The 57,671-nt window shown below is 66.7% G+C and carries 45 protein-coding genes (1 of these 45 running past the window's edge); 25 read left to right on the top strand and 20 right to left on the bottom strand.

Translation table 11 applies throughout. The features are described from left to right. Nucleotides 1-97: 97 nt before the first annotated feature. A complete protein-coding gene (gene moaB / locus WCE05_RS03895; protein ID WP_253080264.1) occupies nt 98-652 on the bottom strand; it encodes a molybdenum cofactor biosynthesis protein B in 555 nt (184 codons plus the stop codon). A 172-nt stretch (nt 653-824) separates the two neighbouring features. Between moaB and WCE05_RS03900 the strand changes: the two genes are divergently transcribed. Next, nucleotides 825-1,043 carry a DUF3079 domain-containing protein gene (locus tag WCE05_RS03900; RefSeq protein ID WP_225786586.1) on the top strand — a complete coding sequence of 73 codons (219 nt, stop codon included), beginning with the start codon at nt 825-827 and terminating at the stop codon, nt 1,041-1,043. Nucleotides 1,044-1,057: 14 nt separating this feature from the next. Here WCE05_RS03900 and WCE05_RS03905 read toward each other — a convergent pair whose 3' ends face one another. The 14 genes from WCE05_RS03905 to tagH form a co-directional block, all read right to left on the bottom strand. Continuing rightward, a complete protein-coding gene (locus WCE05_RS03905; RefSeq protein WP_253080265.1) occupies nt 1,058-1,477 on the bottom strand; it encodes a hypothetical protein in 420 nt (139 codons plus the stop codon). Beyond that, nucleotides 1,477-2,379: an NAD synthetase gene (locus WCE05_RS03910; protein ID WP_225786588.1), complete on the bottom strand. Its 903-nt coding sequence runs from the start codon at nt 2,377-2,379 to the stop codon at nt 1,477-1,479. Before WCE05_RS03910 ends, WCE05_RS03905 begins: the two co-directional genes overlap by 1 nt. Before the next feature lie 61 nt (nt 2,380-2,440). Then, a complete protein-coding gene (gene tagQ / locus WCE05_RS03915; RefSeq protein WP_225786589.1) occupies nt 2,441-3,340 on the bottom strand; it encodes a type VI secretion system-associated lipoprotein TagQ in 900 nt (299 codons plus the stop codon). A gap of 75 nt (nt 3,341-3,415) precedes the next feature. Further along, nucleotides 3,416-5,206 carry an SUMF1/EgtB/PvdO family nonheme iron enzyme gene (locus WCE05_RS03920; RefSeq protein ID WP_253080266.1) on the bottom strand — a complete coding sequence of 597 codons (1,791 nt, stop codon included), beginning with the start codon at nt 5,204-5,206 and terminating at the stop codon, nt 3,416-3,418. After that, on the bottom strand, nt 5,199-6,401 hold the full coding sequence (locus tag WCE05_RS03925) for an FtsX-like permease family protein (RefSeq protein WP_368815476.1): 1,203 nt from the start codon (nt 6,399-6,401) through the stop codon (nt 5,199-5,201). Before WCE05_RS03925 ends, WCE05_RS03920 begins: the two co-directional genes overlap by 8 nt. After that, nucleotides 6,401-7,117 carry an ABC transporter ATP-binding protein gene (locus WCE05_RS03930; protein ID WP_225786861.1) on the bottom strand — a complete coding sequence of 239 codons (717 nt, stop codon included), beginning with the start codon at nt 7,115-7,117 and terminating at the stop codon, nt 6,401-6,403. Before WCE05_RS03930 ends, WCE05_RS03925 begins: the two co-directional genes overlap by 1 nt. Then, the gene (locus WCE05_RS03935) at nt 7,117-10,131 is read right to left on the bottom strand and encodes a serine/threonine-protein kinase (protein ID WP_253080267.1); all 3,015 of its coding nucleotides are present in this window, start codon (nt 10,129-10,131) and stop codon (nt 7,117-7,119) included. Before WCE05_RS03935 ends, WCE05_RS03930 begins: the two co-directional genes overlap by 1 nt. Before the next feature lie 11 nt (nt 10,132-10,142). After that, nucleotides 10,143-10,862, bottom strand: coding sequence for a PP2C family serine/threonine-protein phosphatase (locus WCE05_RS03940; RefSeq protein WP_225786593.1), 720 nt, complete (start codon nt 10,860-10,862; stop codon nt 10,143-10,145). Beyond that, a complete protein-coding gene (gene tagF, locus WCE05_RS03945; protein ID WP_225786594.1) occupies nt 10,859-11,521 on the bottom strand; it encodes a type VI secretion system-associated protein TagF in 663 nt (220 codons plus the stop codon). The genes WCE05_RS03940 and tagF overlap by 4 nt, the downstream gene beginning before the upstream one ends. Continuing rightward, a complete protein-coding gene (gene tssM / locus WCE05_RS03950) occupies nt 11,518-15,024 on the bottom strand; it encodes a type VI secretion system membrane subunit TssM (RefSeq protein WP_368815477.1) in 3,507 nt (1,168 codons plus the stop codon). The genes tagF and tssM overlap by 4 nt, the downstream gene beginning before the upstream one ends. Continuing rightward, complete coding sequence (locus tag WCE05_RS03955; protein WP_225786596.1) at nt 15,021-16,322, bottom strand: DotU family type VI secretion system protein; 1,302 nt, start codon at nt 16,320-16,322, stop codon at nt 15,021-15,023. The genes tssM and WCE05_RS03955 overlap by 4 nt, the downstream gene beginning before the upstream one ends. Before the next feature lie 6 nt (nt 16,323-16,328). Further along, nucleotides 16,329-17,663, bottom strand: coding sequence for a type VI secretion system baseplate subunit TssK (gene tssK / locus WCE05_RS03960; protein ID WP_225786597.1), 1,335 nt, complete (start codon nt 17,661-17,663; stop codon nt 16,329-16,331). A gap of 15 nt (nt 17,664-17,678) precedes the next feature. After that, the gene (gene tssJ, locus WCE05_RS03965) at nt 17,679-18,167 is read right to left on the bottom strand and encodes a type VI secretion system lipoprotein TssJ (RefSeq protein ID WP_225786598.1); all 489 of its coding nucleotides are present in this window, start codon (nt 18,165-18,167) and stop codon (nt 17,679-17,681) included. A 46-nt stretch (nt 18,168-18,213) separates the two neighbouring features. After that, nucleotides 18,214-19,596, bottom strand: a complete 1,383-nt coding sequence (tagH, locus tag WCE05_RS03970; RefSeq protein ID WP_368815478.1) for a type VI secretion system-associated FHA domain protein TagH — start codon at nt 19,594-19,596, stop codon at nt 18,214-18,216. Between the two features lie 396 nt (nt 19,597-19,992). Here tagH and tssA point away from each other — a divergent pair, with 396 nt between their 5' ends. The 16 genes from tssA (at nt 19,993) to WCE05_RS04050 (ending at nt 41,220) form a co-directional block, all read left to right on the top strand. After that, nucleotides 19,993-21,030, top strand: coding sequence for a type VI secretion system protein TssA (gene tssA / locus WCE05_RS03975; RefSeq protein WP_253080272.1), 1,038 nt, complete (start codon nt 19,993-19,995; stop codon nt 21,028-21,030). A 72-nt stretch (nt 21,031-21,102) separates the two neighbouring features. Beyond that, nucleotides 21,103-21,618, top strand: coding sequence for a type VI secretion system contractile sheath small subunit (tssB, locus tag WCE05_RS03980; RefSeq protein ID WP_225786601.1), 516 nt, complete (start codon nt 21,103-21,105; stop codon nt 21,616-21,618). An 11-nt stretch (nt 21,619-21,629) separates the two neighbouring features. Continuing rightward, nucleotides 21,630-23,123 (top strand): type VI secretion system contractile sheath large subunit, encoded by a 1,494-nt coding sequence (gene tssC, locus WCE05_RS03985; RefSeq protein ID WP_253080273.1) that lies wholly within the window; start codon nt 21,630-21,632, stop codon nt 23,121-23,123. Nucleotides 23,124-23,222: 99 nt separating this feature from the next. Then, on the top strand, nt 23,223-23,711 hold the full coding sequence (locus WCE05_RS03990; RefSeq protein ID WP_225786603.1) for a type VI secretion system tube protein Hcp: 489 nt from the start codon (nt 23,223-23,225) through the stop codon (nt 23,709-23,711). A 68-nt stretch (nt 23,712-23,779) separates the two neighbouring features. Beyond that, on the top strand, nt 23,780-24,220 hold the full coding sequence (locus WCE05_RS03995) for a type VI secretion system amidase effector protein Tae4 (protein ID WP_225786604.1): 441 nt from the start codon (nt 23,780-23,782) through the stop codon (nt 24,218-24,220). After that, a complete protein-coding gene (locus WCE05_RS04000; protein WP_225786605.1) occupies nt 24,217-24,672 on the top strand; it encodes a hypothetical protein in 456 nt (151 codons plus the stop codon). Before WCE05_RS03995 ends, WCE05_RS04000 begins: the two co-directional genes overlap by 4 nt. Next, the gene (tssE, locus tag WCE05_RS04005; RefSeq protein ID WP_225786606.1) at nt 24,666-25,181 is read left to right on the top strand and encodes a type VI secretion system baseplate subunit TssE; all 516 of its coding nucleotides are present in this window, start codon (nt 24,666-24,668) and stop codon (nt 25,179-25,181) included. Before WCE05_RS04000 ends, tssE begins: the two co-directional genes overlap by 7 nt. Then, nucleotides 25,178-27,040, top strand: a complete 1,863-nt coding sequence (gene tssF, locus WCE05_RS04010; protein ID WP_253080275.1) for a type VI secretion system baseplate subunit TssF — start codon at nt 25,178-25,180, stop codon at nt 27,038-27,040. Before tssE ends, tssF begins: the two co-directional genes overlap by 4 nt. Beyond that, nucleotides 27,004-28,056, top strand: coding sequence for a type VI secretion system baseplate subunit TssG (tssG, locus tag WCE05_RS04015; RefSeq protein WP_225786608.1), 1,053 nt, complete (start codon nt 27,004-27,006; stop codon nt 28,054-28,056). The genes tssF and tssG overlap by 37 nt, the downstream gene beginning before the upstream one ends. Continuing rightward, nucleotides 28,049-30,724, top strand: coding sequence for a type VI secretion system ATPase TssH (tssH, locus tag WCE05_RS04020; protein ID WP_225786609.1), 2,676 nt, complete (start codon nt 28,049-28,051; stop codon nt 30,722-30,724). Before tssG ends, tssH begins: the two co-directional genes overlap by 8 nt. A gap of 23 nt (nt 30,725-30,747) precedes the next feature. Further along, on the top strand, nt 30,748-32,688 hold the full coding sequence (locus WCE05_RS04025; protein ID WP_225786610.1) for a type VI secretion system tip protein VgrG: 1,941 nt from the start codon (nt 30,748-30,750) through the stop codon (nt 32,686-32,688). 15 nt (nt 32,689-32,703) lie between these two features. Further along, nucleotides 32,704-33,138 (top strand): DcrB-related protein, encoded by a 435-nt coding sequence (locus WCE05_RS04030; protein WP_225786611.1) that lies wholly within the window; start codon nt 32,704-32,706, stop codon nt 33,136-33,138. A gap of 11 nt (nt 33,139-33,149) precedes the next feature. Beyond that, a complete protein-coding gene (locus WCE05_RS04035; protein WP_368815479.1) occupies nt 33,150-37,544 on the top strand; it encodes an RHS repeat-associated core domain-containing protein in 4,395 nt (1,464 codons plus the stop codon). Further along, a complete protein-coding gene (locus tag WCE05_RS04040; RefSeq protein ID WP_368815480.1) occupies nt 37,541-38,017 on the top strand; it encodes a hypothetical protein in 477 nt (158 codons plus the stop codon). The genes WCE05_RS04035 and WCE05_RS04040 overlap by 4 nt, the downstream gene beginning before the upstream one ends. A 67-nt stretch (nt 38,018-38,084) precedes the next feature. After that, nucleotides 38,085-39,227 (top strand): ankyrin repeat domain-containing protein, encoded by a 1,143-nt coding sequence (locus WCE05_RS04045; protein ID WP_368815481.1) that lies wholly within the window; start codon nt 38,085-38,087, stop codon nt 39,225-39,227. 322 nt (nt 39,228-39,549) lie between these two features. Then, nucleotides 39,550-41,220 carry an FMN-binding glutamate synthase family protein gene (locus WCE05_RS04050; RefSeq protein WP_368815482.1) on the top strand — a complete coding sequence of 557 codons (1,671 nt, stop codon included), beginning with the start codon at nt 39,550-39,552 and terminating at the stop codon, nt 41,218-41,220. 30 nt (nt 41,221-41,250) lie between these two features. On the opposite strand, the gene WCE05_RS04055 is transcribed toward WCE05_RS04050, so the two are convergent. Then, the gene (locus WCE05_RS04055; protein ID WP_225786616.1) at nt 41,251-42,540 is read right to left on the bottom strand and encodes an OprD family porin; all 1,290 of its coding nucleotides are present in this window, start codon (nt 42,538-42,540) and stop codon (nt 41,251-41,253) included. A 552-nt stretch (nt 42,541-43,092) separates the two neighbouring features. Here WCE05_RS04055 and WCE05_RS04060 point away from each other — a divergent pair. After that, nucleotides 43,093-45,177, top strand: a complete 2,085-nt coding sequence (locus WCE05_RS04060; protein WP_225786617.1) for a TonB-dependent siderophore receptor — start codon at nt 43,093-43,095, stop codon at nt 45,175-45,177. A 77-nt stretch (nt 45,178-45,254) separates the two neighbouring features. Here the strand turns inward: WCE05_RS04060 and WCE05_RS04065 are convergent, their stop codons facing one another. The 3 genes from WCE05_RS04065 to WCE05_RS04075 form a co-directional block, all read right to left on the bottom strand. After that, complete coding sequence (locus tag WCE05_RS04065) at nt 45,255-45,452, bottom strand: hypothetical protein (RefSeq protein ID WP_368815516.1); 198 nt, start codon at nt 45,450-45,452, stop codon at nt 45,255-45,257. A 171-nt stretch (nt 45,453-45,623) separates the two neighbouring features. Next, on the bottom strand, nt 45,624-46,733 hold the full coding sequence (gene aguA / locus WCE05_RS04070; protein ID WP_368815483.1) for an agmatine deiminase: 1,110 nt from the start codon (nt 46,731-46,733) through the stop codon (nt 45,624-45,626). Between the two features lie 300 nt (nt 46,734-47,033). Beyond that, entirely contained in the window at nt 47,034-49,934 is a 2,901-nt protein-coding gene (locus WCE05_RS04075) for an aminotransferase (RefSeq protein WP_368815484.1), read from the bottom strand. Between the two features lie 190 nt (nt 49,935-50,124). Here WCE05_RS04075 and rfbB point away from each other — a divergent pair, with 190 nt between their 5' ends. From rfbB to WCE05_RS04110, 7 genes are read left to right on the top strand one after another with little or no spacing between them, the layout of a single operon-like run. Then, the gene (gene rfbB / locus WCE05_RS04080; protein WP_225786620.1) at nt 50,125-51,207 is read left to right on the top strand and encodes a dTDP-glucose 4,6-dehydratase; all 1,083 of its coding nucleotides are present in this window, start codon (nt 50,125-50,127) and stop codon (nt 51,205-51,207) included. Beyond that, nucleotides 51,204-52,079, top strand: a complete 876-nt coding sequence (gene rfbA / locus WCE05_RS04085) for a glucose-1-phosphate thymidylyltransferase RfbA (RefSeq protein WP_368815485.1) — start codon at nt 51,204-51,206, stop codon at nt 52,077-52,079. The genes rfbB and rfbA overlap by 4 nt, the downstream gene beginning before the upstream one ends. After that, on the top strand, nt 52,076-52,621 hold the full coding sequence (gene rfbC / locus WCE05_RS04090) for a dTDP-4-dehydrorhamnose 3,5-epimerase (RefSeq protein WP_253090681.1): 546 nt from the start codon (nt 52,076-52,078) through the stop codon (nt 52,619-52,621). Before rfbA ends, rfbC begins: the two co-directional genes overlap by 4 nt. Further along, on the top strand, nt 52,618-53,478 hold the full coding sequence (gene rfbD, locus WCE05_RS04095) for a dTDP-4-dehydrorhamnose reductase (RefSeq protein ID WP_253080283.1): 861 nt from the start codon (nt 52,618-52,620) through the stop codon (nt 53,476-53,478). The genes rfbC and rfbD overlap by 4 nt, the downstream gene beginning before the upstream one ends. Nucleotides 53,479-53,513: 35 nt before the next feature. Further along, entirely contained in the window at nt 53,514-55,328 is a 1,815-nt protein-coding gene (locus WCE05_RS04100) for an ATP-binding protein (RefSeq protein WP_225786624.1), read from the top strand. Next, nucleotides 55,325-56,734 (top strand): sigma-54 dependent transcriptional regulator, encoded by a 1,410-nt coding sequence (locus WCE05_RS04105; RefSeq protein ID WP_253080284.1) that lies wholly within the window; start codon nt 55,325-55,327, stop codon nt 56,732-56,734. The genes WCE05_RS04100 and WCE05_RS04105 overlap by 4 nt, the downstream gene beginning before the upstream one ends. After that, a complete protein-coding gene (locus tag WCE05_RS04110) occupies nt 56,731-57,186 on the top strand; it encodes a YiiD C-terminal domain-containing protein (protein ID WP_225786626.1) in 456 nt (151 codons plus the stop codon). Before WCE05_RS04105 ends, WCE05_RS04110 begins: the two co-directional genes overlap by 4 nt. On the opposite strand, the gene cysQ is transcribed toward WCE05_RS04110, so the two are convergent. Next, a protein-coding gene (cysQ, locus tag WCE05_RS04115) for a 3'(2'),5'-bisphosphate nucleotidase CysQ (protein WP_225786627.1) crosses the window boundary here: on the bottom strand, nt 57,175-57,671 show its 3' portion. The gene runs 331 nt beyond the window's last position; 497 of the gene's 828 nt are visible here — the last part of the coding sequence; its start codon lies beyond the right edge, outside the window — the gene reads right to left on this strand; it ends in the stop codon at nt 57,175-57,177. The two genes, WCE05_RS04110 and cysQ, sit on opposite strands and share 12 nt — an antisense overlap.

Below are 57,671 nucleotides of genomic sequence, written 5' to 3' on the forward strand. Positions count from 1 at the left end.
CACAGGGACCGCGGCGACCACATATGATGCGGTTTGCACGGACAATGTGGGAGCCGGCTTGCCGGCGATGGGCTGCAAAGCAGCCCCAGTACCCCGCTCACCCACGGCCCCCGCACACCTCCACGGCCTGCTCGGGCAGGCACTTGAGGTGCGGGACGAAATTGCATGGTCCGGTGCGCCAGTCCAGCTGCTTGCGCAAGATCGCGTCCCAACCGGTGCGGCAAGCGCCCGGAGAACCCGGCAGGCAACACACCAAGGTGCCGTTGCTCAGGCCCGCCAGGGCACGCGACTGGATCGTCGAGGTGCCGATCTCTTCCAGCGAGACCTGCCGGAACAACTCGCCGAAACCTTCCACGACCTTCTCCAGCAAGGGCTCGACAGCCTGGGGCGTGTTGTCGCGGGCCGTGAAGCCCGTGCCACCGGTGAGCAGCACCACCTGCACCTGCGGGTCGGCGATCCAGGCGCACAGGCGGGCGCGGATCTGCCAGGTATCGTCGGGCACCAACGCCCGCTCGTGAAGGATGTGCCCGGCCTCCTCAAGGCCATCGACCAGTGCCTGGCCCGAGCCGTCGTTAGCCAGGGTACGGGTGTCGCTGATGGTCAGCACGGCGATGCGCAGTGCCTGGAATTCGCGGGATGCAAGGTGAGCCATGCTGGCGCCCTCCTCTGGATGACAGCCCGCAGCCTGGGCCAGGCCGAAGCCTGCGCCCATCCCTCGAAGGAGGTACCACCGGGGTATGCGGCGAGAAACCTTGATGTCGATCAACGCTGGCGGGTGTACCAGGCATAGTCTGGAGGCAGACGACCGCTGTCGGAGGGAAACCATGGCCAAGAAATTTCCCCACAACCCCAGCCATCCCGAGCGCATCTGCTGGGGTTGCGACCTGTACTGCCCGGCGAAGGCATTGGCCTGCGGCAACGGCGCGGACCGGACCATGCATCCGGCGGAGTTGTTCGGCGAGGACTGGTACCAGCAGGAGCAATGGGCCGAGCAGGCCAGCGAAGAGACGGTGCCCGACACAAGGGGCACACAGGCGCCATAGACGAGCCAGCCGCCTCAGCGCCGACGCTCCTGGCGCAGCGCCACCAGCTTCGCGCGCATCTCCCGATGCCGCTTGCCGTTGAGCACCAGCAAGGCCAGCAGCGGCAACGCGGCACTGATCGCCAGCAACAAGGCGGGCACCGCGCCGCCGAACAGGCTCAGGGCCATCAGCAGGCTGATGACCAGCACGCCGACCACGACCCTGACCGCCCAACCCTGCCCACGGATCATCAGAAAGTGCCCCAGGCACAGCACCAGCACCAGGCCACCGCTGAGCAATACGCTGTACGACGCATTGTCCGGATGGTCGCGCCAGTGGCTGTCCACCCACAAGGTCACCGCCAACGCCACCGACAGCAGCGATGCGAAGAACCCCAGCAGGAACGTGGGGAAGTAGCGCGCCATGAAGGCACCGAAATCACTGCCAGCGGCCATCACTCGATTTCCTCATAAAGCCCAACGGCAATGCTCTGCACCGTGGCACTGCCCGCCAGGCCAAAGGTGGCGCCCAGGGAGTCGCGCAGCAACGTCTGGGTGGCATGGCTGATCTGGGTCGGCGTGTAGCGCTTGGCCAGGGTCCCGGCCGCCTGCTCGAGCTTGAGCTGCTTGGCGGTCAACGCCGGGTGCTTGATCGACAAGAGCTCGGTGGTCAGTGCCTTGCGCTGCTGGCGGGAAAGGGTCTTGCTCAGCTCCAGCCAACTGCGCCCGGTGGCGGCCTTGTGCACCTGCAGGTACTTGAGCGTGGTCAGGCCCGAGGCGCCAACGCCCAGCAGCGAGACACCGTCGAGCACCCTGGACGCGGCCTGGTACCACTCGTTCTCGTCCAGGGCGTCGTTGGCCGCCGGATTGGTGGTTTCACGCACCGTGCGCATCACGCCGATGCCGCACTGGATACTGCTGGCGGTGGCTGCAGCCCCGCCGATGTAGGTCAGTACCAGGCTGGTACCGCCGGAAAACGGCGCGGCGATGGTGCCGCTGAACACCACGAACCACCCCAGCACCGCACCGGCGCAGGACAAGGTGGTATTGACCGCCTCCTTGATCACCCGCGATTCGCGGGGGTTGTTCTGCAACTGCTCGGTGTACTGGGCCGGTGTCTGGTACTTGTTGATCTCGCGCAGGATCACGCGCTTGGGCTTGATGCTGCAGATCGGCTGGAATTCGCGCAGGGTGATGACGTTGTAGTTGGCGTCGATGTACACCACCCCGGCGCCAACGATGCGCGGGTCGGCATCGATGGCGGCGAACATCTGCGGCAGGTTGATGCGGCTCTGGATGCGCTGGCGCGCCATGAACTGCGAGGTGTTGCCCAATTGGTTGACCAGAAGATCTGTCACAGGTCGATTCCCTCAACTCTCGGTGCCGCGATAGGGGCGCAGCGCGCCCCTGGTTTCAGGCTCACACGTTCGGGCAAGGCACCGGTGCCCAGTCGCCCATGTCCGGGCTGTTGCACATACGGTTGACCTGGTCCTGGCCGGCCTTGGCCACCTGCTGGGCCTCGGTCTTCTTGCTGGTGGCGTTCTGCAAGGTCTTCTCGGTGGCCACGGCCTCCTTCGGCACCGCCGGCAGCTTCTTGGGCGTGGTTTTCTTCGCGGTCTCGGCCTGGGCCACCACGGTGACGTCCGAACGCTGCACGCCGACCTGCTTGAGGTCTTGCTCGTAGGCCTGGGTGTAGTTGTCCAGGTTCTCGCCGAGACGGCCGCTGACCGCCGTGATCAGGTTGTTCGACTCCTGCAGGCCAGAGACGATCTCGGCCAGGCGCTTGCGGCCCTCGGTGTCGTCGATGCGCTTGGCCTTGCGCCCGTCCATCAGGTTGGCGAACTCGCGCTGGTAGCAGCTCTGCGAAGCCTTGGCATAGGCGGTGGTGCGGTCCATGTCCGCCGCGCTCTTGTCGATGTCGGTGGCATAGGAGGCGATGCGCTGCTTGTCATCGCTGATCTGCTTCTGGCGTTCGGTGTAGTAGCCCGCCGCACCGCCGACCAGGGCACCGCCGGCCGCGCCGATGGCAGCATTGCGGCCACGGTTGTCGTTGTCCACCAAAGCGCCGGTCAGGGCACCGCCCACGGCGCCGAGCAGCGCACCGGTGGCCACCGAGCGGGTCATGTCGGAGTCGGTGGAGCGCAGGTGCTGCACCGGCTCGTAGCAGTTGGGGTAGTACTCGACCTTGGTGGTCGCACCGATCCTGGACACCGGCGAGCCGGCGCAACCGGTCAGCAGTACGCTGCTGAAACCCGCCGCCAGCAGCAGTGCGGTACGGGCCTGGGAAGCGTTGATCAGGGGCTTGCGTGTGAAAAGCATGGTCAGGTTCTCTCTTGGGTTGTACGGGGCCGACCAGCGTCATGCCGGCCGGGATTCCTTTCTCGGTCGAGTCGTTCAGGGCCTCGGGGTGGCCGAGGCGAGCAGCTCCTTGAGGATCGTCGCCGGGTCGGCCCGCCGGTTCTGGCGGTACTCCCCGACATGGCGGACGAACAGGGTCGCACGGGTCACCAGGCTCCTGCCCAGGACCGGCTTGCGGTTGAGTTCTTCCTTGACCCGCTGGAACTGCGCCTGGATCACCGCATCGGTGTAGCGCGTGCCGCTGGCCAGGTTGTCGATGTAGATCGCCACGGCGCCGTCCAGCGCGTTGCGGCCATTGGCGATGGCGGCGGCGAACATGCGGGCGCTGGTCGGGTCGCCCGAGGCCTCGGCCTGCCGCTGGCTGTTCTGCAGGTTGGTCAGGCGGATGTTGTAGTTGTTGATGGTCTCGGCCACCAGGGCGGCGGACTGGATCAGGTTGCCGGCGGCTTCCTCGCGTTGCTGGGCGATCAGCGAGACGTTGCGCTTGAGCTCCTCGTTGACCAGCCCAAGCTCGGCCTGCAGGCGTGGGTCGGCGGTGCTGGCGATGATGCCGTCCAGGCGCTTGGTCGGGTCCTGGGCATCGTCGATGGCGTCGGTCAGGCTGGCCAGGCGGCCCTCCTTCTGCCATTGCTCGAACAGCTCCTGGTAGCGTGAGCGCGGCGCCGACAGGGCACCGATGGCCACCCGAAAACCGGTGGTCTCGTTACGCTGCTCGGTGCCGTCGGCGCCGAACAGCGGGTATTCGCGGCGCATGCCGGTGAACAGCGTGCCCTCGCCTTCCAGGTAGTTGCCGCCCTTGACCACGAAGCCGCCATAGGCCCCCTGGCGCCGGCCGGCATGCACCAACTGGAACGACTCCTGGACCATCTCCGCGGCGTTGCCGATCACATCGAACAGCCCCAGCGGGTTCGGCTGCCGGGTGCCGATCGGCATCAACCGCGCAGCCTGGCCGGTGCCACCGGCCACCTGGTTGAACACCGCCCAGTCGGCCAGCGGCCCTTCGCTGTCGCTGCCCTCGACCTTGCGCGGGAACAGCCGACCTTCCAGCGCCTGGCGGCTGACCACCGAACCGCCACGGGCGGCGAACTCCCACTCCACTTCGGTGGGCAGGCGCACGAAGCCGATACCGCCATCCTCGGGCTTGCTGCCACGGCCGCTGATCGGCAGCAGGTCGCGGTGATGCTTCATCAGCCAGGCGCTGTACACCGCCGCGAAGCGCTCGGCCTCGAAGCGCGACAGCTTGACCTTGGGCAAGCGCCCGGCCGCCTCGGTGACCGGTTCGCAGGCCGGTGGCGCCTCGCCGCTGGCCAGGGACTGGGCCTGGGACATGACCTGGGCATACTGCCGGGCGGTGACTTCGTACTTGCCGATGAAGTACATCATGGGCTTGAGCGGGCTGCCGGCCTCGACCTTGGGCAGGCTCGGGCCGACCTGCTCGCGCCACTGCGGCGCCAGGTCCTGCAGGCTGAACTGGCCGTTGATGAAGTCGCGGCGGTAGCCGGAGATGAACGACTGCTTGTAGCCCGCCTCGCCCTCGCTGAAGGGGTAGCCGAGGCTCACCTCACGGTCGTCCAGGCTGCCCTGGGCCAGCACATAGACGTGGCGGAACACCATCTCGCCGCCACAGGGCAAGGGCAGGCTGACGTCATCGGCCAGCGGCTTGGGGTTGTCCAGCTTGGCGCTGGCAGTGGCTTCGACCTTGTTTCCAGGCTGGGCCTCGTTCCCAGGTTGGGCCTTGGGCTTGTCATCGTCGTCGGCCTGGACGCAGGCGACCAGGCTCAGGGCGGCGATGACCAGGGCGGCGGCCTTCAGGCGACGTTCAGACATCACGGATTCCTTCGCAGGTGTCGATCCGCGCCACCCGCCAGCCGCCCAGGGCGGCCGCGGCAGCACTGGCCAGCAGGACGGCGAGCAGCGCGACGAGATAGTGCAGGGGCAACAGGTGGCTGGCGTACTCGCCGGGCACCTGCATGAAAAGCCGGTTCAGGCCGTGTTCGGCCAACAGGTACAGCACGGCGGCCAGGGCCGCGGCCAGCACGCCGCTGTAGAGTGCCTGGAGCACCACGAACAGCAGCAACGCGGCGGTGCCCAAGCCCAGCAGGCGCAGCACTGCCAGCTCGCGCTGCTTGCGCTCCACCGCCGCCACCGCGCCCGCGGCGATGGCGGCAGCCGCGCCGCTCACGGCCAGGGCGGCGATGATCCAGAACACCAGGTCGAGGTTGCGGCTCAACGACTGCACCTGGGCGATCCGCGCCGCCTGGGTCGAGACCAGCACCTTGCGCTCGGCGAAATAACGGCGCAGCGGCTCCACGTCGGCGAGCCCACGGGCATACAGGCGAAACGCCGGGTAGACCCGCTGCGCGGGGTCGGCCTGGGCCTCGCCCGGCCAGCCAAGGGCCGGCACGGCACGCCCGTCGCGATAGTCTTCGGCGGCCTCCAGCAGCGCCAGGGGGGCGAACAGGGCATCGCGCTCGAATGCCGCCAGTGGCAACACCGCGAGCACCCGCAGGCGCGCCTGGCGCCATTGCACCTGGCCAGCCTGCTGGCGGCCGATGCTGGCCTGCAGCTCATCGCCGGCCTTGGCGCCGAGCTTTTCCGCCGCGGTGAAACTGAGCACCACCTCCTGCAAGTCGCCCGGCAGCGGCACACCGTGCAGCAACGGATCGCCAGCGGCGGTGGGCAGCATCTCCACCGTCACTCCGCGCCCACTGGCCGGCAGCAGCAGCTCGGCGGTGGCGGCGATCTGCCGGGTACGCGGGATAGCGAAGGCCACGTCCGGACGGGCGCCCAGCGCAGCGACGAAGGCGGCATCGAAGCGCCCGCCGCCCAGGGGGATGATTTCGCGCACGCCCGGGTCGCGCTGCAAGCGCTCGGTGAGGCTGCCGACCAGGCCGAACTTGAGGCCGAACAGCACCAGCAACGGCGCGATCACCGCCACCAGCGCCAACACGCTGCAGGCCGACAAGCGCCCGTCGTTGCGGTAGTCCTGCCAGGCCAGGCCGGCGATCAGCAGCGGGCGCATCAGGCTGCCCTCTCCAGGGTCGCGGTGACGCCGCCGTCGGCATCGCGCCGGCACGCCATGCGCAGCACCGACAGGCCCGCGCTGCGCGCCAGGGCCTCGTCGTGGGTGGCGACCACGCAGGTCACCCGATGTGCCTGGGCCTGCTGCAACAGCAGGTCCATGACCCGCCCGGCATTGACCGGGTCGAGGGCCGCGGTGGGCTCGTCGGCCAACAGCAGCGCCGGGCCGTGCGCCAGGGCGCGGGCACAACTGACCCGCTGGCGCTGGCCCAGGGACAGCGCGGCCGGGCGCTTGTCCAGTTGGTCGTGCACGTCGAGCGCCTCGGCCAGGCGCTCGACGCTGCCGTCGTCGCTCAACCCGAGCAACTGGCGCGGCAGGCGAATATTGCCGCGCACGTCGAGAAAGCCCAGCAGCCCACCGGCCTGCAACACATAGCCCAGGTGACGGCTGCGCAGCGCGGCCAGGCGATCGAGCCGGCGCTGGCGCCAGAGCCCGGCGATGTCCTGCTCGATGCCGTCGAGCCCCAGGCTGAAGCCCTCGGCGGCATCGGGCGCCAGCACCAATGCCAGTAGGTCCAGCAAGGTGCTCTTGCCGCAGCCGCTGGGGCCGACCAGGGCCACGCGCTCACCCGCGGCCAGCCGCAGCCGGTCGATCTCCAGGCTGTAGCGCTGGGCACCCTGCCCGCGCGTCTTGCGCACCCCCTGCAAGCGGATCATCACGGCAAGGTCGACAGCGGGACACGGTACAAGGCATCACCCGGCTCGGCATTGCCGAAGCGCACCCAGTTGGCCATGTCGTTGTGGAAGGTTTCGTACAGGCGGATCTTCGACTCCAGCTCGTCGATGAAGTCCTCCTGCTCAGCCACCGAGAGCGACAACCACAGGTCCTGGGTCATGCTCAGCGACTTGCTGCGGTACGGCAGGCCCTCCAGGTACTCGCCGAGCACACCGCTCTGGGCCAGGTTGGCGCCCTTGCGCAGCTCGCCCGGGTCGCGGCTCATGTAGGCGCTGGCGCTGGCGATCTCGTTGAAGAAGTCGCCGGGGGACGAGCGGGTCTTGCGCGCGGCATCGACGATCAGCTTGAGCGACTGCTGCAGGTCGTTGAGCTGCAGCTTGGTCAGCATCACACACACCTGCAGGGTCGGCAGCGCCGGGTTGGTCAGGTCGCGGTCGGCGGTCCAGGCGCTGACCAGGCGCGGCGCCTGGCTGGCGCCCTGGCGGCCGAGGAAGTCCATGTGCATGGCGTAGCCGATGGCCTGGGACTTGGCCGCCAGGCTCGACGCCGAGGTCAGCAGCGGCACCGGTTGTGGCTGCTTGTTGCGCACCTGGTGGACCAGCTCGGCGAAGGTCGAGCCGATCTCCCGCACCCGCTCGCCGAACACCGACACCTCGCCACCCGGCACCGAGACGTAGAGGTCGCCGATCTGCGGGTTGCTGTCGGCGCTGAGCACACGGTACTGCTGTTCGGCCGAGGCATGGTTCTTTTGCCCGGCCGGGGTGCGCAGGTGCAGGGCGTAGATCTTGATCTGCTTGCTCAGGGCGGCCTGGCGCACCTCGGCCTCGTTCATCTGGGTGCTGCTGAACGGGTCGTTCTTGCGCAAGGCGCCCGCGTCGCTGACCAGCAGGATGATGCGCCCGCCGTAACCGGACCAGTCCAGGCCCTCGACCGCCTGCAGGATGCCGGCGAAGGCATCTTCGTTGAACGAATGGCTGGAAACCTGGGTGGCCTTGACCTGCGACGCCGCCCGCAGGAAGCGCGCCGGGTCGCGGCCCTCGTCGAGGTTCACCAGGGTCTTGCTCAGGTACTCCAGGCCGGGCGTGCGCTGGGTGCTGTTGCGAAAGCCCACCAGGCCGAAGCTGACGTTGTCCAGCTCGCCGCGTGCCGCCAGTTGCTGCTGCAGTTCGCTGACGACCTGGCGGACCCGGTCGATGTAGGGCTGCATGGAGACCGAGGTGTCCACCACCAGGACGATGGCCGTGCGAAACGCCTTGTCGTCGCCCGCCGCGACGCCTGCGGCCGTGGCCGCGCTGTCGCGGGCACTGGCGCCTGGGTCGATGGAGGCGATGTTGAGCAGTTGCACCGGCTGGCCTTCGGCATCGAAGCTTTCACGGAAGTCGAAGATCGGCATCAGGTAGAACTGCTCCTGGGGCACCGCGCTGGCGGTTGGTTCCAGGGCCATCACCTGGGGCACCTGGTCCGGCTGGCCCTGCGCCTTGAGCAGGGTATCGCGGGCCATGCCGGTATCGTCGAGCAGGCGCTGCACGTCATCGGCCTGGCGCAGGAACATCACCGGCGAACGGCCGGAGCGTTCGGTGAACTTGAGCACCAGGCTCTGCTTCCAGTCGCTGGTCTGCCCGGCGGGCAGCCAGCCGTCGCGCTGGCCATCGCTGGAGGCGCCGACCTGCACCCAGGGTTTGCCGTCGACGTCCTTGCGCTGGTAGACGTAGAGCACGCTGAACGCCGGCAGGCTGTCGCCGGGCTCGGCCCCAGGCTCGCTGGCCAAGCGCGCGCCGGGCTGGCTCAGCACCCGCTGGAACAGCGTCTTCTTGCCTGGCATCAGCAGCGGGCGCTGGTCATCCACAGCCGCGACGGGCGTGGCGCTACCCTGCTCGGGCGCCTGCGGCGAGGGCGGTGTGGTGGCCTGTGCCAGCGGCGCGTCGGGTGCCGGCGTATCGCCGCTGCCCAGCCACCAGTAGCCGACACCTGCAAGGCCGAGCGCGGCGGCGACCGCCACGGCCAGCAACGCCATGGCGGGTTTCTTCCTGGCAGGTACGGGCGCGGGCGGTGCCTCGGCCGCCGGGCGCCTGGCCGGTTCGGCGGTCGGTGGCACCTGGGGGATCTCGATGGAAACCGGCGTCAGGCCGCCCAGGTCCGATGGCGTCGGGGCCACCGGCGTGCTCACCGGCAGCGGCCGGACCTGCGTGGCTTCGCTGTCCTCGGCCGGCAGGCGGTCGAGGGCCGCGAGAAACGCGGCGGCATCGGCGAAGCGTTCGTTGGGGTCCTTGGCCAGCAGCCCGCGCAGGATGTCCTGGTAGCGGCCATGCTCGATGGGCAACTCCGGCAACGGCTCGGTGAGGTGGGCCAGGGCCGTGGACAGGGCATCGTTGCCGCTGTACGGCAGCTTGCCGACGAGGATCTCGTAGAGCACCACGCCCAGGGCATAGAGGTCGGCACGGCCGTCGATCTCCAGCCCACGGGCCTGCTCCGGGCTCATGTAGCTGGGCGTACCCACGGCGAAGCCCGCCTGGGTGAACTGGGTGCGGTCGTCCAGCGACTTGGCGATGCCGAAGTCCGACAGCACCGCGGTACCGTCGGCGCGGAACAGGATGTTGGCGGGCTTGACGTCGCGGTGCACCAGCCCCTGGGCGTGGGCATAGCCCAGCGCCTGGGCGATCTGGCGCACGTACAGCAGCCCCTGGCGAGGCTCCAGCCCAGCGGCGATGCGCTCCTTGAGCGTGCCATTGGGCAGGTACTCCATGGCCATGTAGTACAGCTCGCCGACATTGCCGATGTCATGGATGGTGGCGATGTGTGGGTGCGACAGCCGTGCCAGGGTCCGCCCTTCGCGCAGGAAGCGCTCGCAGAAGGTCGGGTCGGCGGCCAGGCTCGCCGCCATGATCTTGAGCGCCACCTTGCGCTCCAGCGAGCGCTGGGTGGCCAGGTACACGCTGGCCATGGCGCCCTGGCCAATCTCGCTGTCGATGTCGAATCCGGGAATCTGCATGTCCATGGTGGAGTTCTTCAGCCGGCCTTGACGACCACGGCGGTGATGTTGTCGGGAGCGCCACGGGTCAACCCCAGGTGCACCAGGCCGCGCACCACCTGGTAGGGGTCGGCGTGGCCGAGCACGTCGCCGATCTCGTGGTCCTCGGCGGTCTTGGTCAGGCCATCGCTGCACAACAGGTAGGTGTCGCCGGGCAGCACCTGCAGCGCGACCGCCTGCAACTCCAGCCGATCCTCGACACCGATGGCACGGGTGACGATGTTGCCGCGCGGGTGCACACGGGCCTCGGCCTCGTTGAGCAGGCCGCTGTCCTGCAGTTCCTGGACGTAGCTGTGATCGTGGGACAGGCGCTCGATGCGGCCATCGCGCAGGCGGTACAGGCGGCTGTCGCCGGCCCACAGGCCGATGCCCTGGTCGCCGCGCACGGCCAGCACCACCACGGTGCTGCCCATCATCGCCACTCCACGGCGGACGGTTTCGTCGCGCACCGCACGGTTGACCCGGGCGAGGCTGTCACGCACCGCCTGGGCGCACTCTTCCAGGCCCTGGCACGGCGGCAGGCGGCGCAGGCTGTCGACGGTCAGGCTGCTGACGTAGTCGCCAGCGGCATGACCGCCCATGCCGTCGGCCACCGCCCACAGGCCATCGGCGGTGAGCTCCAGGCAGGCGTCTTCGTTGATCCGGCGCACCATGCCGGTATGGCTGTAACTGGCCGCGGTGTAATGCATGGCGGTCATCCGAAATCTGCCTCGCTACCCAGGAGAAACCCGGCGAAATCCTCGCTGCGCGGCAAGCCGGCACAGCGCATCAAGCCAGGAGCGATACGCTCCGAGCCCCTGCCCCACCACAGGCTCATGCCCTCGCAGGCGCACTCGGCCAGGGCCAGGGCGCGGCCTTCGGGCGTGGTCGCGTCCAGCCGTTGCAGCCCCCCCACCGTCAGCCGCGCAGGCATCGCCTGGGGCAGCGGCCGGGTGTCGCGAAAGGGCTGCAAGGCCGCCGCGAAGGCGTCGAAATCGGCATCGGGCTCGAGCGTGGCCAGCAACGTGGCCTCGACCTCCTCGAACCACGCCTCGCCCCCGCCCACGGCCGCGGCGAGCCGTTGCCCTGGCTCCAGCACCTGCGCCACGGTCAGCGGGAAGTACCGGCCCACCCGGTCGATGCTCGGCATCAGCACGCCGACCACGGCCTGGGGCCCGCACACCCCCGGCGCCAGCGCAAAGCGCCACAGGGGGCTGACCAGGTAGGCCTGCAACCACTGCTCGCCGAGCTGGCGCTGGCTGGCCTGGATCCCGGCGGCCAGCCACTGGTCCCAAGGCTGGATGAAACTCGTCGGCAGGCCACGGCTGACGAAGTCGCCACGGCAGGCCAGCTTTCCGTAGAACCCCACGTCGTTCACAGGCGCTCCGGCAGGCTGAAACCGCTGAGCACACGGCTGCGGAACGGGTTGAAGGCACTGCTGGCACGCAGCTCGTAGGACACGCTGGCCCCTTCCACGCGCAGGCGCAGGTTGAAGCGCTCCGGCGAGCCGCCCGCCACCAGGTCGGACTGGTCGAGCAGGCGGAACCAGGCCCAAGGCCCTTCCAGGGTCATCCCGGAGCGGCCATTGGCCAATGGCGGCGAGATCGACAGGCGCACCACGCCGATGCTGTTGGGGTTGGGCCACTGCAGCGCCACCGGGCGGCTCGGGCCGTGGTCGTAGCTGACCTGCTGGCCGTCGAGGTCGAGCAAGAACTGGGTGATCGAGGCATCCATGGCTACCGGTTTGAGTTCGAAGCGCACCCCAGGGCGCAGCCCGCCGCCGCTGCGGAAGAAGGCGTCGCGGATCGCCGCGGCACGCTGGAAGGTGTGCAGCACGTTCGAGCTGATGCCAAGCTTCTGCGCCGCGCCCGGCTGCCAGCTCCACGGCGAGGTGGCGGTGTTGACGTAGGGTTGCAGGTACTTCTGGAAGTAGTTGTCCATCACCCCGCCGACGCCGAAGAACTGGCCGAAGTCTTCCAGGGTCGCGTCGCGTGGGCTGCCGGCTGACAGCGGGTAGCGGCCACTCAACGACTGGCGATAGACGCTCACCACCTCGCTGGTCCAGGCCGCGTTGAGCTGGTTGCGCACCCCGCCCATGACGATCGCGTTGGTCGAGCCGACCACCGAGCCGACCAGTTCCTGGACCACCTTCGGCTGGCGCGCCGCGCCCAGGGACACACGATGGGAGGCAGCCTGGACCTGGTTCTTGGCCTCGCCCAGCAGGGCCTCGCCGCTGGCGCCGACCATGGCGCTGACCTGCACGTACAAGGCGTTGAGGTCGCTGAGCAGGCCGTCGAGCGCGGCGGGCTCGCCCTCGCCGCCGTCGGCCAGGGCCGCCAGTTCGGCGAAGTGCGCGGTCACCGGGTCGACCTCGCGCGTTGCCTGGCGCTCGCCGGGCACCGGCGTATCGCCGAGCAGGCCGCCGAGGCGCTGGCGTAGCTGGTCGACCCCGGCCTGCTCGACCTTGGCCTGGGCCTGGTCGAGGGTGGCCGGTTGTTGCAGGTCGGTTTCCCTGGCCACCGCCTGGAGCAGTTTCTTCAAGGGCGAAGTGGGGCCAGACAGCACGCGCAGCACGTCGGCAGCCTGGCCGACGCTGGTGATGGGCACGAAGTCCAGGTCCGCCAGCAGGGCATCCCAGTGGCGGATGTAGTCCTGGTAGAACAGCTGGCGCACGTCATCGGCCAGGCGCTTGGCATCGCCCGCCTCACCCACTTCGCGGCCAAGCACCCAGCGTTCCTCGGCCAGGGTCGTGCTGTGGGCCAGGCTGGCGGCGAGGAAGGCCTTGCGGTAACCCTCGACGGTGAACAGCCCTGGGAGCGGTTCGTCCAGCGGCTTGCCGCTCTTGCGCCGGAACACCAGCGCAGCGTCGCGCCCGGCGGCCTCGCTGATGCGAAAATCGACGACCCCGGACGGTAGCTTCTGGCGCTTGACCCGGTCGTAGACGCGCTGGGCTACCGGCAGCTGTTGCAACTGGCGGCGCGTGTCGTCGATCAGGCGCTGGTCCAGCCGGGCATTGGGCGGGCGCCGCTCGAACAGCGCCTGCAGGTGCTGGTCGAGGGCCTGGCGCTGGTCGGGCGCCAAGTCGCGGGGCAGGTTGCGCTCCCAGTCGAGGCTGATCCAGGCCTTGATGAACTCGGCGTCGTAGTGTTCGCCGTCGGCCAGCATCAGGTAGGCCTTCAGGCCCTCGTAGAGGTAGTCGGAGGGGCCGCCGGCATACAGCTGCTCCTCGATGCGGGTGACCAGGCGCGGGGCGAAGATGGCGATCAGCAGCTTGCGGTAGACGCTGGCCGACTCGCCTTCGAGCATGTCGCCCTGGTACAGCCCCAGGCCCTCGGCCCAGGCCGGCGGGTCGTCGGCCAGGCGGCGCACGGCGTTGAGCAGCGGCAGCACCTCGATGACCTCGCGCTGGGCCGGGCTCAGTTCCTGGACGCTGCGGCCCAGGGGCTTGAGGCGGTTGTCCACCTCGGCGATGTAGGCCTGGTTGGCCCGGTAGCTCAGGGTCCACAGGGTGCCGACCACCAGTACCAGGGCCACGCTCAGGGCCAGGGCGCCACGGGCGATCCACTTGCGCCGCCGCTCGACCTTGGGGTCGCAGCCGACCAGGCCGCGCTCGGCGAACGCCACGGCGGTGAACAGCCGCTCGATGAAATAGCTGCGCCCGGTGCCGCTCTGGCGCGCCAACTGCGCACGGTCCAGGCCCATGCTCTGGGCCATGCTGCCGATCAGCCGGTCGATCGGGCTGCCTTCCTGGGTTCCGCTGGTGAAGTACACCCCGCGCAGCAGCGCGCGCTCTTCGAAGGCATTGGGCTTGAAGACGCCGTCGAGGAACACCTGCAGGTTGCCGCGCAGGGCGGCGAACTGCTGGACGAAACCGTACACCAGGTCACGCCGGGCTGGATCGCGCTCCTGTTGCAGGCGCTCGACCAGGCGCTGGTTGAGACGCTGCTCGAGCAAGGCGAACTCGCCGCTGAACTGGGCCAGCGGGCCATCGCCTTGCTGGCCGTCGTCCAGGGGGAAGGTCATGCCCCAGACCTGGGCACGTTCTTCCTTGCCCAGGTTGTCGAAGAACTCCATGAAGCCCGGCAGCAGGTCGAGCTTGGTCAGCATCAGGTAGATCGGGAAGCGCACGCCCAACTGGGTGTACAGCTCCTGGATGCGCGTGCGGATCGCCACGGCGTGGGCGGCGCGCTCGGCATCGCTGCACAGCAGCAGGTCGGACAGGCTGATGGCGATGAACGCGCCATCGATCGGCCGACGCGAGCGCTGGCTCTTGAGCAGGTCGAGAAAGCCCAGCCAGGCCGCCTTGTCCACCTGGGCATGGCTGTCCTGGGTGGTGTAGCGCCCGGCGGTGTCGAGCAGCACAGCCTGATCGGTGAACCACCAGTCGCAGTTGCGCGTGCCGCCTACGCCCCGGATCGCCCCGGCGCCCATCTGCGCCGCCAGGGGGAAGTGCAGGCCGGAGTTGACCAGCGCGGTGGTCTTGCCCGAGCCGGGCGGGCCGATGATCACGTACCACGGCAGCTCGTACAGGTTGCGCCGCTCGTCGCCGCCCAGGCGCGCTTTCTTCAGCAGGGCCAGGGCCTCGTCCATGCGCTGGCGCAGGGTCGCCAGCTCCTCGGCGGTGGCTACGCTGGCCGGGTCTGGGGCGGTCTCGGCGGCCAGGCTTTCCATCACCTTGGCCGCCTGGCGACGGGCCTGGACGATGCGCCAGACACGGTAGGCGATCCACACCGCGAACAGCAGGACGATCAGCGCCCAGCGCGGTGCGGCCGGCACCAGCCAGTCGAGCAGCGGGCCGACGAACCAGATGATCAGGCTCAGGGCCAGCAGGCCCAGTACCGGGATCACCCAGCGAATGACAAAACTGAAAAACGCCTTCACTCGACGCCCTCCGCCAGAACGGTGATCTCTACCCGGCGATTCTTCGCCCGGCCCTGCGCGGTGTCGTTGGAGGCCAGCGGCTCGGTGTCGCTCAGGCCCTGGGCGCTGAAGCGCCCGGGTTGGCCGGTGCGCGCGGCGAGGAGCTGGCGCACCTCCTCGGCACGGGCCTGGGACAACGCCCAGTTGGATGGGAAGCGGATCGTGGCGATCGGCCGGTTGTCGCTGTGGCCGGTCACGCGCACGTTGCCCTTGACCTTGGCGATGGCCTCGGCGATGCGCAGCATCAACGGCTGGAAGTCGCCCTTGATGCTGGCGCTGGCGGAGGCGAACAATTCATCCCCCCGGATGGTCACCACCGAACGGTCCACCGCATCTTCCACCGCGACCCGCCCGGCCCGGATATCCTCGGCCAGCAGGCCGGCCAGGCGCGGGCGTTCCACCGGCTTGGGCTGCACCACCGGGCGGTCCATGGCCTGCACCGGGATCTCGCCCAGGGCGTGGATACCCCGGAACACCGGTTCGGCGTCAGCGGCCAGCTTCAGGCGCAGGCCGAACAGCACCAGCAGCAACAGCGCCAGGGCCACCGCCAGGCCGACCCAGGGCGGCACGAACTGGGCCAACCGGTCACGCGCCACGCTGACCCCACGCCAGTGCGGCGACAGCTCGCGCTCGATCTCGCCACGGGCCCCCCGAATGGCCGCCGCGGTGCGCTCGCGCAGGGCCTCGAGCTGGGCGCGACCACCGTTCATGACCCGGTAGCGGCCTTCGAAGCCCAGGCTCGTGCACAGGTACAGCAGCTCCAGCAGGTTGAGCCGCTCGCGCGGGCTTTGCAGGCAGTGTTCGAGCAGTTGGAACACCTTCTCGCCACCCCAGGCCTCGTTGTGCACGGTGATCAGCAGGCTCTGCTTGCCCCAGTCGCTACCGCTGCCCCAGGGCGTGCTGAGCACCGCCTCGTCGAGCGCCGTGCACAGGGCGTAGCGCGCCAGCAGCACCTCGTTGCGCGGCACCCCGGCGGCCTCGGCGCGCTCTTCGAACTGGCGCAGGTAGGCCAGCAGTTGCGCGCGCAGGCTGGCCGGCGCGGGGTGGGCGATGGTGTTGCGCAGACGGGTGAGCAGCGCCAGCAGCGGGCCAGCGGCCTGCTCCAGGGGATTGAGGCCCTCGGCCTGGCCCGGCGCCAGTGGCTCGGCGGGCACGTTCAGCGGCGCCGCCGCGGCCGGTGCGGCCGGCTGCGGGCCGCGCCCGCCAGGGCGCGGCATGAACTGGGTACGGTCGTTGGCCTGCGGATCGTCGGGCTGCATCGCGGTTTATCCTCGAATGGCCCAGAAGGCCAGGTTCAGGCCAGGGAACTCGCCGGCGACGTAGAAGGCGAAGCCCCCGGAGTGCTGCAACTGCTTCCAGTGTTCGCTGCCACGGTCGAGCTCGAAGTAGGTCGAGCCGGCATGGAACGGGATCTGCCGTGGCGCCACCGGCAGCGGCAACAGGCCGATGCCCGGCAACTGCAGGTTGACCAGGTCGCGGATGTGCTCCACCGAGCCGATCTTGCTCTGCTGGCCGAAACGGCTGCGCAGGGTTTCGCTGGGCACGTCGGCGCGCACCACGAGGACGAAGCTGGCGCTGTCCAGCAGGCTGCGGTCGGCGAGCATGGCCACGTGGATGCCATAGGCCTTCTCGACGATCGGGATCGCCACCGCCTTGCTGTCGATCAGCATCGACAGGGCTTCGCGCAGCGCCGCCATCACCGGGGCGAAGGTCGCCGCCAGGTCGTCGTGCTGGTATACCGGGTAGCTGGCCGGGCGGCGGCCTTCGCTGCAGAACGTGGAGAACTCGCCGGCCAGGGCGAGCAGTTCGCTGTACAGCCGCTCGGGGTGCAACGGGCTGAGCTGGTTGAGGTGCTCGAACAGCGGCTGGGCGCGGTTGACCAGTTGCAGCAGCATGAAGTCGGCGATTTCCGAGGCTCCGCCGTTGGCCGAGGCCACCACCCGCCCGGCCAGCGCCTCGCCGCGCTGGTGCAGCAGGCCCAGCAGCTCGCTGCGAAAGCCCGACAGCAGGTCGTTGGCGCTCACGTCGAGCAGCGGCGGGATGTAGCTGTCGTCGAGCACCAGGGCGCGGTCGGCGCGTTTCTCGCGGATGCGCACCACGCCCAGCGCGGCGTACTCGCCCAGGCCATCCTCGCTGTGCAACAGGCGCAGGGCGCGGCTGCCCAGGGCCAGCGGCGCACGGTTCTCGAACGGCGCGTTGTCGTCGCGCACTTCGCTCACCCGGCTGACATAACGCGCCCCGTCCAGGGCCTGGCCGTCGTCGACCGTGTCACGCGCGCCGGCGCGCTTGAGCGGCAGGCCGAGGTGGATCACGCCGTCGCGCAGGTCGTCGGGGATCTCCAGCGGCGGTGGCGGCAGGTCGTCACGGGGGATGTCGAACGGCGTGCCATCGGGCAGCAGGCCACGGGCGCTGAGGATCGCCAGCTTGCCCTGGGCCAGCAGGCCCTGGTCGATCAGCAGCTCGGAGAAACCCCAGGCAGCGGCAGACAACGGCCGGCTGCGGGCATCGATGAGGTTCTCCAGGTAACGGTCGTGCTGCTGGAAGTGCTGGGTCGTGATGAACATGCCTTCCGACCAGACCACTCGATTGTTCCAGGACATGGGTTCTCCGATTGCCTAGCGCACAGGTTCAGGTTGCGGGGTGGCCACGGCGCTGCGCACGGCGCGCACATCGAGGCTGATCTGGTAGTCGCGCGGTGGCACCGGCAGCACGCTGCGCCATTGGGCCTGGTCGATTTCGCGGTAGCCGACCACCAGGCCGACCTGGCGCGTGGCCGGGTCCAATGGGCGCTCGATGCGCAGTTGCTCGCCGGGGTGCAGCAGCACTTCGTCCTGGTCGAGCAGGTCGGCGCCAAGGGTGGCCTGGGCGCGCTCGGCCAGGGCGAAGTAGTCGGCCCGGGCGAAGGTGGCGCTGTTCTTCAGCTCGTAGATGCGCACCCGCACGGGTGCCGGGCTGCCGCTGGCGCCAGGGTTGAGCCCGGCAGCGGCACTGAAATACAGGGTGACGCCTGGCGCTTGGCCGGCCGAGGGTTCGACTCCGCCCTGCCCGCCACAGCCACTGAGCAGCAGGGCAACCAGGGCGGCGATCAGTCTTCTTGCATTCATCCTCGTCCTCATGACGTATCGGTCTTCTTCCTTCCCGGCGCTTGGCTCAGGAGCGTTGCAATCGAGCGCTATGGGCCTCGTAGGCACGGCTGAACTCACGGCCGAACAGGTCCTGGAAGTCGTCTTCGGCTTCCTGGGAAATCTGCTTGTACAACGCGGTGAACTGCTGCCAGCAATGGGCCTGGCGCGAGCCGCCGAACAACTTGCCAAGGCCTGCGGGCGGTGCCAGGCGAGCCTCCAGCTGGCCCGGTTCGAAGCGCGTCAGCAGGTGCTTGATGGCCGCCTCGACCCCAGCCATCACCGCAAGCTGGTGGGCACGCAGGTCATCGAAGCTGTCACGCACCGCCTGGTCGGGGGCCATGAACGCCTGGCTGCCATGGCGCAGCAGCAACAGCAGGGCTTCGTCGGCGTTGGGGGCGAACTTCAGTGGGTTGTTCTGCACGGGGGCGATGGTGGTCTGCTGCATGCGGAACTCACCCTTGAGGCTGCTGCGCGCGCGCAGCACGTCGATCAGCCCCTCGACCATCAGCCGGTAGCTGCGGCCGATCGCCTCCATCTGCGCTGCGGCATCACCGCCATCGATGCACAAGTGCTCGACCCCCGCACCGCGCAGGAACGCCTGGAGCAGCGCTCCATCGGCCATGGGCGCCGTGGCGGTAGGCACTGGCGCTGGCGGCTGCGGCTGCGGCTGCGGCTGCGGCTGCGGCTGCGGCTGCGATTGTGGTGGCGGCGCGAGCGGCTCGGTGGGTGTTGCCGGGGCAATCTCGACCTGGGGCGCAGGCGGCGGCGTGCTGCCGCCGAACAGGTCCCAGTCTTCAGGGATCAGGCCCGGGCTGGCAGGCGCTGCCGGGGCGGGCGCCGGGGCGAGCGGCTCCGGTGGATGGAAGGCATGCTGCTGGGCCGGCACATGGTCCGGCTGGCTGGCGGGCGGCACGCTGGAGGGGCCGAGGAAGTCGAACAGGTCCGGCAGGGTGTCATGGCTGGAGGCACCCGGCGGCACCACGACCGGCGCTGGGACGACAGGGGGAGCGGAGGCGGCCACCTGGTTGGCCATCAACGCCTCGAACCCGTGCGCACTCGGCTGGTCGGCGGCGGGGACGGAAAACCCCGAATCGATCCGCGCCTGGATTTCATAGTCACCAATGCGGATGACTTCACCGTCCATCAGCGGTTCGCTGTTGCCACGACGCAGGCGTACACCGGCATGCACCAACTCCACGCCATTGGTGCTGTTATCGGTCAGATAATAACGCCCATCTTTGAACTGGATCACACAATGAGACGAAGACACCAGTCGCTCCGGATCGGGCAATACCCAATCATTGTCCGCGCCGCGACCAATGGTGATGGCACCCGTTTCAAGCAACATTTCCGGGCATTGTCCCGGTGTTATCTTGTGATAACTGGTTATGGTCAGGCAAAGTGCCATCACGCCTCCTTGCATATATATGAAACGCGCGCACCCTCAAATGAATGGGCCGCCCAGCTCGCCCCACATCATGCGCACAACCCTTGAATCACGTGGCTTTCAGGCCTTAAATAGAATCAGGGTCGATATATTCAATCATAATGAACAGGCACATTGATGGCACCTGACAAATGGATAAACCTGCCTGACAAACGGATCACCGCCCTCTTTGCCGAGGTGTAGCTTACCTTGACAGCATTTTGGAAATAAACCATAAATGCGCAACTTTAATAGAGCCAAGATGATATCACTCCGATATCAATTTAATGCTCTTTGACAAGTTTGTGCGCTGGCTCACAAAAGTTGCCAGCGCCGATACAAGCCCATGCCACGGGCCGATATGGAGATCGATTTCTGGTGAACTCCTCGCTGCTGCTTGCCGCTGTTTCCGCAGACTTTCCCTGCGGCGACGACCTGGAATACGACCCGGACTTCCTGCAGCTGGAACGCGATGCACAGGGCCGTCCGGAGCGGGTCATGGGCGATGCCGTGCAGCCTGCCGAACCTCCCCAGTGGCGCGACATCGAACAGTCCTGCACTGCCCTGTTGCAACGCAGCAAGGACCTGCGCATCACCCACTTCCTGGTCCAGGCCAACCTGGCCCTGCATGGTCTGCCTGGCCTGGCGGCCAGCCTCGAACTGATCCGCGACCTGCTCGACGAGTACTGGCTGCACCTGCATCCGCAGCTCGACGCCGCCGACGACAACGACCCGACCGTGCGCATCAACGCCCTGGCCGGGCTCACCTGCGACACCAACCTCGCCCTGCTGCGTGACAGCATGCTGGTGCGCTCCCGCGCCTTCGGCCCGGTGACGCTGCGCGCCGCCCTGCATGCCGCAGGCCTGCAGCACTTCGCCAGCGAGCAACTGAGCGTCGAGGAACTGGCCGCCGCCCTGCGCGATGCCGACGCCGAACAGCTGGAACAGGCCCGCCAGGCCCTGACCCTGGCTCGCGCGGCCTGCGAGGCCATCGAACGCCGGGTGAGCGACCAGGTCGGCTCGGCCAGCGGCGTCGACCTCGACGCGCTCAAGCAGCCGCTGCGCCAGGCCCAGCAGGTGCTGGCCGACTACGGCCCGGCGTCCTCGGCCGACGACACCTCGACCGACGCCGCCGAACGACTGCCGGTCGGCAGCCCGGGCGAATCGCCGCTGCCCACGGCCCAGGCCACACGCCCTGCGGCCCGCCCCGGCGAAGTGAACAGCCGCGAGGACGTCGTGCAGAGCCTCGAGCGCCTGCTCCAGTACTACGCCCGCCACGAGCCCTCGAGCCCGCTGCCGGTGCTGCTGCGACGGGCCAAGAACCTGGTCAACGCCGATTTCGCGACCATCGTGCGCGACCTGATCCCCGATGGCCTGTCGCAATTCGAGAACCTGCGCGGCCCCGAAGGCGACTGACGCCGCGCGGACCGCTTATCACCGACGCCCGCAACGAACGAAGCCGCCGCACCGGCGACCAGGAGGAACAACGTGGCGAAAGACAGCTCCCAGAAATTCATCGCGCGCAACCGTGCGCCGCGGGTGCAAATCGAGTACGACGTCGAGCTGTATGGCGCCGAGAAGAAGGTCCAGTTGCCCTTCGTCATGGGCGTGCTGGCCGACCTTGCCGGCAAGCCGGCCGAGCCGCTGCCGGCGGTGGCCGAGCGCAAGTTCCTGGAGATCGACGTCGACAACTTCGACTCGCGCCTGAAGGCCATGCAGCCCCGGGTGGCGTTCAACGTACCCAACGAACTGACCGGCGACGGCAACCTGAGCCTGGACCTCACCTTCGAGAGCATGGACGACTTCAGCCCCGCCGCCGTGGCGCGCAAGGTCGATGCGCTCAACCAGTTGCTCGAGGCGCGCACCCAATTGGCCAACCTGCTGACCTACATGGACGGCAAGACTGGCGCCGAAGACATCATCCTGAAAGCCATCAAGGACCCCGCCCTGCTCCAGGCCTTGGCCAGCGCGCCGAAGCCGGCCGACAACGAGCCGAGCGCCTGAGGAGACCGCCCATGAACGATCCATTGCGCGAAACCCAAGCCCAGCCGGCGGCCACCGAGCAGACCAGCGAGTTCGCCGCCCTGCTCATGCAGGAATTCAAGCCCAAGACCGAGCGCGCCAAAGAGGCGGTCGAAAGCGCCGTGCGCACCCTCGCCGAGCAGGCCCTGGCGCAGACCAACCTGGTGTCCGATGACGCCATCGGCTCGATCGAGTCGATCATCGCGGCGATCGACGCCAAGCTCACCGCACAGGTCAACCAGATCATCCATCACCCGGACTTCCAGCAACTGGAAAGCGCCTGGCGCGGCCTGCACTACCTGGTCAACAACACCGAGAGCGACGAGCAGCTGAAGATCCGCGTGCTCAACGTGTCCAAGACCGACCTGCACAAGACCCTGAAGAAGTTCAAGGGCACCGCCTGGGACCAGAGCCCGGTGTTCAAGAAGCTCTACGAAGAGGAGTACGGCCAGTTCGGCGGCGAGCCGTACGGCTGCCTGGTCGGCGACTACTACTTCGACCAGTCGCCGCCCGACGTCGAGCTGCTCGGCGAGATGTCGAAAATCTGCGCGGCCATGCACGCGCCGTTCATCTCCGCCGCCTCGCCGACCGTGATGGGCATGGGCTCGTGGCAGGAGCTGTCCAACCCGCGCGACCTGACCAAGATCTTCACCACCCCGGAATACGCCGGCTGGCGTTCGCTGCGCGAATCGGAAGACGCGCGCTACATCGGCCTGACCATGCCGCGCTTCCTCGCCCGCCTGCCCTATGGCGCCAAGACCGACCCGGTGGAGGCCTTCGCCTTCGAGGAAGACACCGACGGCGCCGACAGCAGCAAGTACACCTGGGCCAACGCCGCCTACGCCATGGCGGTGAACATCAACCGTTCGTTCAAGCACTACGGCTGGTGCTCGCGCATCCGTGGCGTGGAGTCGGGCGGCGAGGTGCAGGGCCTGCCGGCGCACACCTTCCCCACCGACGACGGTGGCGTGGACATGAAGTGCCCGACCGAGATCGCCATTTCCGACCGTCGCGAGGCGGAACTGGCCAAGAACGGTTTCATGCCGCTGCTGCACAAGAAGAACACCGACTTCGCCGCGTTCATCGGCGCCCAGTCGCTGCAGAAACCGGCCGAGTACGACGACCCGGACGCCAGCGCCAACGCCAACCTGGCCGCGCGCCTGCCGTACCTGTTCGCCACCTGCCGTTTCGCCCACTACCTCAAGTGCATCGTCCGCGACAAGATCGGCTCGTTCAAGGAGAAGGACGAGATGCAGCGCTGGCTGCAGGACTGGATCCTCAACTACGTCGACGGCGACCCGGCGCACTCCACCGAGACCACCAAGGCCCAACACCCGCTGGCGGCCGCCGAAGTGGTGGTCGAGGAGGTCGAAGGTAACCCTGGGTACTACAACTCGCGCTTCTACCTGCGCCCGCACTACCAGCTCGAAGGGCTGACCGTGTCGCTGCGCCTGGTGACGAAGCTGCCTTCGGCCAAGGGTGCCTGACCGACACGGCGCTGAACCCTGTCGGGGCGGCCTTGCCCGCGAAGAGCGGCAAGGTCGCCCCGACAAAACTGCCAAACGACGAGCGTTTCCGGAGAGACCATGGCTGTAGATATTTTCATCAAGATCGGCGACATCAAGGGCGAGTCCATGGACAAGGCCCACAAGGACGAGATCGACGTGCTGAACTGGAGCTGGGGCATGTCCCAGTCCGGCAACATGCACATGGGCGGCGGCGGTGGCGCCGGCAAGGTCAATATCCAGGACCTGTCGGTGACCAAGTACGTCGACAAGTCCAGCCCCAACCTGATGGCTCACTGCTCCAGCGGCAAGCACATCGACAAGGTCAAGCTGACCGTGCGCAAGGCCGGGGGCGAGAACCAGGTCGAGTACCTGATCATCAACCTCGAAGAGGTCCTCATCAGCTCCCTGAGCACCGGTGGCTCGGGCAGCGACGACCGCCTGACCGAGAACATCACCCTGAACTTCGCCAAGGTCACCGTCGACTACCAGCCGCAGAAAGCCGACGGCAGCAAGGATGGCGGCCCGATCAAGTACGGCTGGAACGTGCGCTCCAACGTCAAGATCTGACCGAGTACGCCTGCGGCCCATGCCCGCAGGCGTTCTCCCCGAAGCGTCAGCCGCACCCGGTGAAGACCATGGCCAAGCCCTCGTTTATCAATCTGTGGAATGCCTACCCGTCCGACCAGTTTCCCTGCGACGGACCGTGGGACAACCAGTGCGCCATTCGCATGAGCATCGCCCTCAATGGGGAACGCAGCGTCAAGGTCAACGCCTCCAGCTACAGCGAACCGCGCTGTGCCCATGGCCATGCCCGGGGCGCGGAGTCCTTGGCCAACTGGCTGTGGAAACACCACCTGGGCGCCCCTGTGCAACTCAGCGGCAGCGCCGAGGACCGCCAGAAGCTGAAGACCAAGCGTGGCATCATCTTCTTCAAGGATTGCTTCGCCCGCGCCGGACAGTCGTTCGAGGACCGCAGTGGCGATCATATAGATCTCTGGGACCGTGGGTTGGTGACCGGCGAGTTCGCCGACCAGGCCCACCGCTCCAAGGCCGTCTGGTTCTGGGAGCTGAAATGAAACGGTGCCATACACTGCCGATGATCGTTCTTTCGTTGGCGACCTCAATGAGTGCCTGCGCGCAAGAACGTCCCGCCGCCACCGAGCCGCTTCCCGAGGGACCGCATGTCACACTGTCCGAGCGGCGCTTGACCTTGGAAAACCATCAGGGGCGTTGCGCCCTGCGCAGCAAGACAGACCAGACACTCCTGCAACTGGAAATACCCTGGCCGTGCCAGTTCAGCCCCGACAGGCGTTCCGGGGAGCCGCGCGTGGAACACTTCAACGGCGCGCAGATCATTATTGTCAGGCACATTGATTTCGATACCCCGACACCAGGCAGTTGCCGAAGCCAATACCAGGCCATCCGCTGGTTCAATAACCAGCTGGAACCCTCGGTCGTCGCCCACAGTGCCAGTTGCACGACCGGGGCTGTGGACCAGAAGAACTTCGTGGGTCTGTTCAAGTGGTAGCCGAAATCGCCGCCCGCGACCGCTTGCAGCCCTCGCTGCTGGATCGCCTGACCGACGACGATCCCGGCAACCCGCAGGAGGCGCCGGACAAGCGCGTGCTGTCCCTGCAGCAGCTCAAGGCGTCGGTGTTGCGTGACCTCACCTGGTTGCTCAACACCACCTCGCTGCTCGACAGCGCCGCGACCCTGGACACGCCGGCCGGTGCCTCGGTGATCAACTACGGCCTGCCGGCCCTGGCCGGCAACAGCGCCTCGAACATCGACGCCCTCGCCCTGGAGCGCATCATCCACCAGGCCATCGTCACCTATGAACCGCGCATCCTCGCCCACACCTTGCGCGTGCGCGCCCAGGTCGCGCCCGCCGAAATGAACGCCAACGCCTTGAGCTTCGAGATCGAGGGCGACCTCTGGGCCCAGCCGGCGGCCCTGCCGCTGCTGCTGCAGACCGACTTGGACCTGGAGTCCGGGCATGTGCGCGTGGCCCCCGCCGACCGCCGGAGACGTGCATGAACCCGCGCCTGCTCGAGCTGTACAACCAGGAGCTGCAACACATCCGCGAAAGCGCGGCGGAGTTCGCCAGGGAGTACCCGAAGATCGCCGGCCGCCTGACCCTGGCCGGCATCGATTGCGCTGACCCCTACGTCGAGCGTCTGCTCGAAGGTTTTGCCTACCTCACCGCGCGAGTCCAGCTCAAGCTCGACGCCGAGTACCCGACCTTCACCCACAACCTGCTGGAGATCGCCTACCCGCACTACCTGGCGCCGACTCCCTCGATGACCGTGGTGCAGTTGCAGACCGACCCCGACGAAGGCTCGCTCGCCGCCGGCTTCCAACTGCCCCGGGGCAGCGTGCTGCGCGCCAACCTGGGCCGCGACTCGCAGACGCCGTGCGAATTTCGCAGCACCCAGGACGTCACCCTGTGGCCGCTGCGGGTGGCGCGCGCCGAATACTTCGGCAACCCCGGCGCCGTGCTCGGCCGCCTCGCCGCCAGCGAGCCACAGGCCCGCGCCGGGCTGCGCCTGACCTTGCGCAGCGGCGCCGGGATCCCCTTCGCCAGCCTGCCGCTGAGCCACCTGCCGCTGTACCTCAACGGCGCCGACGAAACCCCGTTCCGCCTGTACGAGCAGCTGCTCGGCAGCGCCTGCGCGGTGTTCGCCCGCCAGCCGGGCGGCGAGTGGGTCGAGCGCATTCCCCTGGAGCAGGCCCTGCGCCCCCGTGGCTTCGACGACTGCGAGGCGGCGCTGCCAGTGGTGCCCCAGGCCTTCCAGGGCTATCGCCTGCTGCAGGAGTACTTCGCCCTGCCCCAGCGCTTTCTGTTCGTCGACTTCGCCGGGCTGGAGCGGGCGGTGCAGCGCTGCACCGGCGAGGAGCTGGAGCTGGTGATCCTCTTCGAGCGCTTCGACCAGAGCCTGGAAAGCAGCGTCGGCGAGGCCCAGTTCGTGCCCTTCTGCACCCCGGCGATCAACCTGTTCCCGCGCCGGGTGGACCGCATCCACCTCACCGACAAGGTCAACGAGCACCATGTGATCGCCGACCGCACCCGGCCGACCGACTTCGAGATCCACTCGCTGCAACAAGTCACCGGCCACGGCACCGGGGCGGACCAAGCGTTCTTGCCGTTCTACGCCGTGCGCGACCCGTCGCGCTATGGCCGCGACCAGGCCTACTACATCGTGCGTCGCGAGCCACGGGTGCTGTCCAGCGAACAGCGGCGCAACGGTACACGCTCGAGCTACATGGGCAGCGAGACCTTCGTCAGCCTGGTCGACGGCCAGCACGCCCCCTACCGCCACGACCTGCGCCAGTTGGGCATCAGCGCCCTGTGCAGCAACCGCGACCTGCCGCTGTTCATGAACATCGGCGACGGCCGCAGCGATTTCAACCTGGCCGACAGCGCGCCGGTGTCCGCCGTGCGCTGCCTGGCCGGCCCCAGCCGCCCCAGGGCCAGCCATGCTCACGACAACCGCGCCTGGCGCCTGATCAGCCAGCTGTCGCTGAACTACCTGTCGCTGACCGAACAAGGCCAGGGCGCCGCCGCCCTGCGCGAGCTGCTGCGCCTGTACGGCGACAGCCAGGACGGTGCCCTGCAGTTGCAGATCGACGGCCTGCGCGAGGTCAGCGCCAAGCCTTGCACCCGGCGCCTGCCGATGCCCGGGCCGATCGTCTTCGGCCGGGGCCTGGAAATCACCCTGGCGTTCGACGAGAACGCCTTCCGTGGCACCGGGGTGTTTCTCCTCGGTGCGGTGTTCGAACGCTTCCTGACCCGCTACGTGTCCATCAACAGCTTCACCGAAACCGTGCTGCGCACCAGCGAACGCGGCGAGATCATGCGATGGAAAGCCAAGCCCGGATGCCGACCGACCCTGTGAACACGCTCCAGGCCATGCAGGCCGAGCCCTGGGAGTACGACTTCTTCCAGGCCCTGCGTCGCCTCGAGGCGGAACATCCCGAGCTGCCCCGCTTCGGCCATTCCCTGCGCCTGGCCGACGAGCCGGTGCGCCTCGGCCAGCGCCTGGACTGCGCCTTCGCCCCAGCCACCCTGGCCTCGGTGACGCCCGCCGAGGACGGCGGCCCGGCGCGCCTGGAGCAGTTCTTCTTCGGCCTCGGCGGCCCCAACGGCCCGCTGCCGTTGCACTTGACCGAGTACATGCGCGAGCGCCAGCGCAACCACGCCGACCCTACCAGCAAGCGCTTCCTCGACATCTTCCACCACCGCCTGCTGAGCCTGTTCTACCGTGCCTGGGCCGAGGCCCGGCCCACCGTCAGCCACGACCGCCCGGACGACGACTACTGGGCCGCACGCCTGGCCGCCCTGAGCGGCCGTGGCCTGCCGGCCCTGCGTGGCCAGGGGCCGCTGGCGGATACCGCCAAGCTGCACTGGTCGGGCCACCTGGCGGCGCAGACCCGCTACCCGGACGGCCTGTGCAGCATCCTGTCGGGCTACTTCGGCGTACCGGTGACCCTCGAGGAATACGTCGGCCAGTGGCTGGAGTTGCCCGAGCGCAGCCGCCTGGGCGCCCGTGCCAACCGCCTGGGCGTCGACCTGTGCCTGGGGCGCTATGCCTGGGACCGCCAGCACAAGTTCCGCCTGTGCCTCGGGCCGCTGAGCCTGGCGCAGTACCACGCCCTGCTCCCCGGCGGCAGCGCCTTCGTCGAGCTGGCAGCCTGGGTCGCCGAGTACCTGGGCCACGAGCTGGACTGGGACCTCAACCTGATCCTGCGGCGGGACGAAGTACCCGCCCTGCAACTCGACGCTGGCCGACGCCTGGGTTTCGACACCTGGCTCGGCCGTCCGCCACACGATGCCAACGACCTTGCGCTGGCCCGGTACTACGCCGAGCAGCCGGTCGAACCACCTGCCACAAGGAGTCAGGACCATGGGTGAAATCAGCCGCGCCGCGCTGTTCGGCAAACTCAACAGCATCGCCTACAAGGCCATCGAGGCCGCCACGGTGTTCTGCAAGCTGCGTGGCAACCCCTATGTGGAGCTGGCGCATTGGCTGCACCAGTTGCTGCAACTGCAGGACAGCGACCTGCACCGCATCGTGCGCCAGTTCAACGTCGAGCCGGCCCGCCTAGCCCGCGACCTGACCGATGCCCTGGACCGCCTGCCGCGCGGCTCGACCTCGATCACCGACCTGTCGTCCCAGGTCGAGGAAGCGGTGGAGCGCGGCTGGGTCTACGGCAGCCTGATGTTCGGCGAAAACCAGGTGCGTACCGGCTACCTGCTGGTGGGCATCCTCAAGACAGCGAGCCTGCGCAATGCCCTGCTGAACCTCTCGGGCGAGTTCGCCAAGCTCAAGGTCGAGGCCTTGAGCGAGCGCTTCGACGAATACGTGGGCGACTCGCCGGAGAACAACCTGGGCGCCAGCGACGGCTTCAGCGCCGCCGTGCCGGGCGAGGCCAGCGGCGCCGTGGCGCCGGCGGCGATGGGCAAGCAGGAGGCGCTCAAGCGCTTTACCGTCGACCTCACAGAGCAGGCGCGCAACGGCAAGCTCGACCCGATCGTCGGCCGCGACGAGGAGATCCGCCAGTTGGTCGACATCCTCATGCGCCGTCGGCAGAACAACCCGATCCTCACCGGCGAGGCCGGGGTGGGCAAGACCGCGGTGGTCGAGGGCTTCGCCCTGCGTATCGTCGCCGGCGACGTACCACCGGCGCTCAAGGACGTCGAGCTGCGCAGCCTGGACGTCGGCCTGCTGCAGGCCGGCGCCAGCATGAAGGGCGAGTTCGAGCAGCGCCTGCGCCAGGTGATCGAGGACGTACAGGCCTCGCCCAAGCCGATCATCCTGTTCATCGACGAGGCCCACACCCTGGTCGGCGCGGGTGGCGCGGCCGGTACCGGCGATGCCGCCAACCTGCTCAAGCCGGCGCTGGCCCGGGGCAGCCTGCGCACCGTGGCGGCGACCACCTGGGCCGAGTACAAAAAGCACATCGAGAAGGACCCGGCCCTGACCCGCCGCTTCCAGGTGGTGCAGGTGGCCGAGCCGAGCGAGGACAAGGCGCTGCTGATGATGCGCGGCGTGGCCTCGACCATGGAGCAGCACCACCAGGTGCAGATCCTCGACGAGGCCCTGGAGGCGGCGGTCAAGCTGTCGCACCGCTACATCCCGGCGCGCCAGCTGCCGGACAAGTCGGTGAGCCTGCTCGACACCGCCTGCGCCCGCGTGGCCATCAGCCTGCACGCGGTACCGGCCGAGGTGGACGACAGCCGCCGGCGCATCGAGGCGCTGGACGTCGAGCTGCAGATCATCGCCCGCGAACAGGCCATCGGCGTCGTCACCGACCAGCGCCAGGCCCAGGCCGAGGCATTGCTGGAGGCCGAGCACCAACGCCTGGCCGGGTTGGAGGAGCGCTGGGCGGAGGAAAAGGCCCTGGTCGACGAACTGCTGGCCACCCGCGCGCAACTGCGCGAGCAGGTGGGCGTGGTCGACCACGAGGTCGATGCCCAGGGCAGCCATGAGCTGCGCGAGAAGCTGGTCGACCTGCAACAACGCCTCACCGCCCTGCAAGGCGAGAGCCCGCTGATCCTGCCGACCGTGGACTACCAGGCGGTCGCCTCGGTGGTCGCCGACTGGACCGGCATCCCGGTCGGGCGCATGGCGCGCAACGAGATCGAGACCGTACTCAACCTCGACACGCACCTGGCCAAGCGCATCATCGGCCAGGACCATGCCCTGAAGATGATCGCCAAGCGCATCCAGACCTCCCGCGCCGGCCTCGACAACCCCAACAAGCCGATCGGCGTGTTCATGCTCGCCGGCACCTCCGGCGTGGGCAAGACCGAGACCGCCCTGGCCCTGGCCGAGGCCATGTACGGTGGCGAGCAGAACCTGATCACCATCAACATGAGCGAGTTCCAGGAGGCCCACACCGTCTCCACCCTCAAGGGCGCCCCGCCCGGCTACGTCGGCTATGGCGAAGGCGGCGTGCTCACCGAGGCGGTGCGGCGCCGGCCATACAGCGTGGTGCTGCTCGACGAGGTGGAAAAGGCCCACCCGGACGTGCACGAGATCTTTTTCCAGGTGTTCGACAAGGGCGTGATGGAAGACGGCGAAGGCCGCCAGATCGACTTTCGCAACACCTTGATCCTGCTCACCACCAATGCCGGTACCGAGCTGATCGCCGACATCTGCAAGGATCCACAGGCCCTGCCCGAGCCCGAGTCGGTGGCGACGATGCTGCGCCAGCCGCTGCTGGAGATCTTCCCGCCAGCGCTGCTCGGCCGCCTGGTGACCATCCCCTACTACCCGCTCAGCGATGCCATGCTCAAGGCCATCGCCCGCCTGCAGCTGGAGCGCATCCGCAAGCGCGTGGAGAGCACGCACAAGGTGGGCTTCGCTTATGACGACGGGGTGCTCGACCTGATCGTCTCGCGCTGCACCGAGACCGAGAGCGGCGGCCGCATGATCGACGCCATCCTGACCAACGGCCTGCTGCCGGACATGAGCCGCGAGTTCCTCACCCGCTTGCTCGAAGGCAAGCCGTTGGCCAGCGTCGCCATCAGCCGCCGCGACAACGACCTGCACTATGACTTCGGCGCTGCCGGCTGACGGCGCGCCGTACGGGACGACCCATGCTGTTCAAGCAATTCACGCGCCTGGCGCAGATCAACAGCCCCCTGGGGCCGGACGTGCTGATCCTCAGCGAGATGGGCGGCAGCGAAGAGCTCGGCCGCCTGTTCGACTACGAGCTGCAGCTGACCAGCGACGATCCGGCCATCGACCTCAACCAGCTGCTGGGCAAGCCCATGAGCCTGTCGCTGCAACTGAACCTGGGCAGTTGGCGCTACTTCCACGGCATCGTCGCGCGCTGCAGCCAGGCGGTCGACAAGGGCCAGTTCGCCAGCTACCGGGTGACCCTGCGGCCTTGGCTGTGGCTGCTGACCCGCACCAGCGACTGCCGGATCTTCCAGCACCAGAGCGCGCCGCAGATCATCAAGCAGGTGTTTCGCGACCTGGGCTTCTCCGACTTCGAGGACGCCCTGAGCCGCAGCTACCGGGAACGCGAATACTGCGTGCAGTACCGCGAGACCAGCTTCGACTTCGTCAGCCGGCTGATGGAGGAAGAAGGCATCTACTACTTCTTCCGCCATGAGCAGGACCGCCATGTGCTGGTGCTGGCCGATGCCTACGGCGCCCACCAGCAGGCCCCCGGCTACGAGTCGGTGCCCTTCTACCCGCCGGATGGCCAGCATCGCGAGCGCGACCACATCAACGACTGGTACCTGGCCCAGGAAGTCCAGCCCGGCTCGCTGGAACTCAACGACTACGACTTCCAGCGCCCCAGCGCGCGCATCGACGTGCGCTCGGCCATGCCGCGCCCGCACCAGGCCGGCGACTATCCGCTGTACGACTACCCCGGCGCCTATGCGCAGACCCAGGATGGCGAGCACTACGCCCGCACCCGCCTGGAAGCGCTGCAAAGCCTGCACGAGCGGGTCGAACTGCGCGGCAATGCCCGGGGCCTGGGCAGCGGCCACCTGTTCAACCTCACCGGCTTCACCCGCCAGGACCAGAACCGCGAGTACCTGATCGTCGCCGCCCGCTACTACGTAGCCCAGGAGCGCCTGGAAACCGGTGGCGGCAGCGCATCGGCCCAGTTCGAGAGCAACCTCAGTTGCATCGACGCCCAGCAGAGCTACCGCCCGGTGGCCAGCACCCTGCGGCCGATCGTCAAGGGCCCGCAGACCGCGGTGGTGGTCGGCCCGGCCGGCGAGGAGATCTGGACCGATCAGTACGGCCGGGTCAAGGTGCACTTCCACTGGGACCGCCACGACCAGTCCAACGAGAACAGCTCCTGCTGGATACGCGTATCCCAGGCCTGGGCCGGCAAGAACTGGGGCTCGATGCAGGTCCCACGGATCGGCCAGGAAGTGATCGTCAGCTTCCTCGAGGGCGACCCCGACCGCCCGATCATCACCGGACGGGTCTACAACGCCGAGCAGACGGTGCCCTACGACCTGCCCGCAGGCGCCACCCAGAGCGGCATGAAAAGCCGCTCCAGCAAAGGCGGCAGCCCGGCGAACTTCAACGAGATCCGTATGGAGGACAAGAAGGGTGCCGAACAGTTGTACATCCATGCCGAACGCAACATGGACACGGTGGTGGAGCAGAACGAGACGTTGTCGGTGGGTATCAGCCGTACCAAGAGTGTCGGCATGATCGAAATGGTGACCATCGGCCAGGATCGCATCCGCGCGGTGCGCCACCACGACACCCTGCTGGTAGGCGCCAGCAAGACCGACAGCATCAGCACGACCTACCTCATGGAGGCTGGCGAGAAACTGCGCCTGGTCTGTGGCGATAGCGTGCTCGAACTCAACGCCAACGGTGAAATCAACCTCACCGGTGTGCGCCTGAACATCAACGCCAAGGACCATGCCCAGATCAATACCCCCGAAGGCACGCTCGACCTGAACATCGGCGGGGCGCCAGGCACCTCCCCCGGCCAGGACGGCAGCAAGGGCAGCATCGATGGCAGGGTCCAGGCGAAATTCCCCAAGGCCGGCCAGTAACAGGACAACGAATACATGATCTACCGCGTCAACGAGTTCCACCTCGCGCTGCCTGACGCCGACGTGCGTGACAACAGCATCAACATCCTGCGATTCGAGGCATTGGGTACCTCATTGGTGATCAGCCGCAGCCTGCTGGCCGATGGCGAAACGTTGCAGAGCAATTTCGACAGCCAGCTGCAACGCTTGCAGCAACAGGTCCAGGACCTGCGCTTCCAGGCTCCGCAGAGCGTGCGCCTTGGCGCGGCGCAGGATATCGACGGTATCGAGTTGAGCAGTCAGTTCAGCAAAGGCCAAGAGAAGGTCTTCCAGTACCAGCTCGCCCTGGTCTTGCCTGGCACCCGCAAGATGTTCGCCCTCAGCTACGTGAAGGCGCAGCCCATGGGCGAGGCCGAGGCAGGCCACTGGGCCGCGATCAAGCAATCGCTCGCTTTCGATAGCCTGGCCTGACGGTACCTGCGATGTCCGACGCACTCTGGGCCGCGCGCGAAGGCGACGCACTGATGCACACCTCGATGCTGGCAGACATCGTCGGCGGCGTGCTGGAAGTGGCGGCGACCGTTGCCATCGGTGCGTTGGCCACCGCTGCCGTTGGCGCCGCGCTTGGCATCACTGCCGCCACCGGAGGCCTGGGCTGCTTCGTGCTCGGCGCGGTGGTCGGTGTCGTGGTGGGCGTGGCCATGGCCAGTACCGGCGCCGATACGGCACTCAGCCGATTCTGCGAAGGGATCGGCAATGCGCTGTTCCCGCCGTCCATCCAGGCCAACATCGCCACCGGCTCGCACGACACCCATACCAACGGCAAGCCAGCCGCACGTGCCGCTGGCGTGGTCCTGCCGCCTCCTCCTGCGGACGCCTCGCTTGCAGAGGAGGAACCCGAGGAGGAAACCTTCCTCGACATGGCCCAGGGCTTCTTCTCGCAACTGTGGCGTCCCACGGTCGCGTCACCGGCCCCCAACACTGCACCGGCCGATGACGACAAGGTCATCTGCAGCAAGCACCCGGCTATGCCGCCACAGTACATTGCCGAGGGTTCGAGTAAGGTCAGCATCAACGGCCAACCCGCCGCTCGCAGCGGCGACCGCAGTACCTGCGAGGGTGTAATCGTCGATTCCGGGCTGATTTCCAGCGATGTACGCATTGGTGGCGAACCGATCGTGGTGCGTGAAATCCGCAGCGGCAAGACTCCCGGCGTCGGTCTGGCAGTCACGGCTCTGATGATGTTGCGAGGACGCGGGGGCAAGTTCTACAGCAAGCTCGGCTGCATGCTAGTCGGTGGCGCCACCAGTTTCGTCAGCGGACAGGTGACCGGTGCGCTGACTCGTGCGATCACTGGCTCACCGAACCCCGTGCACGCTGCCACAGGTGCGAAAGTCCTGGGTGGCGAGGACGAGCAGGATTTCAGGCTCGCGGCCCTGATACCACTGGAGTGGCAACGTTTCTACAGTAGTAGGGACGAGCGACGCGACGGCTTGTTTGGTGCCGGCTGGAGCGTGTCCTACGAAGTCTTCGTACGCATCGAGGCCGACCCAGAAGGCGGTGAGCGCCTGTTGTACACGGACGAGCAGGCACGGGTGATAGACATGGGTCACATCCCGCCCGGCGATGCTGTGTTCAGCCCCGGCGAAGGCCTGAGCGTACGCCGGGCCTTGAATGGCGAACTGCTCATCGAGGACATCGAAGGCCTTTACCGCCTCTTCGAGCCCAGCCCCGAAAAACCCGCACAGCTGCGTTTGAGCCAACTGGGAGACCGCAACGACAATCGGCTCTACCTGCACTATGACGAGCGTGGACGTCTGTCGGGCCTGCGCGACACGTTCGACCTGGTACGCATACAGCTGCACTACAGCCCACAGTGGCCCTCTCGGGTCAGTACCATCGAGCGCGTTCATGACGATGGGAGCCTGGAGACACTGGCCAGTTATCGCTACGACGAACAGGGCGACCTCTGCGAGGTGCTTGACGAGAAAGGTCGCCTACGGCGCCGCTTCGCCTATGACGACCATCGGCACATGATCGAGCACCAGACAGCGTCCGGGCTTCGGTGTTACTACGAATGGCAGGACATCGAAGGCGAACGCCGGGTTTCCCGACACTGGACCTGCGCGGGTGACGAGTATTGCTTCAACTACGACATTAGCGCTGGCCTGACCCGCATCACCGATAATTTGCAGCGTGTCAGCATTCGTCGGTGGAACGCCCAGTACCAGATCACTGAGTATATCGACGCAATGGCGCAGGCCTGGTGCTTCGAGTGGAACGATGAGCGTCAACTGCTGGCTGCCACCGACCCGCAAGGTGGGCGCTGGCAATATTTCTACGACGAGTCAGGCAATCTTTCACAAACCATCGACCCCTTGGGGCGAAGCGAATCGACACAGTGGCTCGAACACTGGGCATTGCCCCGGACCCACCTGGACCCAATGGGCAATCGCTGGCACTACCACTACGACCAACGCGGCAACTGCGTTCGGGAATGTGACCCGCAGGGTAACGTTACCCGCTATCGCTATGATGTACATGGGCAGGTCGTGGCGGTTACCAACGCCGCCGGCCAATCGACGACCCGCCGCTGGAACCGCCTGGGGTTGCTCGTCGAAGAGGTTGATTGCTCGGGCTTTCCAACCCGCTACGCCTATGACCATCGGGGCCACCTGAGCCAGGTGATCGATGCTGAGAGTCGCACTACTCGATACACCCATGATGCGCGGGGCTGGCTACTGTGCCTGGAACGTCCAGATGGCAATCGCGAGCAATACCAACGCTCGACGGAAGGATTGCTGCTCGCTCATGCCAATGCGGCCGGGCATGTCACCCGCTACGAGTACAACCGACGCGGACAGGTCAGTCGCCAAGTGGATGCCGCTGGTCGCCAGGTTGGTTTCGAGTATGACGCCCAAGGCCGGCTTGTGCGGTTGAGAAACGAGAATGGGGAAAGCTATCGATTCTCTTGGGATGCCGATGATCGCCTCGTAGAGCAACGAGACCTCGACGACACCTGCAAGCAATACACCTATGACAGCCTGGGTAATCTGGTCCAATTGGTCTTTCACCCCGAACCTGGCAGCCCCGAGGTGCCCATCGTCCATACACTCGAACGCGATGCCGCAGGCAGGCTGGTTGTCAAGATCACGTCCGATGGTCGCACCGACTATCATTACGACGCACTGGACCAGTTGACCTCAGTGGAATCCACAAGCCCTGACGGTATTCGGCAAACATTGGACTTCACTTATGACAGGCTCGGTCAATTGCTGCAGGAACGGACAGCACGGGGGAGCCTGTCATACAGCTACGACGAGCTGGGTAACCTGACTGGGATACGTCTTGGTGACGGTCGCCAGTTGAATAGATTGATGTATGGCTCTGGGCATCTGCATCAGTTGAACCTCAATGGACATGTCATTGCGGATTTCGAACGCGACCGCTTGCACCGTGAGGTCACGCGCACTCAAGGGCGGCTGCTGTGCCGCAGCGAGTACGATCCGGTGGGGCGTTTGCGCAGCCGTGGTAGCCATGCAGCCGACCAGGCAATTAACCCCTTGTCGGTGGCGCGACAGCACTTCGCCTACGATGGCGGCAACAACCTGGTCGAAGTCCAGGCCCTGAAAGCCCAGGGCAACACCCTAGAGTCTTTAGGCTATGACGCGACAGGCCGAATACTCGTGCGCCACGACCCACTCGCAGGCCAGTACGAACACTTCCACTACGATGCAGCAGCCAACCTGCTCGACAGGTCTGGGAAGCCACCTATCCGTCATAACCGCCTGCTGTGCTATCAGGACAAGCACTACCGCTACGACGGTTTCGGCCGACTGGTCGAAAAGCGCAGCAACAGGCGAGGCATTCAACGGTTTCGCTACGATGCCGAACATCGGCTGATTGAGGTCCGCAACCTGTGCGCCGGGCGCGAAACTGTAGTGTCCATGCACTACGACCCCTTGGGACGACGCATCGCCAAGGAGGAGCGTACCCCGCAAGGGTTGCTTGTCGGCAGGACCGAGTTCACCTGGGACGGCCTGCGTTTGCTGGAGGAGCGTCGCAACGGACGAAGCAGCCTGTACGTTTATACCGATGCCGGTCATGAACCACTGGCACGCATCGACAGCGCAGGCGCCCATCAACAAGTGCTGCATTTCCACAATCACCTCAATGGGCTGCCACTACGACTGACGTCAGAGGATGGCGATACCAGGTGGGAAACCCGTTACGAGGTATGGGGCACCAGTATCGGAGAATGGCGTGCCCCAGGTCATGATGAGGAACAGAATCTCAGGTTCCAGGGGCAGTACCTGGATCGCGAGACGGGCCTGCACTACAACACATTCCGGTTTTATGACCCGGATATTGGACGCTTCACCCAACCAGACCCCCTCGGACTGGCTGGGGGCTGGAATCTCTATCTCTACAGTCCAAACCCGCTCGGCTGGATAGACCCGCTCGGGCTCACCGCCGGCTGTCCGAAGCTGGCACGCAGGAATCGCCATCACTCACGTTCGGCCACCTATACGAAACATACCCAGGCCAAGACGCAATCACAGGCTCAAAGCTTGTCGTCGCGTGGAGGAGCGGCTCAATACTGGGGCAAGGATTTGCCGGAAAACGCTACAGCCAAACAAGTCACAGCGTTCCGTAACCAAGTGGAGAAAGACGCGCTGCGGCACGGTACCGAAATCGATCTGGGCAACAAGGGCTCCTCCTACTACATTCACGATGCAGGGAAACCCATCGGATTCAATAACGGCAAACCGACCCAGTATGTCCGGGTAGAAGTAACCGATACACCAATGCCTGAATTCCATGGACACCCCATTTCCCAGGCTGACTATATGACCTACCTGAAGTCGCAAAAATGAACATCATTCAAGAAATCGCCTTGGCCCATCCTCTCGCAGAACTGCTGGTACCTACCGGCTGGCAGGTATCGAAGAATAATTTCATCGATGCCTCACCCGTCCTGCTCACCGGCATCACCGACGAGCATGCCCGCTTTCTCGCCGCAAAGAACTTTTTCGCCGACGACATCTTCATGGCCTCCAGCGAGCGAACATTCGACAGCGGCTTGCCTGTCACTGCCACCCTCGATGTCTGGTGCAGCCCCTTGGGTGACGAGGAGATCTCGCCCATCGAATATCAGGTTTCCATCTCGATACTCAAAGGCAAGAAACGAACGGCCCTGCTGTCCCGGACCCAATCGACGGAGGACCGTCATCACGCCCAGCGCATCATCAATGCCTGGATGAGCACATTCACCTGGCGAGTGATGTACGAGTTCGAAAACAGCAGCCTGCCTATCGAGCATTACTTTCCTGATCGGCCGATTCCGTGATTCGGCACCACACCACAAAGATAACGGCAGCGATGGACCTGGCCTTCAAACCAAGTACTTTCATCCGATGACCGACCGGCAACGACTCTACGAAAAGCACGAAACCAAGCTGGACCGCCTTTACGACGACATCGAAGAGGGCAAGCTGGAGCGAGTGCGCACATTTGCCCAGAAGTACCCAGACCTGCTGGCCCTGCCACGCTATGGCGAGGCCGGTGAAGAAGGCCTGCTGCATATGGCTGCCAGGGCTGGGCAAACCAAGATCTGCGGCCTGCTGCTCAAGCTGGGCCTGGATCCGAACCAGCCGTTCGTTGACGAAGGGCATGGCACTGCTCTCGCACAGGCCGCAAGCGAAGGGCACCTGGAGACCTGCGCATGCCTGCTCGATGCCGGTGCCAGGGTCGATGGCCTGCCACTGAGTGTCTGCCCTCCCCTGTATGCAGCCGCCCAGTCAGGCCACCGAGAGGTGGTCGCACTGCTCCTGGCGCGTGGTGCCGAGGTCAATCGCCTGCATCTGCGCTTCAACGACAGCGCGCTCGATGCCGCCCGGGCATGGGATCATCCACACACCGCCGACTTGCTGCTATCCCATGGGGCACGTAGCACCCTTGAGGTGGAAGCGGATGATGCCGAAGGTGCGGGGCAGGCCATTGTCACCTTCGTGCACAACACCGCTGGGTGGGTCTTGCCGAACGTCTTCAGCCCGCCCAGCGAGGATCCTCGCACCACACTGCATGTCAGCCTGCTGGATGGCAAAAGCGACTTCAAGCTGCTGTTCACTGTCGGCCTGTACCAGGCCGTACCGATGACCGAACTCTTCATCTGCCTACCGGGCGACTGGGCCCTGCCCCAGGCCCGACTGCCGCAGCACGGTGCCTGGAACTTCCCGGTGCAGTTGCTGGCACGTCTCGCCCGACAGACCTTGGAGCACGGGCCGCTCTGCGAGGGCATGTTGATTCAGCGCAGCGACCCGGGATATGCGGACCTGCCCTGGCCAGAAGCCGTGGATGCCATGCTGGTGGTGGACAAGCCCTGGAACAAGGAGCCTACCGCGCAAGCCATACCGAAGGAGGAGCGTGTCACCCTGTTGATGCTGGCGCCGGTGAAGTTCACCAACAAGGGCGCTCCCGTCGCCAAGGCCCTGGCAACGCTGGTCGAACGCAAGCGAACGGCGAGCTGGAAGACACTGGCACTGGCCATCCCTGCCTGACCCCGTTGGCAAGATGGTAGCGGCGGTCAGGCGCCTCGGAAATGACAGGGTGTGCACGGTGACCCAACTGCTCGGAAACTAAAGAAGCGATTGCCATCGAATATGAGGCGGCTTACCCGGAACCCTCATGGGCCAAGCCCGGTCCTGGTTCGAGGGGCAGCCGCTGGGCAGCCAGGAGCACGCCGGGTTGGCTTCGGCACAGCGCAGCGCTGCACATCGGCACAATCCACACCTCGGGTAAGAGTCTTTTACCAAAACCCCTGGTTTTCCGCAGGCGCCCTTTGCCTATCCTAGTGCGGGTCATCCTGCCTGCGATGGGCCCATGAAACACACGCTTCCCACCCGCTACGCCTGCCTGGCCACCTGCCTGCTGTTCACCTTCGCCAGCCTTCCCTTCCTTGCCCAGCACGCCTGGCTCTGGCCCGTCACCCTGGTCACCGCACTGCTCAGCCTGGTCGGCCTCAACGACCTGCGCCAACGCCATCATGCGGTACGGCGCAACTATCCGATCCTGGGCAACATCCGCTACCTGATCGAGACCATCCGCCCGGAGATCCGCCAGTACCTGATCGAGGGCGACGACGACAAGCTGCCGTTCTCCCGTTCGCAGCGTTCGCTGGTGTATGCCCGGGCCAAGAACGAGAGTGCCGAGAAAGCCTTCGGTACGCTCAACGATGCCTACAAGCCGGGCTTCGAGTTCATCAGCCATTCGATGCTGCCAGTCGCGCCCCCCGACCCGGCGTCGTTTCGCATCGACATCGGCGGGCCGCAGTGCCGACAGCCCTACTGCGCTTCGATCTTCAACATCTCGGCCATGAGCTTCGGTGCCCTCAGCGCCAATGCCATCGCCGCACTGAACAAGGGCGCACGCCTGGGCCGTTTCGCCCACGACACTGGCGAAGGCAGCATCAGCCCCTACCACCGTGCGCATGGCGGTGACCTGATCTGGGAGATCGGCAGCGGCTACTTCGGCTGCCGGACGGCAGATGGCCGTTTCGACCCGATGCGCTTCGCCGAACAGGCTGGCGATGCGCAGGTGAAGATGATCGAGATCAAGCTCAGCCAAGGCGCCAAGCCCGGCCATGGCGGTATCCTGCCTGGGCACAAGGTCAGCCCGGAGATCGCCGCCACCCGTGGCGTGCGGGTCGGTGAAGACTGCATCTCGCCGGCAGCCCACAGCGCCTTCCGCACGCCGGTGGAGCTGTTGCAGTTCATCGCCCGCCTGCGCGAGCTGTCGGGCGGCAAACCGGTCGGTTTCAAGTTCTGCCTGGGCCATCCGTGGGAGTTCATGGGGATCGCCAAGGCCATGCTGGCCACGGGCATCACCCCGGACTTCATCGTCGTCGACGGCAAGGAAGGCGGTACCGGCGCGGCGCCTCGCGAATTCAGCGACAACATGGGCGTGCCCATGCGCGAGGGGTTGCTGTTCGTGCACAACACCCTGGTGGGGCTGAACCTGCGGGATCGCGTGCGTATCGGGGCGGCGGGCAAGCTCGTCAGCGCCTTCGATATCGCCAGCGTGCTGGCCCTCGGCGCCGACTGGGTCAACTCGGCCCGTGGCTTCATGTTCGCCATTGGCTGTATCCAGTCCCAGAGCTGCCATACCAACAAGTGCCCGACCGGCGTGGCCACCCAGGACCCGCTGCGCCAGCGCGCGCTGGTGGTGCCGGAAAAAGCCGAACGGGTTGCCAGCTTCCATCGCAACACGCTGCATGCCCTGGCAGAAATGCTCGCCGCCGCCGGCCTGGAACACCCCTCGGCGCTCAAGCCCAAGCACCTGGCGCGGCGCATCAGCCCCAGCGAGATCAGCCTGTTCTCCCAGTTGCACCACTTCCTCAAACCGGGCGAATTGCTCAACGGCTCGATCGACAGCGAGTTCTATGCACGGATGTGGCGAATGGCCCGCAGCGACAGCTTCGCACCCCAGGTCAGTGACACCGAGGCGGTCGTACCGATGGCCACGGTGCCCCGGAAAGAAACAGCCCCGGCATAGGCCGGGGCTGCTGGTAACGCCGAATCAGGATCAGAAGATGCTGATTGGGTACTCGACGAATACGCGGACTTCGTTGCCGTCGTCGTTGTAGCCGTTCTGGCGGACTGCGGTGTTGGTACGCACGATGGAGCTACGCACCTTGACCGACAGGTCCTTGGCCGGGCCTTCCTGGACGACGTAGCGGATCTGGTTGAACAGTTCGCGCTCCTTGCCCTCGCCGAAACCGTGGGTGTTGATGTTGTCGCCACGCACGTAGGCGAGCTTGTAGGTCAGGCCAGGTACGCCGAAGGCGCCGAAGTCCAGACCGTAGCCGATCTGCCAGGAGCGCTCGTCCTCGGCGTTGAAGTCGGACCAGTAGGAGTTGGCCAGGTAGATGGTCGAACCACCGTCACCCACGCCGCCACGGTTCTGGTACCAGCCGTAGTTATAGCCGGTGTCGCCGGTGCTGCGCTGGTGGGCGATGGTCACCGAGTGAGGGCCGAAGGCGTAGGTGGCTGCCAGGCTCCAGATGGTGTTGGAGTCGCCGGTCAGGCCAGCTTCACGCTCGTACTTGCTGTCGATGCTGGTCTTGTAGCCGTTGAAGTCCAGGGTCAGGGACTGGTCGTCGGCGATCGCGTGGACGTAGTTCAGGCCCAGGTAGTGCTTCTTCAGCACGTCCTCGACATCGGAGGTGTACAGGGAGCCGGTGAAGTTGTCGGTGAACTGATAGCTGCCGCCGAACACGTTGATCGACTTCAGGCCGCCACTGTCGCGACCTTCGGCGCTCTTGCGCGCTTCCTGGGTGAAGCGACCGGCGTTGAGCTCCAGGCCCTTGATCTCCTTGGAGGTGATCATGGTGCCGGTGAAGCTTTCCGGCAGCAGGCGCGCGTCGTCGTACTGCAGCACGGGCAGCGCTGGCATCTGGTCACCGTACTTGAGCACGGTGTTGGAGACACGGAACTTGATGGCGGCGCCAGCACGGGCCAGGTTGTGCGGCGAGTTGGATGGCTCGGTGTCGCTCGGCTTGAAGAAGTCGACGCCCGCGCCACCGTTGTGGCCCTTGCCACCGTCCAGGCGGATGGCGTAGAGGCCGAAGGCATCGACGCCCACGCCCACGGTGCCCTGGGTGAAGCCCGACGAGAAGGTGCCGATGAAGCCTTGGCCCCACTCGATCTGGTCGTTGGTGCCGTGCTTCTTGTCGCGGTTGATGTAGGCGTTGCGCAGCAGGACGCTGGCGCTGCTGTCTTCGATGAAGCCCTTGCTTTCGGCCTGTTCGTTGGCCTGGGCCTGGGTCGCGGCGATCATCGCCAGTGCGACCAGGCTGATCCTGGTTTTCAACATGTTGTTTTCCTTATTTCTTAATCAAAAACGCTCTGCAATATGACGCCAGGAACCAACGCCCCTTCGTAGGTTCGACGCTATGCGGATCCGAACTGAAAAGGCCCGCCAGCAGCGGGCCTCGCAGCAGCATGGCCAAGTCATGGCCAGCAGGCGTTGGCCGAATCCTAGCCGCCTGTGCTTCGGCATGTCAAAAAATCGTGAAATGCAGGTGGTTATAACCAAGATCATGCGTTTGGCAGGTGTGTTCGTGGCCATATCCCTCCAGCTTCTGGGCAATTTGCCTCTTGTCGGCAACTGCCCCGGCCAGTGGGTGGAAGGAGACTCCCGGGTTACCCGCATGGCTCGGGACCCGGGGGCGCGAAGCGGCCCCAAGACGCCCGTTTGACGGGCCGGTATTCGAGTCGCCATAAGTACGAAACATCTACGACTAAAGTCGTAGAAACAAAGTGATACATATGTAAAGACAAGGGCTTACAAATACCCGAGCAAGAGCAAATAACAAGCATTATCATCCGCATCCATTTTTCACCTACCGCCCTTTCGGATGTGTCCATGCTTGTTCCCTGCCGCCTGTCACCCCTGACGCTGGGCCTGTCGCTGCTGTTCAGCGCCGGGCTGGCCAATGCCGCCACCACTACCCTGCCGGAGCTGTCGGTCACCGCCGACAGCGACCGTGAGCGCGACACGCCCAGGGTCAAGGAAGTCAGCACCGCGACCCGTACCTCCACGCCGGTGCGCTACGTACCCCAGGCCATCGACACGGTGAAGACCGACAACCTCCTGGACTACGGCAGCAATACCCTGGGCAAGGCCCTCGAAGGCATCCCCAACGTCAGCAGCGGGGCCGACACCCGCTTCGACAGCGTGCGTATCCGCGGCTTCGATGCCAGCAACGACTTCTACCTGGACGGCATCCGCGACGACAGCCAGTACGTGCGCGACCTGCACAACATCGAGCGGATCGAAGTGCTCAAGGGCCCGGCAGCGGTGCTCTACGGCCGTGGCAGCCAGGGCGGCATCGTCAACCGGGTGAGCAAGGCACCCGAGCACGGCCGCCGCTCGAGCATCGAGGCCCGTGGCGGCAGCGAAGACCTGCGCAGCCTGTATGCCGACCTCAGCGCCGACCCCAGCGACACCCTCAGCCTGCGCCTGAACATGGGCAACGAAGACAGCAACAGCTTCCGCGACGGCGTGGACGGCAACCGCCAGCTGTTCGCCCCATCCATGAGCTGGCAACTCACCCCGGAGCTGAACTGGCTGGTGCAGTACGAGTACAGCCGCTACAACCGTACCCCGGACCGTGGTATCCCTGGCGTCGACGGCCGCCCGGCGGATGTCGGGCGCGACACCACCTACGGCGATACCCAGCGCGACTTCATCGACGACAAGGCCCAGTCGCTGCGTTCGCGGCTGAACTACCAGCTCAGCGACAACTGGCAACTGCGCCACACCCTGGGCCTGTTCAAGCTCGACAGTGAGTTCGACAATACCTACCTGACCGGCTACGCCCCCAGCACCAACCTGGTCTCCCGCCAGCGCTGGCAGCAGGACCTGAACACCCGCAACCTGTTCAACAACCTGGAAGCCGAAGGCGACATCGCCACCTGGGGCCTGGAACACAAGCTGCTGGTCGGCGTTGAGATCGGCAACCAGCGCCGCGATCCGCTGCTGCGCTCCGCCGGCCCGTCGGTACCAGGGGTGGACCTGGACAACCCCGACCGCAGCCAGCAGCACAACGGGCCGATGACGGTGACCAGCGACAACCACACCGTGGTCGACAGCCGCGGCCTGTACCTGCAGGACCAGATCCGTCTGAACGATCAGTGGCAGATCCTCGCCGGCGTGCGCTTCGACCGCTTCGAGGTGGAAACCACCAACAGGCTGAACGGCCTGTCCGAGAAACAGGACAGCACCAGCACCAGCCCACGCCTGGGCGTGGTCTATTCGCCCTGGCGCGAGCATTCCTTCTATGCCTCCTGGAGCAAGACCTTCTCGCCGGTCGGTGGCGGGCTGATCGGCATCACCCCGGGCGCGACGGGCAATGCCAACCAGACCAGCCCGGAACACACCCGGCAGAAAGAGATCGGCGTCAAGAGCGACTGGCTCGACGAGCGCCTGACCACCACCCTGGCCCTCTATGAACTGGAGCTGTACAACCGCCGCACCCGCGACCCGAACGACCCCACCATCACCCTGCTCAGCGGCCTGCAGCGCTCGCGCGGCATCGAGCTGACCGCCACCGGCAACATCGTTGGCAACTGGTATGTACGCGGCGGCATCGGTATCCAGGACGCGACCCTCGTCAAGGACAACAACGGCCAGGAAGGCAACCGCATCAACAACGTGGCCAAGCGTAACGGCAGCCTGTTCATCACCTGGAAGCCGGAGCTGGGCTGGTACGCCGAGACCGGCCTGACCCTGGTGGGCGAGCGCTATGCCGACAACCAGAACACCACGCTGATGCCGGGTTATGGACGCTGGGACGCCCTGGCCGGCTACCGCACCCATGACTGGGATGTGCGTGCGGCGCTGAGCAACATCACCGACAAGACCTACTACAGCTCGGCGACCAGTGCGGCGCAGATCCAGCCGGGCGAGCCGCGCAGCCTGGTGGTCACCGGGACCTACAGCTTCTGACCCTGTGGCAGTCCCTGCAACGAAAAACGCCACCGCGACATGCGGTGGCGTTTTTCGTTGCAGGGCTCCTGCCCGGGTCAATGCCAGTCAGCCAACAGCGCCTCGAGCTCCGCTTCGCTGATCAGGCCTTGAGGGTATCGCCCATCCAGCAGACGTCGTGGGTCGGTCGTCCTGACCGGATGGCTTCCATGCTGTTTCAACCACTGCGTCAAGATCCTGAGCGATTGGTGGTTCACTGCCGAGAGGGGCAAAACCGACTCACTTGCTGCATTCATCTCCACACGTACTCCCTGGGGCCGTGAGCGGTTAACTTACGTTGGTATTGTTACAGAACGGCGTAGGCCTAACTGTATGAAACACAATGAAAAAACAATACAAATCCTGTGCCATGCCCCCCACCGGCCATCGCCAGGAAAAGAAAGGAGCCGCTTCACGGCCCCTGGACATCAACCGCGCTTGACCGGCGCCGGTTGCTGCTGGGTCAGGCAGTGGATGTTGCCACCGCCGAGCAGCAGTTCGCGGCCCGGGATCATCACCACTTCATGATCCGGGAAAACCTTGGCCAGGATCGCCCGGGCCTGGGCATCGGCCGGGTCGTCGAAGCTCGGCGCGATGATCCCGCCGTTGACGATCAGGAAGTTGACGTACGAACCGGCCAGGCGCACCGACGGGTTGCGCTCCTGGCTGCCGAGCACCTGGTCGACACCGGCGCACTCTTCTTCGGTGGCATACAGTGGGCCCGGGATCGGCATCTTGTGCACCACGAACTCGCGGCCCTTGGCGTCGCGGCTGTTCTTCAGCACGTCGTAGGCAGCGTGGCAGCGCGCGTAGTTGGGGTCGTTGGAATCGTCGGTCCAGGCCAGTAACACTTCGCCGGGGCTGACGTAACAGCAGAAGTTGTCGACGTGGCCGTCGGTCTCGTCGTTGTACAGGCCTTCCGGCAGCCAGACGATGGTTTCCACCGCCAGGTTTTCACGGAGGATCGCTTCGATCTGCTCGCGGTTCAGGTGTGGGTTGCGGTTGCGGTTGAGCAGGCATTCCTCGGTGGTGATCAGGGTACCTTCGCCATCCACATGGATCGAGCCACCTTCGAGCACGAAACCTTCGGTGTGGTAGCGCTGGCAGCGCTCCATCTCCAGGACCTTGGCCGCCAGCGCCTCGTCGCGGTTCCAGGGCGCGTACAGGCCGCCCTCGAAGCCACCCCAGGCGTTGAAGCCCCAGTCCACGCCACGCACTTCGCCCTGGTCGTTGATGACGAAGGTCGGGCCGGTGTCGCGCACCCAGGCGTCGTCGCTGCTGATTTCCACCACGCGGATGTTGGGCAGGTCCAGTTGACGGCGGGCATTCTCGTACTGGCCGGCGGAGACGGCCACGGTGACCGGCTCGAAGCGGGCGATGGCCTTGGCCAGGGTCACGTGTGCGGCCTGCGCCGGCTTGCCGCCCAGGCGCCAGTTGTCCGGGCGCTCCGGCCAGACCATCCAGACCTGGGTTTGCGCAGCCCACTCGGCAGGCATGTGGAAGCCGTCGGCACGCGGGGTGGTGTTGAGGGTTTTCATGGGTAACCTCTGCGAAGGCCCGGCGCCGGTTGCGCCGGGTCGTTGATCGATCAGGATTCCAGCGGGCCATCCAGGTCGAAAGTATGCACCAGCACACCTTCCGCGGTCGTGGCGGGTTCCTGTTGGTGACGTGGCGAAATTTATAACCGATAAATATCGACTTTAAAAGCCAAAAGACAGACTTGACCGACATAAGGCTGCCGCCTAGAACGATAAAAATCTGGCTGAGACGTCTCAGGTGGTATTTGGGGGCCGCTTCGCGGCCCCCGGCAGCAGTTGAACGTCTGCGCCCTACCGCCGCTAGAGATCCTCCCCCAGCACCCGGTCGACGCTGTCGACGAAGTAATCCACGCTCTCCCGCGTGGTGCACATCGGCGGCTTGATCTTGAGGATGTTCAGGTAGTCGCCGGTCGGCTGCATGAAGATCCCCAGGTCGCGCAGCCGGTCGCACAGCACTTTGGTTTCCTCGCTGGCCGGTTCCAGGGTCTGGCGATCGCGCACCAGCTCCAGCCCCAGGTAGAAGCCCGAGCCATGGGCGGCGCCGGCAAGTGGATGTTTATCGACAAGCGCTTGCAACCGCGCCTTGAAATACCGCCCCACCTCGCGGGCGTTGTCCCACAGGCCCTCGTCGCGCATCACGTCCAGCACCGCCAGGCCGATGCGGCAACTGACCGGGCTGCCGCCGGCCGAGGAGAAGAAGTAGCCCTCGGCCTCCAGCGCCTCGGCGATCTCCCGCCGGGTGATCACCGCCCCCAGCGGCTGCCCGTTGCCCATGCCCTTGGCCATGGTGATGATGTCCGGCACCACGCCCTGCTCCTCGAAGCCCCAGAAGTATTCGCCCAGGCGGCCGTAGCCCACCTGCACCTCGTCGGCGATGCACACCCCGCCACGCGCGCGCACCTTGGCATAGACCTGGCGCAGGTAGCCCTGGGGCAGCGCGATGCCGCCGGCATTGCCGTACACCGGCTCGCAGATGAAGCCGGCCAACTGCCGGCCGCGCGCGTCGAGGTCGGCGAGCTTGGCCTCGACATCGCGCAGGTAGCCGGCGGCGCTGTCCGGGCCACGGTAACGGCCCCGGAAGGTATTGGGCGCTTCCACCGGGTGCACCCAGTCTGGCCGGGTCTCCAGGGCCTGGGGGTTATCGGCGATGGACGTGGAGATGGCATCGGTGGCCACCGACCAGCCGTGGTAGGCCTCCAGCACGCTGAGCAGGTCGCGCCCGCCGCTGTAGGCCCAGGCCAGGCGGATGGCCAGGTCGTTGGCTTCGGTGCCGCTGTTGACCAGGAACACCCGGTCGAAGCCCTCTGGCGCCAGCGCCAGCAGGCGCTCGGAAAACTCGGCGATGGCCGCGTAGTGAAAGCGCGAGTTGGTGTTGACCCGCGACCACTGCCGGGCCGACTCGGCCGCCATGCGCGGGTGGCCATGGCCGAGCACGGCGACGTTGTTGAGCATGTCCAGATAGGAGCGGCCCTGCATGTCGACCAGGTAGTTGCGCCAACCCCGCTCGATATGCGGTGGCTGCGCATAGTAGTGCTTCTGCGAACGGGCGAAGCTGGCCTCGCGGCGGGCCAGCAGGGCTTGCGGGTCGACCAGCGGTTCGGCGTCGCAATCGAAGCCGAGCAGGGGCCGTGGCGAGGGGCACAGGGCCAGCCACGCCTGGGCCTGCGAGGGCATGGCGAAGAACGGGGGCTGCTGGCCGTCGTCGCGGCACAGTTGGACGCCCAGGAAGCCGCAGGTGGTTCCCAGCACTTGCCCTTTGGCCAGGGCCTGGCCATCCGCCGGCGCCTCTTCCAACCCCTTCAGCCACAGGCTCCAGTGCGAGGTGCGCAGGCAGCCCCGGCCATCGCCATCACGTTGCCAGGTGCCCGCTTCTGGTGCCTGCAGCACGCTGCCAGGCGGCACGTTCAGCTCCACGCCCAGGGCGCAGGTGGCCGGCTCCTGGGGGCGATCGACATGGGTCTGCGACAGCCGGTACTGGCCGTGCAGGGTGCAGGCCGGGGTGGCTTGCGCAGCCAGCAGGCGCTGGTCGAAGCCGGGTTGCTCCCAGTTGCCCGCCTCGCAGTGCGGGCTGAGCACGCCCAGGTCGAGCCGTGCCACGGCCTGCCCGGCCAGGGCCGGCAGCAACGGCACGCACCCATCCAGTGCCAGTGGTGCCAGGGCGTGCCCGCCAGCCTGCAGGATCGCCGCCTCCATCAAGGCGAAGGGCAGGCTGCAGGCGGTATCGAAGATCTCCCATTCGTGGGGGATGTTGTCGCGGATGTACTGGTTGCCGGGCTCCACACGCAATTGCTCTTCGCTGCTGAGCACCAGGACTGCGGCACGCATCAGCACCAGCGGCCACAGCGCACGCAGCTCGGCTTCCTGCAAGGGGTTGATGGCCTGGTAGGCACTGACCGCCGGCAGGATGCGCAGCGGATCGCCTTCGGCGTGGTGCAGCAGGGCCGCGCAGGTGACGGACAGGTCAGCGATGCGCCAGGTGCGCAACAGGTCGCCGAAGTCGATCACGCCCTGCAACTGCCATTGGCGTTCGGCGTCGCGGGCCCAGACGGTGTTGTCGTCGGTGATATCCAGGTGCACGGCCTGGCTCGGCAGCGCCCCTGCCAGGGGCTGCAGGCGCTCGACGGCAAGACGGGTGACCTGCTCGACTTGCGCACGCCGCCTGTCGTCCTGCAAGGCTGGCAGCAGGTGCCCGATCAGCGCCTGTGCATGGCGTGGATCCCACTGCAGGGTGCGCTCCAGGCCTGGGTGATCGAAGCCTGCCAAGGCCTTGTCGACTCGAGCGCACAAGCCGCCCAGCTCGGCCATCAGGCGCGGCGCCATGTGCTTGAGGCGGGTCAGTGGCTGGCCGTCGAGGTAGTCGAGCAGGCGCGCCCGCAGCGGCTGGCCGTCGATGTCCAGCGTCAGCAGGTCCTGGCCGTCGCGGGCCTGGCGTACCGCCGGCACCGGCAGCCCCTGCGCGCGCAGGTAGGCCAGCGCTGCATGCTGGGCCTGCAGCTCCACCTCGGCATAGCTGCCGTGGCAGGCCTTGAGCACGAAGCGGCCCTCGGCGCTGTCCAGGCACAGGTTCAGGTCCTGCTGGCTGCCCAGGGGGTGCAAGGCCCCTTCCAGGTCGTAGTGCGCCCGCAGCAGGGCGTGGGCCTGGGCTTCGCCGAGCGAGGGGCTGGGCTGGCTGGAACGCTGGATCAGGGTGCTGAGGGGCATGGAAAAGGTACCTCGTTTTTTTGTCGCTTATATCGCCACCGCTGCTGCCGATATACAAGAGGCAGGCGATGACTATGTCGATCGGTCAAGGCCGGCAAAGGCTCGACGGCATCGCTTGTAACCCGGCCCCCGAGCCGCCAAGCTAGTGTTTCCAGGGGACCTGAACCCGCTTTTCCAGAGGCAGTTTGAGATGCGCATTCTCGTCACGGGTGGCGCCGGCTTCATCGGCTCGGCCCTGATCCGCCACTTGATCGACCACACCGAGCATGAGGTGCTGAACCTCGACAAGCTCACCTACGCCGGCAACCTCGAGTCCCTGCGCAGCATCGCCACGAATACCCGCTACGAGTTCGTCCAGGCCGACATCGCCGACCAGGCCACCGTCAGCGCCTTGCTGGCGCGCTTCGAACCCCAGGCGATCATGCACCTGGCGGCCGAGTCCCACGTGGATCGCTCCATCGACGGCCCGGCGGCGTTCATCCAGACCAACATCGTCGGCACCTATGCCCTGCTGGAGGCCACGCGCGCCTGGTGGAGCCGGCTGCCGGCCGAACAGCGCAGCGCGCTGCGCTTCCACCACATTTCCACCGACGAGGTCTATGGCGACCTGCATGGCGCCGACGACCTCTTCACCGAGTCCACGCCCTACGCGCCCAGCTCGCCCTACTCGGCCAGCAAGGCAGCCTCCGACCACCTGGTCCGTGCCTGGCATCGCACCTACGGCCTGCCGGTGCTGATCAGCAACTGCTCGAACAACTACGGCCCGTTCCACTTCCCCGAGAAGCTAATCCCGCTGATGATCCTCAATGCCCTGGCCGGTAAGCCGTTGCCGGTGTATGGCGATGGCCAGCAGGTGCGTGACTGGTTGTTCGTCGAGGACCATGCCCGCGCCCTGCTCAAGGTCGTGAGCGAAGGACAGGTCGGCGAGACCTACAACATCGGCGGCCACAACGAGCAGAAGAACATCGACGTGGTACGCGCCATCTGCGCCCTGCTCGAAGAGCTGGCGCCCCAGCGCCCAGCCGGCGTCACCCACTACGCCGACCTGATCACCTTCGTCCAGGACCGCCCCGGCCATGACCTGCGCTACGCCATCGACGCCGGCAAGATCGAGCGGGAGCTGGGCTGGGTGCCGCAAGAAACCTTCGACAGCGGCCTGCGCAAGACCGTGCAGTGGTACCTGGACAACCGCCAATGGTGCCAGCACGTCCAAGATGGCAGCTACCAGGGCGAGCGCCTGGGCAATACCGACTTCAAGGACCTGATCGCATGACCAAGGGCATCGTCCTGGCAGGCGGCTCCGGCACCCGCCTGCACCCCATCACCCTCGGCGTCTCCAAGCAGCTGCTGCCGATCTACGACAAACCGATGATCTACTACCCGATCTCGGTGCTGATGCTCGCGGGCATCCGCGACATCCTGCTGATCTCCACGCCCCAGGACCTGCCGCAGTACCGCCAGCTGTTCGGCGACGGCAGCCAGTTCGGCATCGCCCTGAGCTACGCCGAGCAGCCCTCGCCCGACGGCCTGGCCCAGGCCTTCCTGATCGGCGAGCAGTTCATCGGCAACGACCCGGTGTGCCTGATCCTCGGCGACAACATCTTCCACGGCCAGGGCTTCAGCGAGCAGTTGCTGCGCGCGGTGAACCAACCTTCCGGCGCCACGGTGTTCGGCTATTGGGTCAAGGACCCGGAGCGTTTCGGCGTGGTCGAGTTCGACGACCAGGGCCGCGCCCTGTCCATCGAGGAAAAACCCATCGCGCCCCGCTCCAGCTATGCCGTGACCGGCCTGTACTTCTACGACAACGATGTGATCGAGATCGCCAAGGGCATCCGCCCGTCAGCCCGAGGCGAACTGGAGATCACCGATGTCACCAACGCCTACCTCAAGCGTGGCGACCTGCGCGTGGAGCGGTTCGGTCGTGGCTTCGCCTGGCTCGACACCGGTACCCACGACAGCCTGCTGGAGGCCTCGCAGTACGTGCAGACCATCGAGCATCGCCAGGGCCTGAAGGTAGCCTGCCTCGAGGAAATCGCCTTCCAGAAGGGCTGGATCAGCCGCGAGCAACTGCTGGCCAAGGCCCATGAACTGAAGAAGACCGGCTATGGCCAGTACCTGGGCAAGCTGGCGGAAGAGTACCCATGAACGTCATCGCCACGCAGATCCCCGACGTGCTGATCATCGAGCCCAAGGTGTTCGGCGACAGCCGGGGGTTCTTCTTCGAAAGCTTCAATGCCCGTGCATTCGCGGCGCAGACCGGCGTCACCGTCGACTTCGTCCAGGACAATCACTCCCGCTCCCAGCACGGCGTACTGCGCGGCCTGCACTACCAGGTACAGAACCCCCAGGGCAAGCTGGTCCGCGTGGTCCAGGGCGAGGTGCTGGACGTGGCAGTGGACATCCGCCGCAGCTCGCCGACCTTTGGCCGCTGGGTGGCGGTGCGCCTGTCGGCCGACAACCATCGCCAACTGTGGATCCCGCCGGGGTTCGCCCATGGCTTCGTGGTCCTGAGCGAATCGGCCGAGTTCCTGTACAAGACCACCGACTACTACAACCCCGCCGCCGAGCGTTGCATCCGCTGGGACGACCCGGACCTGGCCATCGACTGGGCCGTGCCAGGCCCGCCGCAGCTGTCGGCCAAGGACCAGGCCGGCGTATCGCTGGCCGAGGCGCAGCTGTTTCCATGAAGATCCTCGTGTGCGGCCGCAACGGCCAGCTCGCCCAGGCGCTGCAAGGCGCACTGGCGGGCTTGGGCGAACTGCACCTGCTCGGCCGCGAGCAACTCGATCTGGCCCACCCCGAGGCGCTGCGCGAACCGCTACGCCAGCTCGCCCCCGACCTGATCGTCAACGCCGCGGCCTATACGGCAGTGGACCAGGCCGAACAGGACGCGCAACGGGCTTTCGCCATCAACGCCGAAGGCCCACGGGTACTGGCCGAGGAAGCCGCGCGCCTGGGCGTGCCGTTGATCCACTACTCCACCGACTACGTCTTCGATGGCAGCAAGCCCAGCCCCTACACCGAACAGGACACGCCCCATCCATTGAGTGTCTATGGGTGCAGCAAGCTGGCCGGTGAGCAGGCCATCGCCGCGGTCGTGGGCGAGCACCTGATCCTGCGCACCAGTTGGGTCTACTCGCTGCACGGGCGCAACTTCCTGCTGACCATGCAGCGCCTGCTGCAGGAGCGGCCGCAATTGCGCGTGGTGGACGACCAGATCGGCGCACCGACCTGGACCGCCACCATCGCCGCCAGCACCCGCGCCCTCATCGAGCGCTGGCAGGCCGGCCAGCCCGGCGCCTGGGGCACCTACCACCTGACCGCCCAGGGCGAGACCTCCTGGTTCGGCTTCGCCCAGGCCATCGGCGAACACCTGCGCGCCCAGGGGCTACCCTGCGCCGAGCTGCTGCCGATCCCTTCGAGCGAATACCCGACCCCGGCACGCCGCCCACGCAATTCGCGCCTGGACTGCTCGCACCTTGCCCGTGAATGGCAGGTCAGCCAGCCGCACTGGCGCCAGGCGCTGATCGACTGCCTCAAGTAGCGCATAATTGCGCCAGATCCTTCTGGCGCATCACCATGACTTCGATTTCCACGCCTCCCCGCCGCCCACGCTGGCGCAGCCTTGCCCTGCTGGCCCTGTGCCTGGCCCCGCTGCTCTGGCCACTGCACCATCTTGCCGAACGCTACTACCAGGACGAACTGGCCTCGCAGAACCGCCAGACCCTCGACCTCTACGTCGCCAACCTGCTCGGCACCCTGCACCGCTACGAGACCCTGCCGCAGATTCTCGGCGACCTGCCGGCCCTGCGCGGGGTGCTGGCCGACCCGTTCAAGACCGAGGCGGTGACCAACGCCAACCGCCTGCTCAAGAGCATCGTCGAGCAGACCGGCGCCGAGGTGATGTACCTGATGGATATCAGCGGCAATACCCTGGCCGCCTCCAACTGGGACAAGCACGACAGCTTCGTCGGTCGCAACTTCGCCTTCCGTCCCTACTTCATCGAAGCCATGGAGGGGCGCCTGGGGCGTTTCTTCGGCCAAGGCACCACCTCGGGCAAGCGGGGGTATTTCTTCGCCGCGGCCGTGCACGAGCGCGAGCGGGTGGTCGGCGTGCTGGTGGTCAAGGTCGACCTGGACCACACCGAGACCTTGTGGGGGCGTACCCCTGAACAATTGCTGCTCACCGACCAGAACGGCGTGGTGGTGCTGACCTCTCGCCCCGACTGGCGTTTCCGTGCCACCCGCGAGCTGACCGAGGCCGAGCGCGAGGCGATGATCGCCATCCAGCCCTACCCGACCCAGGCCCCGCAGCCGCTCAACCTCAACCCCTCGGCCTGGCTGGTGCAGAGCCGCGACATCCAGGAAACCGGCTGGAAGGTCAGTATCCTCGCCCCCCGCATGCTGGTGGATCGCTCGGTGCAGACGGTCATGGCCATCGGCGCTGGCACCCTGCTGGTACTGATGCTGCTGGCCGGCCTGGTGATGCAGCGGCGGCGCCACTACATCGACCGCATCGGCTTCGAGGCGCGCGGGCGCCAGGAGCTGGAAAAGCGCGTGATGGAGCGCACCGCCGACCTCGAAGGGCTGAACGCCCGCCTGAAAACGGAAGTGCTGGAACGCGAGCAGGCCCAGCAGGAGCTGGTGCGCGCCCAGGACGAGCTGGTCCAGGCCGGCAAGCTGTCGGTGCTCGGCACCATGTCGGCGAGCATCAGCCATGAGCTCAATCAACCGCTGGCGGCGATCCGCAGCTACGCCGAGAACGCCGAAATCCTCCTCGACCACGAGCGCACCGAGGACGCCCGCGGCAACCTCAAGCTGATCGGCGAACTGACCGGGCGCATGGCTTCGATCATCGCCCACCTGCGCGCCTTCGCCCGCCGCGACCAGCATGCTCCGGAGAGCGTGGCCCTGCAGCCGGCGCTGGACGACGCCCTGGCGCTGCTGGCCAAACGCCGCCGCGCCATGGCCGTGGAGCTGGTCCGCGACCTGCCCGATGCCACGCTGTGGGTCCAGGCAGGCGAGACGCGCCTGCGCCAGGTACTCGGCAACCTGCTGGCCAACGCCCTCGACGCGCTGACCGAGAAGGCCAACCCGCGCAAGCTGTGGCTCAGTGCCGAAAAGCGCGACGGCTACGTCTACCTGTACATCCGCGACAATGGCCCTGGCTTCAGCCGCCAGGCCCTGGAACATGCCAAGGAGCCGTTCTTCACCACCAAGACCCGGACCCAGGGCCTGGGGCTGGGCCTGGCCATCTGCGAAAGCCTGATGCACGCCCTCGGCGGTGAGCTGCTGCTGGGCAACCACCCCGAAGGGGGTGCCCTGCTGACCCTGCAACTGCGCGTGGCCAAGCCCGGCGCCAACCTGCAACCTTCGGAGGACCCCTCGGCATGAGCCCCGAGACACTGATCGACAGCCGCGCCCAGGTCATCCTGGTGGACGACGACCCGCACCTGCGCCAGGCCCTGAGCCAGACCCTGGACCTGGCCGGGCTCAAGGTCGTCTCCCTGCCCGACGCCCATGGCCTGGCCGAGCGCATCGAGGCCGACTGGCCTGGCGTGGTGGTCAGCGATATCCGCATGCCGGGCATCGACGGCCTGCAACTGCTGGAGCAAGTACAGGGCCGCGACAACGAGCTGCCGGTGCTGCTGATCACCGGCCACGGCGACGTGCCCCTGGCGGTGCAGGCCATGCGCGCCGGGGCCTACGATTTCCTGGAAAAACCCTTCGCCAGCGATGCCCTGCTCGACAGCGTGCGCCGTGCCCTGGCCCTGCGCCGCCTGGTGCTGGACAACCGCAGCCTGCGCCTGGCCCTGAGCGACCGTCAGCAACTGGCCGCGCGTCTGGTCGGCCAGTCGCCGGCCATGCAACGCCTGCGCGAACAGATCGGCGCCCTGGCCGGCACCCGCGCCGATGTGCTGATCCTCGGCGAGACCGGCGCCGGCAAGGAGGTGGTGGCGCGCGCCCTGCACGACCTGTCCAGCCGCCGCGACGGCCCGTTCGTGGCGATCAACGCCGGGGCCCTGGCCGAGTCGGTGGTCGAGAGCGAGCTGTTCGGCCATGAGCCGGGGGCCTTCACCGGTGCGCAGAAACGGCGCATCGGCAAGTTCGAGTTCGCCAATGGCGGGACCCTGTTCCTCGACGAGATCGAGAGCATGAGCCTGGACGTGCAGGTCAAGCTGTTGCGCCTGCTGCAAGAGCGGGTGGTGGAACGCCTGGGCGGCAACCAGCAGATCCCTCTGGACATCCGCGTCATCGCCGCGACCAAGGAAGACCTGCGCCAGGCCGCCGACCAGGGGCGCTTCCGCGCCGACCTGTACTACCGCCTGAACGTGGCGCCGCTGCGCATCCCGCCGCTGCGCGAGCGCGGCGACGACATCCTGGTGCTGTTCCAGCACTTCGCCGACGCGGCCAGCCAGCGCCATGGCCTTTCGCCCAATAGCCTGCAACCGGCCCAGCGGGTCATGCTCCTGCGCCATGACTGGCCGGGTAACGTGCGCGAGCTGCAGAACGCTGCCGAGCGCTTCGCCCTGGGCCTGGAGCTGGCCCTCGACGGCCAGGCGCCGGCCAGCCCCAGTGCACCGGCGCCGGTGCCCGGCGGCAACCTCAGCGAACAGGTCGAGCAGTTCGAGCGTTCGTTGATCGCCGCCGAGCTGGCCCAGCCACACAGCTCCATGCGCAGCCTCGCCGAGGCCCTCGGCATCCCACGCAAGACCCTGCACGACAAGCTGCGCAAGCACGGCCTGAGTTTCGAAGGCAGCAGCAGCGGGCACGACGACCAGGAGGACAACCGCCCATGACCACCGACAGCCAGTATCTGCAATCCGTACTGCACAGCGACATTCCCCTGACCCGGCAGATGGGCCTGGAGGTCATCGACTGGCAACAGCAATGCCTGCGCCTGCAACTACCCCTGGCCGCCAACGTCAACCACAAGAGCACCATGTTCGGCGGCAGCCTGTACTGCGCCGCGGTGCTGGTGGGCTGGGGCTGGCTGCACCTGCGCCTGCGCGAACTGGGCATCGACGATGGTCATATCGTCATCCAGGAGGGCCGGATCAACTACCCGCTACCGGTCACAGGCACCGCCGTGGCGCGCTGCGAGGCGCCGGACGACAAGACCTGGGAACGCTTCGTGGCGCTGTACCAGCGCCGCGGCCGGGCACGCCTGACCTTGGACACCGTGGTCAGCAATACCGGCAGCGACGCGCCCGCCGTGACCTTCAGCGGGCAGTACGTGCTACATCGCTGAGGCGAGTTGCAGCAGCGCCTGGCGCCAGTCGGCGGCGCCGGGCAAGGCCAGGAAGAATGGGTTGAGCAGCGATTCGCGCGGCGGATAGAGGAACGGTTGGCCATCCAGGCCGATCACCTCGCCGCCGGCGCCTTCGAGCACGCCCTGGGCAGCGGCGGTGTCCCACTGGGAGGTCGGCGCCAGGCGCGGGTAGCAATCGGCGGCGCCTTCGGCCAACAGGCAGAACTTCAGCGAACTGCCGATATTGGCCAGCGCCAGTTCACCCACGGCGCTGCCCAGGCCGGCCAGCAGGGCTTCCTGCTGCGGGCTGGAGTGGCGCCGGCTGGCGACCACGGTGAAGCGCCCCCCGGCAGGTGGGGCGCTGCGCACCTGGATCGGCTCGGCCTGCGCCCCCGCTTCGGCGCGCCAGGCACCCAAGCGGCGACCGCCGAAATAACAGCGCCCGTTGGTCGGCATGGCGACCACGCCGAACACCACCTCGCCGG

The sequence above is a fragment of the Pseudomonas sp. I2 genome, from assembly GCF_040984075.1.
Classification (GTDB): domain Bacteria; phylum Pseudomonadota; class Gammaproteobacteria; order Pseudomonadales; family Pseudomonadaceae; genus Aquipseudomonas; species Aquipseudomonas guariconensis_B.

Coding starts and splice junctions, on each gene's coding strand:
- moaB (WP_253080264.1), bottom strand. CDS start 652: ATGGCTCACCTTGCATCCCGCGAATTCCAGGCACTGCGCATCGCCGTG.
- WCE05_RS03900 (WP_225786586.1), top strand. CDS start 825: ATGGCCAAGAAATTTCCCCACAACCCCAGCCATCCCGAGCGCATCTGC.
- WCE05_RS03905 (WP_253080265.1), bottom strand. CDS start 1,477: ATGGCCGCTGGCAGTGATTTCGGTGCCTTCATGGCGCGCTACTTCCCC.
- tagQ (WP_225786589.1), bottom strand. CDS start 3,340: ATGCTTTTCACACGCAAGCCCCTGATCAACGCTTCCCAGGCCCGTACC.
- WCE05_RS03920 (WP_253080266.1), bottom strand. CDS start 5,206: ATGTCTGAACGTCGCCTGAAGGCCGCCGCCCTGGTCATCGCCGCCCTG.
- WCE05_RS03925 (WP_368815476.1), bottom strand. CDS start 6,401: ATGCGCCCGCTGCTGATCGCCGGCCTGGCCTGGCAGGACTACCGCAAC.
- WCE05_RS03930 (WP_225786861.1), bottom strand. CDS start 7,117: ATGATCCGCTTGCAGGGGGTGCGCAAGACGCGCGGGCAGGGTGCCCAG.
- WCE05_RS03935 (WP_253080267.1), bottom strand. CDS start 10,131: ATGGACATGCAGATTCCCGGATTCGACATCGACAGCGAGATTGGCCAG.
- WCE05_RS03940 (WP_225786593.1), bottom strand. CDS start 10,862: ATGACCGCCATGCATTACACCGCGGCCAGTTACAGCCATACCGGCATG.
- WCE05_RS03955 (WP_225786596.1), bottom strand. CDS start 16,322: ATGCAGCCCGACGATCCGCAGGCCAACGACCGTACCCAGTTCATGCCG.
- tssK (WP_225786597.1), bottom strand. CDS start 17,663: ATGTCCTGGAACAATCGAGTGGTCTGGTCGGAAGGCATGTTCATCACG.
- tssJ (WP_225786598.1), bottom strand. CDS start 18,167: ATGAATGCAAGAAGACTGATCGCCGCCCTGGTTGCCCTGCTGCTCAGT.
- tagH (WP_368815478.1), bottom strand. CDS start 19,596: ATGGCACTTTGCCTGACCATAACCAGTTATCACAAGATAACACCGGGA.
- tssC (WP_253080273.1), top strand. CDS start 21,630: ATGAACGATCCATTGCGCGAAACCCAAGCCCAGCCGGCGGCCACCGAG.
- WCE05_RS03990 (WP_225786603.1), top strand. CDS start 23,223: ATGGCTGTAGATATTTTCATCAAGATCGGCGACATCAAGGGCGAGTCC.
- WCE05_RS03995 (WP_225786604.1), top strand. CDS start 23,780: ATGGCCAAGCCCTCGTTTATCAATCTGTGGAATGCCTACCCGTCCGAC.
- WCE05_RS04000 (WP_225786605.1), top strand. CDS start 24,217: ATGAAACGGTGCCATACACTGCCGATGATCGTTCTTTCGTTGGCGACC.
- tssF (WP_253080275.1), top strand. CDS start 25,178: ATGAACCCGCGCCTGCTCGAGCTGTACAACCAGGAGCTGCAACACATC.
- tssG (WP_225786608.1), top strand. CDS start 27,004: ATGGAAAGCCAAGCCCGGATGCCGACCGACCCTGTGAACACGCTCCAG.
- tssH (WP_225786609.1), top strand. CDS start 28,049: ATGGGTGAAATCAGCCGCGCCGCGCTGTTCGGCAAACTCAACAGCATC.
- WCE05_RS04025 (WP_225786610.1), top strand. CDS start 30,748: ATGCTGTTCAAGCAATTCACGCGCCTGGCGCAGATCAACAGCCCCCTG.
- WCE05_RS04030 (WP_225786611.1), top strand. CDS start 32,704: ATGATCTACCGCGTCAACGAGTTCCACCTCGCGCTGCCTGACGCCGAC.
- WCE05_RS04035 (WP_368815479.1), top strand. CDS start 33,150: ATGTCCGACGCACTCTGGGCCGCGCGCGAAGGCGACGCACTGATGCAC.
- WCE05_RS04040 (WP_368815480.1), top strand. CDS start 37,541: ATGAACATCATTCAAGAAATCGCCTTGGCCCATCCTCTCGCAGAACTG.
- WCE05_RS04045 (WP_368815481.1), top strand. CDS start 38,085: ATGACCGACCGGCAACGACTCTACGAAAAGCACGAAACCAAGCTGGAC.
- WCE05_RS04050 (WP_368815482.1), top strand. CDS start 39,550: ATGAAACACACGCTTCCCACCCGCTACGCCTGCCTGGCCACCTGCCTG.
- WCE05_RS04055 (WP_225786616.1), bottom strand. CDS start 42,540: ATGTTGAAAACCAGGATCAGCCTGGTCGCACTGGCGATGATCGCCGCG.
- WCE05_RS04060 (WP_225786617.1), top strand. CDS start 43,093: ATGCTTGTTCCCTGCCGCCTGTCACCCCTGACGCTGGGCCTGTCGCTG.
- WCE05_RS04065 (WP_368815516.1), bottom strand. CDS start 45,452: ATGAATGCAGCAAGTGAGTCGGTTTTGCCCCTCTCGGCAGTGAACCAC.
- aguA (WP_368815483.1), bottom strand. CDS start 46,733: ATGAAAACCCTCAACACCACCCCGCGTGCCGACGGCTTCCACATGCCT.
- WCE05_RS04075 (WP_368815484.1), bottom strand. CDS start 49,934: ATGCCCCTCAGCACCCTGATCCAGCGTTCCAGCCAGCCCAGCCCCTCG.
- rfbB (WP_225786620.1), top strand. CDS start 50,125: ATGCGCATTCTCGTCACGGGTGGCGCCGGCTTCATCGGCTCGGCCCTG.
- rfbA (WP_368815485.1), top strand. CDS start 51,204: ATGACCAAGGGCATCGTCCTGGCAGGCGGCTCCGGCACCCGCCTGCAC.
- rfbC (WP_253090681.1), top strand. CDS start 52,076: ATGAACGTCATCGCCACGCAGATCCCCGACGTGCTGATCATCGAGCCC.
- rfbD (WP_253080283.1), top strand. CDS start 52,618: ATGAAGATCCTCGTGTGCGGCCGCAACGGCCAGCTCGCCCAGGCGCTG.
- WCE05_RS04100 (WP_225786624.1), top strand. CDS start 53,514: ATGACTTCGATTTCCACGCCTCCCCGCCGCCCACGCTGGCGCAGCCTT.
- WCE05_RS04105 (WP_253080284.1), top strand. CDS start 55,325: ATGAGCCCCGAGACACTGATCGACAGCCGCGCCCAGGTCATCCTGGTG.
- WCE05_RS04110 (WP_225786626.1), top strand. CDS start 56,731: ATGACCACCGACAGCCAGTATCTGCAATCCGTACTGCACAGCGACATT.